Genomic DNA, 49,144 nt, shown 5'->3' on the forward strand with positions numbered 1-49,144 from the left:
GAGCGAGAAGCGGGAGTCGCCGCCTGAGCAAGAAGCGTGATCCGATCGCAGATCCGTAGATCTGCAGAGGGTCGCGCGACGCAGCGCAGGCGGATGCATCGCGCTTCGCAGCCGCAGCCTCCCTGTGCAGAGGTTCCCTAGATCGCGGGCGGCTGGCTCGCGAAGAGCAGCCTGATGGAAGCGAGAGTCTGCAGGACCATTCCGGCGATCGCGATGAGCGCCGGGGCGCGCCCACCTTCACTCCAGTATTTGCGTACGTAGATGCTGGCGATCACGAAATTGAGGTACGGGATCAAGATGGCCGAGCACAGGGCGATCCCCCAGGCTGTGGAACGTCGTAGGCCGAGTGCCGTAATCCAGAGACCCGCGACCACCAGCGCCCCCAGGCTGCCGCCGAGCAGCAGCAAATCGACTCGCCCCGCGCCTGTGTCCGCAAAGAACTGAATGCCTGCGACTGTCGCCGCGCCGAATGCGACCACCAGCACGGCGTGCAGCCAGTCGGGGAGGCGGGCATGGTCGAGGGGTAGGTTCTGTGTCATTGAGCTGATCTCCAGCTCTTTTCGGCTAGAACCAGGGAGAATCTTACTGCGAGGTCGATTTCGGCGCCGGGCGAAGTGACGGATCGAGACTGGCACCGACCCGGAACAGGTCCAGGGGCGCAGACCGGTCGAGAACTTCGTGCGGCGCGCGATTGCGGGCTGTCGAGAGAGCCCGCAAGCCGGATTCAATACCGCCAACCGCCTTCTTGAGCGCGCCGGGAATCGAATCGGGATCAGATAGCGGCAAGTCATCGGCAACTGCGAGTGAGTTGGCCACGGCCAGGATGTAGCCGAGAACATCGACCGCTCGTGATTCGGGAAGCCGGGAGAGCGCCTCTGCGATCAGGGTTCCGTCGAGTTGTCGCGGCATATCGAAACTCTGTGCCAGTGCATCGTCGCTGTCGGGCACCGCCCACTCTTCGACGTGTTCAACCGTCAGCGGACGGTAGGCGCGCATTGCTTGTTCGCGATCCGGGAAGCCGAGATCCTGGAGCCGGTTCGTACGCCAGCGCAGGGAGTCCTCTTCACAACCGGAGATCGTCTCGAACAGGCAGCCGTAGACCAATCGCCAGTACTGAGGCTGATTGTGCTGCCAGGCCGCTTGCGTCAGCTCGTGCATGCGATGCATGGGCGCACCCTCGGGTGCGCTGAAATAGACGACGCCATCCGGAGTGAAATAGCCCGTTGGAGGCTCGTCTTCCTTGCCCACGACAACAATTTCGCACTCGTCGTGCACCATCAGGATCCAGGTGGCCAGATCGAATTCCTCGAGTGCGCGGGCCAGCGTCGCGCGGCCCGCTTCGATGAGTGCATCGACCCACTCGCGAAACTTGCCGAGATCCAGGTCGTAACGGTCCCAGCAATCGAGGTCGATACACGCAACCCGTTGCTCGGGCCGGGCGATCTCGAGCAGCCACGCGCTTTCGTTGAGACCACCCGCCAGTACCGTGTGTGCAAACTCGGCTTCGGGCAGGTGCGGGACGACCTTCTCCGGATTGTCGACCAGCATCAGGAAATCGCCGCGCATAGCCGGACGAAGCTCGATGCAAGCCACCGCCTGAACCTCGGGAGACAACTCCCGGAGCTTTCGCTTGGCGGCCGCGCGGTCGGAACGCGACAGCCGCAGCAACTCCACACCCGATACCCCGGGCGCGGGAACGATCGGCGGGTTTTCAGCCAACTTGGGGAATGGCCTCTTTGATCGCGTCGATCGAATGATCCACGAAAGAGAACGTTATGGCTTCGCGGACCTCGGCCGGAACTTCTTCGAGATCCATCTTGTTCCGGCGGGGCATGATCACGTGTTTGATACCCGCGCGATGCGCTGCAAGCACCTTGCCCTTGATCCCGCCGACGGGCAGAACCTGGCCGCGCAGTGTGATCTCGCCGGTCATTGCGACGTCACCGCGAACGGGACGACCGGTGAGCAGGCTGGTCAGGGAAATCAGCATCGGAATCCCCGCAGAAGGACCGTCCTTGCTGATACCGCCCGCAGGAACGTGGATGTGGATCTGATTCTTCTCGAATACAGTGGGATCGATCTTGAGTTGCTCGGCGTTACTGCGCAGATAGGAGAGGGCCGTCTCAGCGGATTCGCGCATCACGTCGCCGAGCTGACCTGTGAGGTTGAGGCCGGGTTTCCCCTGCATCCGGGCCGACTCTGTGAAGACGATGTCACCGCCGATCGGCGTCCAGACCATGCCCGTGGCAATTCCGGCGCGATCGAAGCGCTCCGCCATCTCGCGTTCAAACGGGGGCGGTCCCAGGAGCTTGGCGAGATCATCCGGGGTGATCTCGGGGGCAGCTTGGTTTTCGGCGATCTTGAGGGCCGACTTCCGCACGAGCGCGGCGATATTGCGTTCCAGATTGCGAACACCGGCTTCCCGTGTGTAGCCATCTATGATCGCGGCGATCACCTCATCCGAAAGCGTCACGTCCGACGAATCCAGCCCATGGCCTTCGAGCTGACGCTGCACGAGGAAGTCTCGCGCGATGCGCTGCTTCTCGCGCGCGGTGTAACCGGGTAACTCGATCAGCTCCATGCGGTCCAGCAGGGGCGGTGGAATCGTGTCGGTGCGGTTCGCGGTCGCAATGAACAGGACCTTGGAAAGATCGAATGGCAGATCCAGGTAGTGGTCCGAGAACGTGCCGTTCTGTTCGGGGTCGAGTACTTCGAGCAACGCAGAGGACGGATCCCCTCGGTAGTCGGTCCCAACCTTGTCGATCTCATCGAGCATGAATACGGGATTGCGGGTCCCCGCCGTCTTCAGGCTCTGAATCACGCGGCCGGGAAGCGCACCTACGTACGTGCGGCGATGCCCGCGAATCTCGGCCTCGTCGCGCACGCCACCCAGCGATGCCCGGACGAATTTGCGACCCATCGCTCGCGCGACGGACTTGCCCAGAGAGGTCTTGCCCACCCCCGGTGGTCCAACGAAGCACAGGATAGGGCCCTTGGGATCGTCGACGAGGTGGCGCACCGCCAGATACTCCAGGACGCGTTCCTTGACGTTTTCCAACCCGTAGTGATCTTCATCGAGAATCCGACGTGCGTGCGGCAGATCGAGGTTGTCTTCGGTCTCGGCTGCCCATGGCAGATCGAGAATCCACTCCACATAGGAGCGCGAGACGGAACGCTCAGGCGAGTGCGAAGGCATGCCCGACATGCGATTGACTTCGCGCTCCGCGACGTCGTACACATCCTCGGGTAGTTCGGCGTCTTCCAGACGCGTGCGCAATTCGTCGCCTTCTGCCACCTGCTCGTCGGCCTCGCCGAGTTCTTCCCGGATCTTCCGCAGTTGTTCCCGGAGCAGTTTCTTGCGCTGGCCGTGGTCGATCTCACCGGCCGCACGTTCCGCAAAGCTCTTGCTGACCTGCGCGATGCGGATCTCGCGCACCAGATAGCTCATGAGCACTCGCAGACGGGCGAGCACGTCGGGTTGCGCGAGCAGTTCGACCTTCTCGTCGAGCGGCAGGTTGCTATTGAACGCGATCAGATCGGCGAGTCGCGCGGAGTCATCGATCCGGTCGAGAACCTCGATCGCTTCGTTGGGCAGATCGTCCCGCAATTCGACCAGTTCGCGCGCAAGTCGTTGCACGGTGCGGCGGGCGGCTTCGGCCTCCGGCGTCTGATCGAACATATCTTCGGGAAGGTCGACATTCACCGCCCGGTAGCCTTCGGCCTCGATCAATTCCTCGACGCGGATGCGCGCAAGGCCGAGGACGACCACCGAAAGGCCGTTACCGGTGTCGGCGACGTGAATGATCTTGGTCACCGTGCCGTACTCGAACAGCTCCGCCTGATCGGGCTCTTCGGTATCGGCTGCGCGTTGCGGTAGAACGGCGAGTAGACCGCCCGAACGCGACGCCGCCTGAACCGCCGCCAGAGAGCGAGAGCGGCCGACATTCAAGGGCAGCGTGACGCCGGGGAACACGACGGTATTCCGAACCGGCAGCAGAGGTAGTTCCCTGGGGACGGAGACGGTCTCGCCCCCGATCTCGATGCTGAAGTCGCCGTTTTCACTCACGATACTGGCCAAGGCTAGGACCGGAAGGGCCGCGGTCAAGGGCCCCTGGTGATGTGTTCAGCCCCCAGAGGCACGAAACCGCCGCTCCGGAAGCCCGGAGCGGCGGTTCCTCGAGAATTTCTGCTAGACGCGAATGCTCAGTACTTGAGCTTCTTGTAATCCAGCGACTGGACCCCGCGAATATTGCGGATCTCAGAGATCAGGGAACCCGCTTGCGAGTAGTCCTTGAGCTTGCCTTTGACCATCACGTTCTTTTCCGTGACGGTGAACTCGAGCTTGCGGCGGGCCCGCATCAGCTCTTCGTCGTCTTCGATGGCCTTTTCGATCTTGGCCAGGATCTCGTCATCGGTCGGATTGGCTTCCTCCGGCGGACGAACGATGATGCGATTGCGGACTTCCTTGATGCCCTTCTGGCCGGAGGCGAGTTCTTCCGCCTTCGCCTTCAATTCCTCGCTCGCGACACTACCGGTCATCATGAGTGTGCCGCGCATTGCCATGAGCTTGACTTCCATCATGCCGGGCTCGATGTAGAACTTCTTCCCAACTTTGAGCGTGCGCTTGGCGTCAGCAGCGCTCTGTGCCGCGGCGTCGAAAGCAAAGCTGAGCGCGAAAACCGCCAGGCCAAAAATCATGATCGTGCGAACGGTGCGAGTCATTTTTTCTCCTCCCCAATACTGTCCGAAATCCACCCGGGCGATCGCCGGGGGCTAGTTCCTGCAACGGAATGCCGGCCGGCAACGCCCAGTTTGAGCAGTGCTGCGCCAGCGGGTCAGTCGGTGTGTAGCCTATCCGAGTCTCCGGTGTCGGGTCAACCGACACAAACGGCGCAATTACGCGTTGTTACAAGAGAAATTCCTCGGAGATCTCCGGCCTCCTGCAATTCAGACGGATCAGTACCGGGCGTATTCGACCAGCAGTTCAATCCGCCGCTTCCAGGAACCCTCCCAGCGATCCAGGAGATTCCTGCCAGGGCTGGTTCCACGGTCCAGAATCGCGTAGATGGGTTCCAGAAACAGGCTCTCGTCCTCTCCGGAGCGACTCTTTGCGCCCAGTCGCTTCAGACCGGCAGCCGAGATATCGACGAGTTCGCGCGCTACAGCTGCGACCAAACCGTCGGGCGCCTGCGCCTTGAGTCCAACTCGCGCCACCTCCGCGTGCAGTGCGTCGACTTCTTCGAAAGTCCAGTTATCCAGTCGCTGGCGGGCGGCGGCCAGCGAGCCCGCGTCGTAGAACAGACCCTTCCAGAACGCCGGCAGTGCGCAAACCAGTCCGGGAGGTACGGCATCGGTACCGCGTGTTTCGATCACTCGCTTGAGTCGAACTTCGGGAAACAATGTGGTCAAGTGGACATTCCAGTCGGCGAGTATCGCCGAGTGACCTTCGAATCCCTCGGCCATGAAATGCCGAAACGTCAACCCGCGCGTCGGCAGGTGCGTGCCCTCGCGCACGATGAAATACATCGGAACATCGAGTGCCCACTCGGTGTAACGCGAATACACCGTGCCTTCGCCCCATCCCTTTTCGAAGGCGAACGGCAGAAATCCGCAGCGATCGGGATCCGTCTTGCGCCACACCCATGCACGCTGCGATTCATAGCCGTTTGGCTCGCCTTCACTGATGCTCGAATTCGCCCACAATGCTGTCGAGATCGGGGACGCGGCAAGGCCGACGCGCAGCTTGTCGGCGGCGTCGGCTTCGGACTCGAAATCGAAGTTCGCCTGCACGCCTGCGGTGGCATGCATCATGTGTAGGCCGAGCTCGTCTCGCTTCCCGAGATACTCGCGCATGATCGCATAGCGACCTCTCGGCATTTTCGGAGTGCGCTCGATCGGCGCGATCGGCCGCACTCCGAGACCGAGCCAAACGATCCGAAAAGGTTCTGATACGTGCTTCAGCAGGGCAATGTGGTCATTGAACTCCTTGCACGTCTCGTGCAGGGTCGACAGCGGCGCACCCGATAGTTCGAGCTGGCCACCCGGTTCCAGCGTAATACTGGTTCCGTCTCGCTCCAAACCTAACAACTTTCCTTCGTCGAGTAGCGGCGAGAATCCGTGGTCACGACGCAGCACTTCGAAAAGAGCGCCGATACCCCGTTCTCCCTCGTAGGGAACCGGCTCCAGGGTGTCGGAATAGAGTCCGAGCTTCTCGTGCTCGGTTCCGAGCTTCCAACGGGCCGGTGGCTTCTCTCCATGGCGGAAGAACTCGAGCAGTTGATCCGGATTCTCCAGCGGCTGAGCCAGAGTCGGGTCTTCGCGGGTCATGGTCATGGCGATACCTCGGGATAGAGGTCTGGGTGCAAGAAGCGCAGCGCAGCACAGGTCACTGCCTGCGCTCCGTATTCCGCTCGGGTCAGATGGCCTCCGGTCAGACGGCCGATATTGCCCGCTCCCGTGCCCGGATCATCGAACCCGGCGGGTGGGGAATAGCTCGCATCGAACACGCCCCCGATCGGTTTGCGAGGCGAACGAGTCGCCGGACCGACGCAATCGGGCGGGTACTCGAAGCCGGCTGTGAAGCCGACCCCTTCGCGTTTCCCGTCAAATAGCACACAGCAACCGATGTTGATGAACCCCGTCGGAACCTCCGAAAGGGGTACGAGTCCGTCTTCGATGCCGGCGGCGAGTTCGCAGTTTCCCCGGGCGTAGCTAAGGCGAGCTCGATTCCGGGCTCCCTCGACAATCTCCGAGAAACCGATGGGTTGCTCGTCCACACCGCTTTCCGCATCGCCGGATTCGATCTCCAGGCGCGGATAGAAAGCCGCCAAGCCGAGCCGAACTGCCGAGAGCTTGGCGGGGTTCCGACTGCCGACGCGCACGCGAAGAGCGTCGCTCAAGCGGCCGTAGCCTCTCGGATCAGGGCGACGATTCGCTCCTCGAGCGCATTTTCGACCTCGCTGCCGCGCAGCGGAAGATCCGCACACGGGCCTTCGGGCTTGCCCTTCTTGAACGGTCCGACCAGCCGAACCTTGCCCTTTTCCGCCGCAATCCCCACACATTGAACGGCGAGCCGGCCGCGCTGCACGCGGAACGAGACGCAGTCGACGTGCTTTTCGTCGGGGATTACTGGCGAGACTTCCAGATGCGTCAGGTGATGCGCGCCTAACTCCTGGGCACGTCGACGGAATGCGTCAACCGCGCTCACGGAGATCTCGCGCAGATGTTCTGTCGCCTGGCGAGTGTCCCGCAGTCGGGCAGGCAGATCGCCGTCTCGCTCCGCGAGTTCCCGAGCCAGCTGTTCGAAAATTTCTGTGTGCATTGTCCGCTAGTGTAAACGATCTGGCTGCTATACTTCCGCACCGTTGAGCACAACCACTTTGCGCCTTTCGATCGCGGCCGGCTTGGCACTCACTGCCGTGCTGATTTTCCTGGGCGAGCTGAACTCCGCCTACCTCGCCTTCACCGCGACCTTCGCGATCTTCTGCCTTTCGGCCCGGATCTCGTTGAACTGGCAGATCGCAATCGGTACAGGCCTCGGTGTGGCGCTGGGCTTGATCGTCTTCAATCGCGAACTGCTCGAAGTAGGCACCGTCATGAAGCCGGTGGGGCGAGTGTTCATCTTCATGCTGAAGATGCTGATCGCACCGATGATACTGCTTTCGATTTCGCACGGCATCGCGAGCATGGGCAGTGCTCGGGAACTGGGTCGGATCGGTGCCCGCACGCTGGGGCTCTATCTGTTGACGATGGCCCTGGCCGTCATCACGGGCCTGGTCCTGGTGAACCTGGTACAGCCGGGTGCGGATTCCGGTCTACTCGAGAGCGAGTTCTTCCGCGGTAGCGTGTTGGAGCGCGCGGAACAGTCCGCGGCCGGGCCCGACCTCGGAGAGTTCCTGCTCACCACGGTGTACCAGGTGCTGACGAATCCGTTCGATTCGCTCGCAAATGGTCGCATCCTGCCGATCGTTTTCGTCGCGATCCTGCTCGGCATCGCACTCGCACAGATGGGCGAACGCGGGCGGGCGGCGGTCGACACCATCGACGGTTTCTATGGCGCGGTCATGCACATCATCGGCTGGTTCATACGCCTGGCGCCGGTAGGTGTCTTTGCCCTGGTCGGGCATCTGATCAGCACAGTACCGCTCGCCCAGATCGTCGAACATCTTGCCGCGTTCTCGTTGGTCGTGTTCGGCGGCACGCTCTTTCACGCGGCGGTGACGCTGCCGCTCGTCGCCTGGTGGTTTACGGGCGTGAGCCCTCTGGAGTTGCTGCGCGCGATCCGCGAGGCTCTGGCAGTCGCTTTCACCACGAGTTCGAGCGCCGCCACCCTGCCTGTAACCACTCGTTGCGTGGAAGAGAACCTTGGCGTACCCCGACGCGTGTCGAGTTTCGTCTTGCCGCTGGGCGCCACGGTAAACATGGACGGCACCGCACTCTACGAGGCAATCGCAGCTGTTTTCGTCGCGACGATCTACGGCATCGAGCTTTCCATCGGAGCCCAGTTGGTGGTCTTCCTGGTCGCAATGGCGACGGCCATCGGTGCGCCGGGCATCCCGTCGGCGGGTATGGTCACGGTGATCGTGGTGTTGGAGTCCGTCGGTCTACCCGGCGAAGCCGTGGGTTTCCTATTGACGATCGACCGCTTCCTCGACACGGTTCGCACCATGGCAAACGTGGAGGGTGACGCGATCGTGGCGTTGTGCGTAGCGCGGGACGAACCCGCGGCGGCTACATAGCCGCTTCGAGTACCAGCGGCGGCTGTGCATCGCGTAGCTCAGCGAGTCGCGACTGCTTTGTTTCCTCGAAACGCTCTCGTGCCTTCACGGAGATAGGCTCGCCCATCGGGAACTTGACCTTGCTCGGGTCTTGGAAACGCCCCGCGTACTTCAAGCGGTAGTCGAGATGCGGACCCGTCGCCAGACCGGTCTTTCCGACATAGCCGATCACACGCTTCTGCTCCACACGCATTCCACGCTTGAGATCCTTGGCGTAACGCGACAAGTGGCCGTAGTACGAGGTGTACCCGTTGTTGTGACGGATCTTCACCAGGCGGCCGAAGCCCCCACTCCAGCCTACGAAACTGACCTCGCCACCGGCTACGGCCCAAACCGGCGTTCCGGTTGGTGCGGCGTAGTCGATGCCTTCGTGGGGTCGACGGATCTTCAGGATCGGGTGCAGTCGGGATTTCGAGTATCGAGAACTGATTCGTGTGTAGTGGACGGGAGCGCGCAGGAAAGGTCGCCGAACGGAGTTCCCATCCGGGGTGTAGTAGTTCCCCTCACCTTCATCGTCTTCGAAGTACACGGCCACGAAAGTTCGCTGGGCAGCGCGGTACTCGGCGGCCAGGATCTTCCCGTAGCGCACGAAGCCATCGCGATCGTAGAACTTTTCGAATACCAGTCGGAATTCGTCGCCAGGTCGTGATTGCGTAGAGAAGTCCACGTCCCAGACGAAGATGTCGGCAAAGCTCTGAACCAGATTCCAGTGCTCACCCAGGCCGAGGACTGCCTTCGATAGTGAGTTATCGATGACGCCACCGAGCTGCACCACGCGTCGTTCGAGAGGGACCTTGGCTTCACTCGCCGCAAGCATGCCTTCGGAATTGGCTTCGACCCGGTAAATCTTGCGCCGGCCACGTTGAAACTCGAATGAAATGATCTCGCCGCGGTCATCGCGAATCAGTGCGAAGAAGTCACCCGCATGCGCTCCGCGGAAATCGAATACGGGTCTCATCGCCTCGGCGATCGTGTGCACGGTTCCCGCGGGAACTCCCATGGAGGCCAGCGAGCTGGCGATCGAACCGCCGGCGGTTACGCGACCCGTCACGACGTCCAGCTCCGAAGAACGCACGGGTACTTCGGGGGGTTTCGAATTCTCGGACGGAAAGGCGATCTGTTCGACCAACGGATTCTCGGACCGGAAGGGCTCACCTGCGGCGGCTGCAGCGGGATCGGCGGCCCGATCCTCACCGTCGAGCACGAGGTAGGAAAACAGGGCACAGAACGCAAAGACACCCAAAGCCACCGCCAGGAAAACGGGGCGATGCCCGAGCAACGGAATCCACGCCAGTGGGCCACCCACCATGCGAGAATTTTCTCTCGTGTTTCTACGAACGATCAAAGCACCCTCTGTTTCCACCTGGCCAGGTCTACCCAGACCAGACACCACCATCGCCGCAGTGGAATGCGGTAATGCGTCTTCTCGCGACCAGAATTGACCAGGTCAGACAGAATGGATGGCCTATAGTGCCCTGCCAGGCAAGAGAAATGTACCCTGTTATTCTTACGCGAGAGCGACGCAACTTGACCACTTTCCGTTTCTGAGTCGGTAGTTTGCTGGCCGGAGTTGCACGCAAAGAAATCACACCTTCGATCGGTGTGGAGCTGATGGGCTATGGAGCGCGGGTGGGGGCGGCCCGAAACGTCGCTCAGCCGCTCTTCACCCGAGCCCTCTTCCTTTCCCCGGAAGACCCGCAACATACCGGAATCATTATTGTTTCTGCCGATCTCTGCCTCATGGGACCCGGCCAGGCGGAGCTTCTCCGCAGGCAGATCGAGCAGTCGACCCGTGTTCCCGTACACAGAGTGCTGGTCGCCTGCACCCATACTCACTCGGGTCCCGAGACAGGACTGGCTGACTTCAACTCCGGGCGCGAACTGCCCGAGCACGTGGCTCCGATGATGGACGGAATCGTCGAAGCCGCGCGACTGGCCTGGCAGAAACGGCGCCCGGCCCGCTTCGGTTGGTCGACCGGCCGGGCCCCGATCGGCCGCAACCGGCGCGTTGCCGATGATCCCGTCGACTCCCAGGTTGGGGTTCTCAGGGTTGTCGATGCGCGCGGAGCGCCGATGGCGGTCCTGTTCCAACACGCTTGTCACGGAACGGTTCTCGGGCACGACAATCTCGACCTCTCCCCGGATTGGGCTGGACTTGCGGCGGCGCGCATCGAATCGGAGACCGGCGCGATCGCGCCCTTCCTGCTCGGTGCACACGCCGATATCGATCCCCGCACGCGGGGGTTGATGGACATCGCGATTTCCGGCCAGAGCATCGGGGTCGGTCACGATGGCGTCCGCGTCTTGGGAGCTGAAGTCGCAGACAGCGTGCTGGCCGCGCTCGACGATGCCGTTCCAGTCGATGCACCCGTAGACGCGGCCACCGCTGAAGTGCCGCTCATGCTTCATCTCGGCGATCTTTCACCCGACGAAGAACGCGCGCAATTCACTGAACGCAAGAAAGAGATCGCGGCGCTGCTCGGCGTGGACGTCGACGAAGTACCGCGTCTGGCATCGCTGTGGAACGCGGCAGATCACCTGGTCGCGACTCTTCCGGTCAGGGAAGCGCGCGAACGGATCGCTCGAGTCCGGGAGTACGTGAGAGACAAATCTGCACCCTTTTTCGTCGGCGGCAAGCGGCGGCTTGATGTCGAGATCCAGGTGCTGCGGGTTGGCGAAGCTGCCCTACTCGCGCTTCCGGTCGAACCGACGACCCGGGTCGGACTCGACTGGAAGGCGCGCAGTCTTCCGTCGACGATCGGAAGCGTCGTGGGCATCGGCAACGGATGGTTGCGTTATCTGCCACATGCCGACGACCTGTCGCATCCATGCGCGCACCAGCACTACGAGGTGCTATCGAGTCTTTTCGCGCCGGATAGTTGTGAGCGTCTGCTCGAGGCTGGCGATCGGCTGCGGACGCGTCTGTTCTGAGAGAAACACGCTTTGCTGAAAGCGCGCGTTTTCTACTGCAACTCCTGAATGCCCTGATGCAGAAGATCGAAGAGCGGTTCGATCTCGGACTTCTCCAGACACGAAAACGCTACGCGAATATCGCTGGCGCCGATTGCGATCAAACCCACGCCATACTTTTCCAGCAAGTGGAGGCGCAGCTTCTCGGCGTCGACACCCTTCACGTCGACACACATGAAGTAGCCGGCGTTGAACGGGTAGATGTCCCAGCTATCGCGGTAAGCCTCGCGAAGCGAGACCTCCCGTACCTCGAGCGCACGCGCCTTCAGGATCTCGAATTTCTCGCGGCGCTCAGCATCAATCGTCGGTGATCGCAATGCGGCCAGCACGACGCTCTGCGAAGAATGTGTGCAGTTGCTGATCCCACCGCGAATCGCTCCCATGACCTTCTTCTCGAGTGCGGCGAGTGCGGCTTCGGGATCACCCGTCACCGGCGGTGCGAACGTGATGAAACCGCATCGCAGGCCCCAGACGAACAACTCCTTGGTCGCACCATCGAGCTTCACGGTCAGCACGTTCTCGTGGATGTTCGAAAGCAATCCGAACGGCGACTCCTGAATCGCAGCGTCATCGAAAACCAGACCGAAATAGGCATCGTCACAAACCACGAGCAGCTTCTGTCCAGCAGTTGCGGCCTCGATGACCGCATCTCGGATGCCCTCGACCTCGGCTCGCGTCGGCATGTAGCCGGTCGGATTGTTCGGGAAGTTGAGCAACACAATGCTCTTGCCCGAACCGGCCAGGAGTGTTTCGCGCAATCCGGCCACGTTGAAGCCACTGCCATCGTAGGTGGGAAAGGTCTCCACCTTTGCGCCGAGTCGCACCTCGTAGGTGAGGCGGTAGTTTCCCCAGAGTTTGTCGGGCAGGACGATGCGGTCACCGGGATCCACGAACAGGTCGCCGACGAGCGAGAGCCCGTGGGTGATCGCATGGGTTACGACCGGCGTGCCAAAAGTAACCCCTGACAGACTGGGATTCTCGCGCAGCAGCTTCTCGCGCCAAGCCTTGCGCAACTCCGGCTTTCCAGCCGCCGGGGCATAACGCACGGCTTCGGCCGGGCTGATGCCCGAGTAGTGTTCGAGCACCGCAGCGAGCGCCATCGGACCGTGGTCTTCAGTGGCTTCGCCGATCGTCGCGTTGAAGCGATGAGCCTTTTCGCGAGCCTCCGCCGATTGCGAGAGGATGCCCTTGGGGAAATAGAGCGCGCGTCCGCGCTCCGAGAGCAGCGAAAACATGGTTGGACACGCGGACTGGATCTGTTCGTTGAGTTGTGTAGCTAGGGGGTTCATGGCGCGCAGCAGATTAGCAGCCCGCCGGAAGGCCCGCCCCCACTGGCCCACCTTCTCCAGCCGTTCCGACCCGCACCAGCAGGTGCCGGGACTCGCAAACGCGTCACGAAGCGTCTCTCAGGTGCTGGGCAACTCGAGCACACGCGAGCGCTCCACGAAACGATGCCGTTCCCAGAACCGCTGACCCTCGAGATTCGCGCTCTCGACCCTGACCGCAATTCCCGCTGTGTCGAAGTCCTTCAGGGAGTCCCGAGCGTATTCCACGAGTGCGCTGCCCAGACCCAGCCGACGCTGCTCCTCGCGCACGAAGAGTTCGTGAATCCAGGAAACCGCCGACGAGCGCAGGGCGGCGTTGCCCGGGATCTCGGATTCGGCGAAGAGAAAACCGTCAATCCGTCGCTCACACTCGACCACCAGGATGAAACATGCGGGATTCTGAATGCCGCGCTGAATCTCCGACTTCAACGTCCGTAACAATTCAGAGGCGGGCGGATGATCGGAACCGAGCGCGCGGTGGTACTCGATCAACTGCAACCAGAGCCGCAACACTTCAGTGCGGTCTGCGAGAGAAGCCCTGCGTATCTGGTGGTGCTCGCCCATGGGAGCTACTTGACGACCCGGCGCTCCTTGGACCGAATCAGGCGTAGGCTGCCCTGCTTCGTGTCCTCGGAATAGCGACCGATCAGATCTCCTTCAGGGGTCTTCTCGGTGATCTCGTAGATGATCGCCTCCTCCATCTCACCTAGCATTTCGCTCCCGCCCGAGAGCGAGTCCGTCACCAGGATGCGCACTTTCTCCGGCAAAAAGGCGATCTTCCAGATCTGGGTGAAACTCATCGTCATGGCCCCACCCGAACCCATCGGTGGAGGCGATGCAAAGCCCTTCTCGTGATTCCCTTTGAGCCTCTTGGATTTCATGGCGCGAGAAGCCACATCCAGATTCGTGCGCAACGCATCCAGGACTCCGCCCTCCGGTTGCCAGACTTGATGGGAGCGCATCGCGAAACGCCGAAGCTCCTCGGACCCCTTGTCGAATACGACGTAGGGATAGCTCTGGATGGTCAGCTTGTTCTCACCGGCCTCGATCGACCAGGCGAAATCCTTGAACTTGGTGATCGACTTGTCCTCGGACCGACTGTCCTTGTAGTGCACCAGCACGTACCAGTCGCCGGTGAGGTCGAGTTTGGACAGATCCTCGGCCCTGGCGAGGCCGGGGCCTGCGACCAGCAGGAGAGCGAGAGTCCAGCTCAGAAGTCCGATGGGGCTGAATTCGATTTTCGTCATTGAGACTCCAGTATAGCCGGCCCCTTCGAGGCCTGACCGCGAGGTCCGACTGCGAAGCTCAGACGCGCACTCCGGGCGGCAGATTCGCGGAATTGAGGCACCGTCCACAGGAACTGTGGTGTAAACTCGTCGCCAGGTACGGTAACGAACCCCCTTTTCTCCTCCTGGGCACTGCCGCGGGCCTTTTCGCGACCGCCGGCAGATTTCGAGCTTTTCCGGGGGGTCGTGGCAACCGGTCGCGGATGGTTTGCGTGCGGCACGGATGTTGCGCGGTCTGAGACCGGAAAACTGCGACTTGCGCTGGAGAATGGTCTGTAATGTCGACGATCTGGATCGTTTCGGAGGATCGAGCTTGGCTGGACAGCCTCGCCTACCACCTCCGCGCGCTCGGCGAGGTCTGGACTGGACCGCCCGAACGCGGGCATTGGCGGGGTGCGGAGACGCCGGACCTGATTGCGCTTCTCGGAGTCGACGCGGCCAGCGGTGATCTGTCGGGGCTCGAGCGTCTGCTGGACTTCATTCGCGGCGTGCCACACCTCGGCCGGTCGCCCCAACCACTGATCTACGCTGAACCGCCTGGAAGCCACCCGTCGGGGGAGACCGCGCGGCGCCTGATCGACGATCGCAAGATCGCGCTCGCGAGCTGGCCTCTGGAACCGGACGACCTGGTCGACCTCGGCGCACGTTTGCTGCAGACGAACGAGTTGCCCATCTCGCTGCGCGAGCGGGAACGACGCGACTGGGTCGGGGAACGCGTCGAAATTCTGTACGCGGATCTCGATCTTCCGGCTCTGCGTCAAGCCGTCAATCCGCGCAACGCAGCGCGCCCGGTCTTGCTGCTGGGCGAACCGGGGACCCGACGCGGCCTGCTGGCGCGTTACGTCCACAATCTGGCAGAGCCTGCGCGTGACCGCTTGATCGTGTTACCGGCAGCGGATCTCTCTGCCCACGAACTCGAACGCCGAGTCCTCGGCGAGAGCGTTGGAGAGCGCGTCACGTTGTTTCTTTCCGGCCTCGAACGCGCGGATCACGCGCGTCAGGAAGAGATCGCCGAGTTCCTGGGCGCCAGCGGCGCTCTGGGCATCGAACAGATCCGCTGGCTGGCATCGGCGGCGCGGACGGCCGGGTTGGCGCCCGGGTTGCGCGGGCTGCCGTGGATTCGCGTTGAGCTGCCGTCACTCCGCAACCGCGCGGACCGGGAACCGCTCATCCGCTCCCTGGCCCGGGCCTGGTCGAAGCGAAGCGGTCGCGAGGTCGAGTTCGACGCAGAGGCTCTCACGGTTTTGACGCGTTACGCGTGGCCCGGCAATCTGCGGGAACTCGAGTCCGTGATCGACGCGAGTTGCTCCGCGGCAAGCGGCTCGAACGTGCGCGCGGAAGATGTCCAGCTCGGACCTCGAGGTGTCGCTCCGGTTGCCCGCGTCACGCCCGAAGAAGACTCGCCAGAAGCCGATTTTGCAACCGGGAGCCTGGATGAACTCACCGAGAGCACGTTCTCGGACCTGGACGAGGCCGAATTCGGCCCTCTGGCCAATGAAATCGAACTGGAACCCGGGGACGAAGATCTCGAACTCGACGTGGTCGAACCCCTGCGGGCCGTGCACCTGGAAGCGGTCGAGGAGGAACCCGAAGCCGCGACTGATCCGGCGTCGGACCCAGGACCCGGCACTTCGGAGCTTCCTCGACTGACCGAGGTCATGCCCGCACTCGCCCAGGAGATCCGCCTGCCGCTGCGTGCGATCCGCACCTGCGCCAATCTGGTCGATCAACAACCAGACGACGCGAGTCGCCGGCAAGAGCTGGCAACCCTGTTCGAAAACGATCTCGGGCGACTCGAAGAAATCCTGACGCGACTCGAAACGTATTCAAAGTTCGGCCGCGCGGAGGAGCAGAGCTTTGATCTGGCCGCGAGCGTCGCTTCTGAACTCGACGCCCATCACGAAACCGTGCGCTCCAAAGCCCTGGTCGTGCTTCGAGAACTCGATCATGACGCACCCCAGACGCGCGGCGACGAGACTCAAGTCCGCTTTGCAATCGGCAGTTTGCTGAGCCGTGCATTGCGTATGGTTCCAGCGCGCGGCGATCTCTACGTGGGCAGCAAGTTCCTGCCCGCTGCGAACGACAGGGCCGGACGGCACCGGCTGCTGATTCGATTCCACAGCCCGGAAGAAGTTCTGGTCGGACCAGATGACGGGCCAGAACCCCGGATCCCGATCGAGGTCATGCTGGCGCGGGAGTTGATCGAACGCAGCGGCGGACGCTTCGCCGTAGATGCGTCAGGTGCTCAAGACAACCTGATCCTCGTCGAACTCGGCGGCTAACTGCGCTAGCGTGCGCTCTCTTGGGAGCCGCTGCAAAGAAGCTCGCTGCAACTGTGATCGGCGTCGATGTCGACGGCGATGCCGTGGTTGTCCGCTATGCGCCCAGGCGCGGATCTCCCAACGAAATCGAAGACCGAATCGTCCTGGCCCCGAAGGGTGAAATGATCGCGGTCAACGGCGTTGGGCGACTCCTGCGGATTCTGAAGGCCGCTCGCGTCAGAGCGCCGCGGGATCCCTACAACGAATGCGCCGACCCGAACCGAGCGGCGACGCTACTCCACAAGTGCCGTGGCGTCATAGTGGATCTGCACGTGGCGCGCCGTTTCAACCGAGGCCTCAAGATCTGGACCGAAGAGGGTGTCGAGCGCATCAGCGGAGTGATCGATTACACCGAAACACCAGATGCACTCGAGATTCGTCGACGTGGAGGTCGGTCCGTCTTGAACATCCCAAAACTGAACATCATCCGCTTTGAACTCTCCTCTGAGGAGTACTACGTCGTGACTTCAATCGAGGCTTCATCACGATTTCCCTTGCGGTAACGTCGCATTACTGACTAGTCTTCGTACCCAGGTACGGGTAGTTGCCGCCAGGTACTGCAGAACTTTCTGCTGGGGGGTAGGAGAGTTCGAGGTACAGGGCGGCACCCCGTACCGGTTGCGTTTGACGGAACGCGCTACCTTCTAACCCTCGTCGAGTTCCTCTCGCCGAGTTCAGACGGAGGCGGAAACAGAACGTGTTCGGCATCGGAATGCCTGAGCTCCTGATGATTCTGGTGGTGGCACTTCTAGTGCTCGGACCGAAGCGTCTACCCGAGATCGCTCGCTCCCTCGGGCGGGGCATGTCGGAGTTCCGCCGTGCCTCCAACGAGCTGCGTTCGACTCTCAGCGAACCTCTCGAGAAACCGGCCGACTCGCGCCCCGAACCTGCACCTGCACCTGCACCTGCAGGAGCGCCGGAGAGCGAAAAGCCATCGGAAACCAAATCGGCTGATGACTGACGATCCGCGGCCCGTCCTGGAGCATCTCGACGAGTTGCGGAAGCGCCTGTTCTGGGTGCTCGGCACATGGACGGTGTTCGCGCTGACCGCGGGCTATTTTGCGCGCGATGTCTTCGAGATCCTCATGAGTCCCGCGGTATCCACTGTGCGCGAGGCGGGACACAAACTGATCGCCATCGCTCCTCCCGAACTCTTCCTCACATATGTAAAGACTGCGATCCTCGCGGGCTTCCTCGTGTCCATGCCCATGACCTTGTATCAGGCCTGGAGTTTCATTGCGCCCGGTTTGTACGAGAACGAAAAGCGCTTTGCATTGCCTTTCGTCGTCGCGACTTCGCTCCTGTTCGCGACTGGATGTTCGTTCGGGTACTTCGTCGCATTCCCACAAGTGTTCGAGTGGTTTCTTTCCCTGGAAGCCGACTACGTTACGACCAGCTGGACCACGCAGACGGTATTCGGATTCATGGCACGCCTGTATCTCGCCTTTGGCCTGGCCTTCGAACTACCCATCGTGCTCGTGTTCCTGTCACTCGCGCGCATCGTCAGCCCCCAGCAGCTGGCTGCGTGGCGGAAGTACGCTTTCCTGATCATGTTCGTGGTCGCTGCTGTGCTGACTCCGCAAGACGTCGCCAGTCAGATCATGCTCGCGATTCCGCTCATCATGCTGTACGAGATCAGCATCTGGGTTTCCTACGCCCTGGTCGGCCGGAAGAGCGCGAAGACCGAAGACTGAACGCATGAGCAGCACCCATCGCATCGAAGTCGTCCTGTTGGATATGGGCGGGGTACTGATCCCTGAAGCACCCGGCTATGAAGGCGCCGCACGCGACCCCGAGTTGATTGCCAGGGTCGAGGCCTTCGGCATTGAGGATCCCTCTCGCTTCACACGAGAGCGGGCCCGGAGTGTGAGGCAGGCGTATCGCGACTTGAAGGGCAGCTACACCCAACCCGATGTCAGCCGGGTATTTGCAGATCAGCCGCCTGAACTCGCAAAGCTATTGCTTCGCGCATTCCGCCTTCAAGCCACACGCCCCCCATACGGCCACTCGCGCTCAGTCGTAGCGGAACTCGCGCGAACTCATCGTCTGGGACTCGTCTCCAACACAGTCATTCCGGGAGATCATCACGCGCGCGCGCTCAGGCGGGTTGGCTTGCTACAGCACTTCGAATGCGCAGTGTGGTCTGCGAATTTCGGGCGGCGAAAACCCGACCCGACGATGATCCACCACGTGCTCGAACAACTGGGTGTGCCTGCTCGGCGCGCACTCATGGTCGGTGACAAGCTGCACACGGATGTGTTGGCAGCCCAGCGTGCTGGCGTGCGTTCGGTCTACCTGCGCAAGCGCGGCGCACCCCACCAGGGTCCTGCACAACCCGACTTCACAATCCAGCACCTGGGTGCGCTGCCCAAACTGGTGCGCGATCTCAGCTAGGGAACCTCTGCACAGGGAGGCTGCGGCTGCGAAGCGCGATGCATCCGCCTGCGCTGCGTCGCCCGACCCTCTGCAGATCTACGGATCTGCGATCGGATCACGCTTCTTGCTCAGGCGGCGACTCCCGCTTCTCGCTCGAATCCTCCCTGTGCAGAGATTCCCTAGCAGGTCGCACGGTGGTCAGCCCTCGTCGTCCGGCGGGTCAACGACCGCCAGCAGTGAACCGGTCTCGACCAACCCGCCCTCTTCCACGTCGATCTGCTTGACCTCACCGTCGACCGGAGACTTGATCTCGTTCTCCATTTTCATGGCTTCGATCACGACCAGCCCCTGACCCTCTTCCACCTGTTGCCCGACTTCGACCAGGATCTTGATGATCTTTCCGGGCATCTGGGCGCGCAGTTCCTGTTTGCCGGTGACGTTGGCAGCGGATCCACCCAGCAACATCTTGCGACGCTCATCGACCACCTGGAAGTCGAAGGCCGAGGTACCGACGTGAACATCGAGACTTCCGTCTTCGCGTTCGTGAACACTACCCTCGTACTGGCGATCCTCGACCAGCACTGAATATGTGGTGTTGGCGGTCTTGTAGGCATCGAGGCGGACCGGCTCGGAATCGTCGACGGAGACCTCGAACAAGCTCCCGCCGATATCTTTGACTTCGACTTTGAAGACTTCTTTGCCGTGGGTGACTTCGTACTTCACGACTAGCTTCCCCGCATCTGACGAGCTCGGCCGAGCATCCGCCAGTTCGACCCGGACTGCTTGGCACCACCGGGCTGCTGTATTCGCGAGGCACTGTCTTGATCGCGACGACATGCGGCGATCGCAGCCAGCATGATGGCCAGTTGGAGTTCTTCTTCATCTGACGGAAGCTCCGAGCTGGCCGAGTCGAGAATTTCCGTTTCGATGAAACTCGTGTCGTAGTGGCCTTCCAGGAACTTGGGATTGTCCATGACCACGCGATGGAATGGAATCGAAGTCTTGATGCCCTTCACCACGAACTCGCGCAGAGCGCGCTTCATGCGAGAGATCGCCTCATCGCGATTTCTCCCCCAGCAGATCAGCTTGGCGACCATCGGGTCGTAGTGGACGGTCACTTCCGCACCGGGATAGACACCTGGGTCGTTGCGCACACCGGGTCCCCCGGGCGGACGGTACGCCAGCACCTCACCCGGAGACGGACGGAAATTCTGCTCCGGATCTTCGGCGTAGATGCGACATTCAATCGCCCAACCGTTGATGCCGACTTCCTCCTGACGGATGCCGATTTCCTGGCCTGCAGCAATCCGTATGCCCGTCTTCACGATGTCGATGTTCGTGATCATCTCGGTAACGGGATGTTCAACCTGCACGCGCGTGTTCATTTCGAGGAAATAGAAGTTGAACTTTGCATCTACCAGGAACTCGCATGTGCCGGCGCCCTCGTAGTTGACCGCCTTGGCCGCAGCGACCGCGGCCTGACCCATCTCCTCGCGTAGCGCCGGTGGCATGCGATTGGCCGGCGCTTCTTCGATCACCTTCTGGTGGCGACGCTGGATCGAGCACTCGCGTTCGAACAGATGCAGGGCGTTCCCGTGGCTGTCGCCCAGGATCTGGATCTCGATATGGCGTGGCTCTTCGACGAACTTCTCCACGTAGATCGAATCATCGCCGAACGACGCCCGCGCTTCGGAACGCGCGCGTTTGATCGAAGAAGCGAGTTCCGACTCCTCGCGTACCAGGCGCATGCCCTTTCCGCCGCCGCCCGCAGTCGCCTTGACCATGACGGGTAGCCCGATCTCACCGGCATAGGCGATGGCCTGCTCGTCGGAAAGCTTTTCGGTGGTGCCCGGAACGATCGGCACGCCGGCCGCCGCCATCTTCTGGCGCGAGATCACTTTGTCGCCCATCGACTCGATCGTTTCAGGACGCGGGCCGATGAAGATGATCCCCTCTTCCTTGCAACGGCGTGCGAAGGCGGCGTTTTCGGACATGAAGCCATAACCGGGATGGATCGCCTCGGCACCCGACTTCTTGGCGATCTCCATGACCTTGTCCATGTCGAGATAGCTCTGCGCTGCCGGAGCCGGTCCACATGGGTGGGCTTCGTCGGCAAAGCGCACGTGCAGAGCGTTGCGATCGGCATCGGAATACAGGGCGACGGAACGGATGCCCAGTTCGCGGCACGCGCGGATCACGCGGACCGCGATCTCACCGCGGTTCGCGATCAACACCTTCTTGAACGGGGGTGCGTCGCTCACAGGGGGATGTTCCCGTGCTTCTTCGGCGGGTTCGTATCCTGTTTGTCCTCTAGCATCGAAAGCGCGTCGATCACGCGCCAGCGAGTATCCTCTGGCTTGATCACCGCATCGATATAGCCCAGCGACGCCGCCTTGTAGGGATTCGAAAACTTCTCGATGTATCCCGCCTCGAGTTCCTTGCGTCTGGCTTCGGAATCGCTTGCATCGGCGATCTCGCGCTTGTGAATGACCGCCACGGCTCCGTCGGCACCCATCACGGCGAACTCGGAATGCGGATACGCGTAGTTGATATCACCCCGCAGATGCTTGGAACTCATCACGTCGTAGGCGCCACCGATCGCTTTGCGCGTGACCACGGTGACCTTCGGGACTGTCGCCTCGGCGAACGCGTACAAGAGCTTGGCACCGTGGCGGATGATGCCGCCCCATTCCTGGTTGGTTCCCGGCAGGAAGCCGGTCACGTCCACGAAAGTTACGATCGGGATGTTGAAGCAGTCGCAGAAACGCACGAAACGCGCAGCCTTTACGGATGCATCGATGTCGAGGCAGCCCGCCAGGAAGGCCGGCTGGTTCGCGACGACACCGACGGATCGACCACCGAAACGCGCAAATCCGGTCAGGATGTTTTTTGCGTAATGCGGTTGGATTTCCAGGAAAATCCCATCGTCGACCACCATCCCTATCAGCTCCGACATATCGTAAGGCTGATTTCCGACCACGGGCACTATGTTGTTCAGACGGGGATCCGAACGACGGGGATCGTCGTCGGTCGCCAGAAACGGTGGGTCCGATTGGTTGTTCTGCGGAATGAACGAGAGCAGTGCGCGGAGCATGCGAATGCACTCCTGCTCGTTCTCGACCGCCAGATGAGCCACACCGCTCTTACTGTTGTGGGTCATGGCACCGCCGAGCTCTTCGAGCGTCATCTCTTCACCGGTCACCTGCTTGATGACGTCGGGACCTGTGATGCCCATGCTACTGGTGCTTTTGACCATGACGATGAAGTCGGTGATCGCGGGCGAGTAGACCGCGCCACCCGCGCACGGTCCCATGATTGCCGAAAGCTGAGGAACGACGCCCGACGCGAGGACATTGCGCAGAAAGATGTCGCCGTAGCCGCCGAGCGATACGACTCCTTCCTGGATACGCGCGCCGCCCGAATCGTTGAGTCCGATGACCGGTGCCCCCACCTTCATGGCGTGGTCCATGATCTTGCAGACCTTCTCGGCAAACGGACCCGAAAGCGATCCTCCAAAGACCGTGAAGTCCTGCGAGAACACGAAGACGAGCCGGCCGTCGATACGGCCCGAGCCGGTCACGACTCCATCGCCCAGGATCTGACCGTCACCCAGTTCGAATTCCTTGGGTTCGTTGGTCACAAAGCGATCAAACTCCGTGAACGTGCCGGGATCGAGCAATAGGTCGACGCGCTCGCGGGCCGTCATCTTGCCCGAAGCGTGCTGGCGCTCGATGCGATCCTGGCCTCCGCCAAGTTCCGCCTGCGAGTTCAGCTCTTCGAGCTGCTTGAGCTTCTCCTCGATAGACAGGACTAGTACTCCTTCTGGGCCTGCAGGACGGTGATCGCCGTAAGATTTACGATGTCTTCGACGGTGGCACTCGGCTGCAGGGAATTCACTGGACTGCGCGTACCCATCAGGATCGGACCCACGACGCTCGCACCACCGACCGCGTCCATCAGACGTACTGCAATATGCGCTGAGTCGAGGTTCGGAAAGACGAGCACATTGGCCGCTTCCTGGATTTCGGAGAACGGAAAGCGCTTCGCGCGCTTTTCGGGATCCAATGCGATGTCTGCTTGCATCTCCCCGTCGATCTTCAGATCTGGCCAGCGTCCGCGCGCGATTTTCACCGCTTCTGCGAGCCGCTCGGTTCCGGCACCGCGCACGCTTCCATAGTTGGAAAACGACACGAGCGCCACGACCGGGTCGAAACCAAACCACTTCGCGGTCGAAGCGCCCAGTTCCGCGATCCCTGCGAGTTCCTCGGCATTCGGTTCAACATTCACCGAGGAGTCGGCGAAGAAAAGCGTGCGGTCCTTCTGGATCACCAGGTACACGCCCGCGGCGACCGGATGGCCTTCGGCCAGTCCGATGATCTCGAGTGCGGGGCGAACAGACTCCGGATACGACTTGGTCAGGCCCGCAACTAGGCCTTGAGCATCGCCCATGCGCACCATCATCACGCCGAAGTAACTACGACGCGCGAGTAAGCGCTCGGCATCGCGTTCGGTCACGCCCTTGCGGCGGCGCAGGTTTCCCAACTCGCGCTGGTAGTAGACCGAACGATCCGAAGTCCTGGGGTCGATGACGGAAACTCCGTCCAGATTGACGCCCAGTTGTGCTGCGCATCCCCGGACCTCGCGCTCGTTTCCCAGTAGGATCGGTTCGCAGAGTTCCTCCTGGCGCAAGATCTGGACGGCCCGCAGAACGCGCTCCTCATTCCCCTCCGGGAAGACGATCCGCTTGGGTCCGGCTTTGGCCTTGCGGATCACGCCGCGCATGACCATCCGAGTGCTGCCCAGGTACTTCTGCAGACTCTCCCGATACTCGTCCAGATCGATCTGGATGCGCGCAACGCCGGAATCCATCGCGGCCTTGGCCACGGCAGTCGACTCCCAGATCAGGACGCGCGAATCAAAGGGTTTGGGAATGATGTACTGCGGACCAAACTCGAAACGCTCGCCGGGATACGCGTGACGCACCTCGTCGGGGAGTCCGTGCTCGCCCTCTTTCGCGAGCGCCGCGAGTGCCTCCACCGCCGCCATCTTCATGTCCATGTTGATCGTTCGCGCGCGCACGTCGAGCGCACCGCGGAAGAGGAATGGAAAGCCCAGAACGTTGTTCACCTGGTTTGCATAGTCCGAGCGGCCGGTCGCCATGATCGCATCGTCGCGAACCTCGGCAACATCGTCCGGTGAAATCTCTGGATCGGGATTGGCCATGGCGAAGATGATCGGCTGATCTGCCATATCGCGGACCATGTCTTTGGTCACGAGACCGGCTGCGCTGACACCGACGAAAGCGTCGGCGCCCTTCATGCAATCCGCGAGCGTGCGACAGTCGGTCTCGACTGCAAAACGCTGTTTGTACTTGTTCATGCCTTCTTCGCGGCCCTTGTAGATGACTCCGCGACTATCGGTCATGAAGATGTTCTCGAGCTTCACGCCCAGGTGCACGTAAAGGGCGGCGCAGGCGATGCCCGCAGCACCGGCCCCTGCGAACACGACGATGGTGTCTTCGATCTTGCGATTCGTCAGCTCGAGTGCGTTCAGGAAGGCCGCTGCAGAGATGATCGCGGTGCCGTGCTGATCGTCGTGAAAGACCGGAATGTCCATCTCTTCGATCAGGCGTTCTTCGATCTCGAAACAATCGGGCGCCCGGATGTCTTCCAGGTTGATGCCTCCAAAAGTCGGCTCGAGGAGCTTGCACGTCTTGATGATCTCTTCGGGATCTTCGGTATCGAGTTCTATGTCGAAAACATCCACGCCCGCGAAGCGCTTGAACAGGACGCCCTTGCCCTCCATGACCGGCTTGCCCGCGAGTGCACCGATGTTACCGAGACCCAGAACCGCCGTACCATTACTGACGACGGCAACCAGATTTGCCTTGGACGTGTACAGGAAAGCATCGTCGGGTCGCTTGGCGATTTCGCGACACGGCTCGGCGACACCTGGGGAATACGCCAGTGAGAGATCCCGAGCCGTCAGGACGCTCTTGGTCGCAACGACTTCGATCTTTCCCGGGCGCCCCTCCTTGTGGTACTCGAGCGCCTGCTCCTTGGTAAAAACGGCCACTGGATCTCCTAGCTCGAACGCGAAGCGGCTCTTCCGGACAGACCGCCGTCCGGGGAAGAAGCCATTTGCGGCGGGGCGAGAGTATCAGAGCGCAGCACCGGAAGTCCCACGACCTCCACTGCACTCCAAAGAGGGTGTGCGTGCGTTGTCTAGCCGCGCTCCTTGACCTTTTCCCAGTCCGCGAGGAAGCGCTCGATACCGGAATCGGTGAGCTGGTGCTTCGTCAGGCCCTGGAGCACATCGAAGGGTATGGTGGCGATGTCGGCTCCGATCCGCGCCGAGTCGATCACGTGGCTGGGGTTGCGCACACTCGCCACGATGACCTCGGTGGAGATCTCGTAATTCGAGAACACCTGGACAATCTGCTCGATGAGATCCATGCCCACGCCGGGATGAACGTCGTCGAGTCGGCCGACGAAGGGAGAAACCATGCTGGCGCCGGCCTTTGCGGCCATCAGCGCCTGAATAGGCGTGAAAACCAGGGTGCAATTGGTGGGGATGTTCTGATCCGCAAGCAAGCGGATGGCCTTGAGGCCCTCTGTGGTCATGGGAATCTTGACCACGATATTGGATGCCACCTTGACCCACTCGAGGCCCTCTCGCACCATGCCCTCGGCTTCCAGGCTGATGACTTCGGCACTGATCGGGCCATCGCAGATCTTGGTGATCTCGCGAATGACTTCGCGCGGATCCCCCTCTTCCTTTGCGAGGAGGCTCGGGTTGGTTGTGACGCCATCGCAGAGGCCCTGGGCAGTCGCCTCGCGGATGTGCGGGATATGAGCCGTATCAAGGAAAAACTTCATCGCTGCCAGACCTCCGGATGCTCCGGTATGGGGTTTCCCGTATCCGGGGAGGCTTCCTCCGGTCGGGGTGCGGACAGTCTCTCAACCTGAAGGCTGTCGTCAAGCTCCCGGAGCAGCTGGAGGACGGTTTTGCGAGTCCCGGGGTCCTCTAGAGCGGGCGCTAGCTCGGATAGTGGCCTCAAAACGAATCCGCGCTGGCGAAATCGGGGGTGCGGAAGCTCCAGATCCGGCGTTTCAAAGACCCTGTCACCGAACAGAATGAGGTCGAGGTCGAGCACGCGGGGTCCCCAGCGGGGCTTTCGTGGACGATCGACCCGATCCGCGGGACGGCCTGCCTTTCGCTCGATCTCCTGGAGCCCGACCAGCAGGGAAACCGGCTCGAGCTCGGTCCGGAGTTCGGCGACGGCGTTCACGTACCAGGGCTGGTCCGCCGGACCCAGTGGTTCGGTTCGGTACAACGAAGAAGCCCGAACCCGGCCGAAAGTTCCAAGAGCGGCCAGCGCCCTGCGAACCTGCGCCTCCGGGTCGGCGAGATTCGAACCCACGCCGATGTAGGCGAGTTCGCTCAGCTGTCCGTCTCGCGTGATACCCCTTCTTCGGTTTCCTGGGTCAGGACGTCGAGCAGCAACAAGCCTACGCCGATCACTACGGCGCTATCGGCGACATTGAAGTCGGGGAAAATGAATATTCCAAAATCGAACTGCAGGAAGTCGATCACTTCCTGGCGAAAGATCCGATCGGTCAGATTGCCGAGCGCACCGGCGACGATCAGTCCCAGGGACAGAGCGGAGAGGCGATCGTCAGGGGCGACCTGGCGAAAAAACGACGCGATCAGCAGCAATGCGACGATCGTCAGCACGATGAACACACCGACGTGGACATCTTGAGCCAGCCCCAGTGCAGCGCCGGGATTGCGGGAATGCGTGATGCGGAAGAAACCCGTAATAACCGGGATCGGCTCCCAGGGCTGAACATTGGTGGAGACCAGGTATTTGGTCAGCTGATCGAGCGGCCAGACGGTCACCACCAGCAGAAGCAGGGTTTTCAGCTTCGGCGTCACCTGTGGGTTCCTATCACATGGTGGAGACCGCCACCAGATCTTGGACTGGCACCGGGTGGATCCAAGCGATCCGCGCGATGTCTCAGATCTTCCGCCTCCTCGATATTCCCGTTGGCTTCGGCGATGTCGGCCTTCACGCGCATCAGCCGAGCCCGCCAGGGCCGACCGTCCAGGCCTTCCAGCTCAAACAGGTGTTCGGCCTGTTCCAGGTCGCGCTGGGCTGCGCCGTACGCGCGCTCGGCCACGGAGATGCGCGCCATCAGGTAGTAGGCATAGGGATTGGATTGATCGACGCGCAGGGCGCGCGCCGCCGCTGCGCGGGCGCGCTGGATTTCTCCACCCCGCAACGCCGACTGGGCCTGGCGCACGAGATGAATCGAAGCGCGCCTCGGACCCTCGGCTTCAGCGATCTCTGCCTCTCCCAGGGAGTTCGGGCCGCGGGAAGCCTGAGGCACCGCGCACGACGCGAAGAACAAACAGGCGAGCAGGCAGAGGCGAACTCCAGCGGGTTTCACAGACGCTTCCTGAGCCACTCGAAGACGCGGTCGACCGGATTCGGGCCGCCGCCGCAGTAGTCGTCGGGAGCACTTCCAGCCAGAAATAGCTCCGCTTCGCCGGGGCAATTCAATCCAGCGCGCAGGCCGGTCTCGCGATTGATCTCGATCCGCTCGATACCGGGAGGTTCGAGAAACTCCGCACTTCCCTCTTTTCCGCGCGCCGCTTCCAGGACCCGCGCGAAGATGGGCAGAGCAGCCACGGATCCCGGCACGCCCAGGCTTTTCCCGTCGTCAAAACCGACCCATACGGCGATCACCAGGTCTGGCGTGAAGCCGATGAACCAGGCATCCCGGAAATCGCTGGAAGTGCCCGTCTTTCCGGCCAGGGGGCCCTTGAAGCCGAGTTGGCGCAGGCGGCGTCCGGTACCGCGTTCGACCGCGCCGTTGAGAGCGGATGTAACCAGATAGACCTCGGCCGGTTCAAACGCCTGTACGAAGTTCCGGTCCTGTCGTTCGAGTACCCGACCGTCGACGTGCACGATCTCCGTGTAACTGCGCAGTTCGGGAACCACACCGCCCGAGGCAAGTACGGAGTAGGCGCGTGCAGCTTCGAGTACCGTGATTTCGAACGCTCCCAGCGCGATGCTAGGCAAGGGGTCGAGCGGACTCTCGATACCCATGCGCCGGGCGGTCTCGATGACACGCTCGGGACCCACGGCGATACCCATTCGGGCGACCGGCACGTTCAGGGATTCCTCGATTGCGCGGCGCAGGCTCACGGGGCCGCGATACTCTCCGTCGTAGTTCTCGGGCGCCCACTCCCCGTTGGGCAGTTCGAGTACCAGGGGTTCGTCCTCGAGCGTCGATGCGAGTGTGAAGTGCGGAGGGCCTCCGTTGGCTGCCAGGCCCGCGAGCGCGACAATCGGTTTGAACACGCTTCCCGGCTGGCGATGCGCTTGCGTGGCGCGGTTGAATTGCGTGCTGGCGTAGTCGCGACCGCCGACCATCGCCAGGATGTCCCCGGTGCGCGGCGCAATCGCCACGACGGCCGCCTGCAGAGGAGAGTCCGGCCGTTCGAGTTCGGGAAACCCGGTTTCCAGAGAGCGCAGCCCATCTCTCACCGCGCGGTTCGCAGCGCGCTGCAGGCGCGCGTCCAGCGTCGTGTAGATCGACATGCCCTCACTGCGCAAGATCGCGTCTCCGTACACCCGAGCCAGGTCCTGGCGCAGGAATTCCACGAAGTAGGGGGAAGGGTTCGGAGACGAGGGAAAGTCATGCACACCCAGATCGAGCGCGATCGCGCTCTCATAGGTTTCCCGGGGAATCCTCTGGTTTTCGAACAACACACGCAGCACCAGGTTGCGACGCTTCAACGCCCGCTCGGGGTGCCTTTGAGGGGAGTAGCGATTGGGTCCCTTGATGATGCTCGCCAGCAGAGCGGCATCGGCCAAAGAGAGATCCCGCACGTTCTTCGCGAGGTAGTAGTGCGCGGCTTCCGCCATTCCGTGAACGGCAATCGAACCGCGTTGGCCCATGTAGATCTCGTTCAGGTAGGCCTCGAGGATTTCGCTCTTGTCGTGATTGCGCTCCAGCAGTAAAGCCATGGCCGCTTCGGTGAACTTGCGCGACAGGGTCTGTTCGCGTGTGAGATAGAAATTTTTCACCAGCTGCTGGGTAAGCGTGCTGCCGCCCTGCACGACGTGTCCCGCGCGCAGGTTCGCGAAAAGGGCTCCTGCGATGCGCCACAGGTGAAGTCCGTTGTGCTCGTAGAAGGCCGAGTCTTCGACTTCGATGATCGCTTCGATCAGGAGTGGTGAGATCTCGTCGAGTGCAACCACGCGCCGGTCCTCGCGCGCCTCGCCGCGCAACTGGGCGATCAGCTCGGGCTCGATCTCGACGGTCGCGTGCTCGCGGCCTTCGGAATCGAACATTGCCAGCACTCTCGCGCGATCGTCGAGTTGCAACAGGATGCGCCCCCCGGGGTCGGAGCGATGCGGGTATTCGAACGGCCGGCGATTGACCTCGATGCTCTCGGGGCCCACCACGTACTCACCCACGGAAGGCTGCGCGGATCCGGCAACGTGGTAGTTCATGCGCTCCAGGCGCTCGAGCAGGCCCACCCGTCCGACATCGACTTCGGGGTAGAGCAGGAGCGGGCCCGAGTAGATCTTGGACGGCAGCGCGAAGAGACGGCCCTGGAAGCGCGCTTCGACTCGTTCCTCGAGTTCCGCGGCCCAGTTTCGCAGCCAGAACGAGCCGGCGAGAACGGCGATCAGGGCGACGGCTCCCGCGATGGACAAGCGTTTCAACACGAGCAGAATCTAGCCCGCATTTCCCACCACGGTGCCAATACGGGCCAGCGCCCATTGCCCTCCCCAGACAGGCTCCCTTGCGACGGCGTTCCGGGGTGGGCATTCTCGGTGGAAGTGTCGGATTCCACTTCGAAACCAGCCTCCAAAACCTGGGGCGGCCGCTTCCAGAAAGCGAGCGATCCGCTCATGGAGCGGTTCTCGGCATCCGTGCATTTCGACGCCGAATTGTGGCGCCAGGACATCCGCGGCAGCGTCGCGCAGGCGGGCATGCTGGGTCGGCAGGGCATCATCTCGCGGGAAGAAGCCGAAACCCTGATCAAGGGACTGGAACAGATCCGCCTGGAACTCGAGGAGGGACGGCTCGAACTCGATCCCGCGCTGGAAGACATCCACACGAATCTGGAGCGACGCCTGACCGAGATCGTCGGCCCAGTCGCGGGCAAGCTGCACTCCGGTCGCAGCCGCAATGACCAGGTCGCCACCGATTTTGCACTCTGGATGCGGGAAAACGTGCTCGAGCTGCGCGGGGTTCTGGCCGATCTGCGCTCCGTACTCGTCGAACGCGCTAGCAACGAAATCGACATCGTCTTGCCGGGTTACACACATCTCCAGCGAGCACAGCCGGTGCGGCTCGCGCATCACTGGCTGGCGCACTTTGAAGCCCTGACCCGGGATGACGGTAGGCTGCGCGATGCCCGTGCGCGGATGAACCGATCTCCTCTGGGTTCGGGTGCGCTGGCCGGTAGCACCCTGCCCCTGGATCGCGAGGGAACCGCGGCGGAACTCGGCTTCGACGGTCCGGGACGCAACAGCCTCGACTCGATCGCGGCGCGAGACACCGCACTCGAACTGCTTTCCACGCTCGCCATCCTGATGATCCATCTCTCTCGCATCTGTGAAGAACTAGTGCTCTGGAACTCCTCGGAGTTCGGCTTCGTAGAAATGGACGATGCCTTTTCCACGGGTTCCAGCTTGATGCCGCAGAAGAAGAATCCCGATGCCGCCGAACTGGTGCGGGGGAAATCAGGCCGGGTGGTCGGCGATCTGGTGAGCTTGCTGGTCACCATGAAGGGACTGCCCATGTCCTACAACCGCGATCAGCAAGAAGACAAAGAACCGGTCTTCGACGCGGTTACGACAGCGCGTGATTGTCTGAAGATTCTGGCGGCGACGATGGAATCGATGCGCGTGAACCGCGAAACCATGGAACGGGCCGCCGCCGATCCGATGCTCCTGGCGACGGACCTGGCGGATTATCTGGTGGAAAAAGGCGTTCCCTTCCGCGAAGCCCATCATATCGTCGGCCAGATCGTGGTTCGCTCCACGGAAACCGGCACCCCTCTTTCCGAGTTGCGATCCGAAGCGTTGCAAGAGTTTCATCCTGCGCTCGACATGGATCCCGAGAATTTCTTCTCGGTCGGGCGTTCCCTCGACGCTCGCTCCGCCTTTGGCGGTCCCGCTCGGGAGCGAGTAGAGGCTGCAGTCGACGCGGCGCGAACCGAGATCGAGTTCGTGCGCTCTGAACTACGAGAGACGCGAAGTTGAGCGCGCGGGTCCGGTCCGGCTTTGCGGTCCTGCTGTTGCTGGCGCTTTCCGCCACTGGCTGCGGCCACTACGGTCCTCCGGTTCGAGCAGAAGGACATTCGGTCTCGACCCCCGCGGTCGAGCCTGCGGCAGAGACACTGGACCCGGATTGCAAAGACGAGGACAAGCCGTGAGTTCGGAACGGAAGATCCCGTTCGCGAAGATGCACGGCGCGGGCAATGACTTCGTCGTGATCAATTGTCTGGCCGGAGATCCGGTCGATGACTGGGAGACTTTTGCCCAACGCGTACTCGATCGACGCTTCGGTGTGGGCGGAGACCAGCTTCTGCTCGTACAGCCCTCTGACCGGGCCGATGCGTTCATGGGAATCCGCAACGCCGACGGAAGTGTGGCCGAAATGTGCGCCAACGGAATTCGCGCGTTCTTCAAGTACCTGCGCGACCGGAAGCTGATCGAGACCGATCGAGCGACGGTCGAAACCCTGGCGGGTGTGGTCACGCCGCGTTGGCTCGGCAATGACCTGATCGAGGTAGAGATGACCCCGCCGATCCTCGACCCGGCGCGGATTCCCACGACACTCGGGGGAGGAAATCCACTGGTCGACGTGCCGCTCGAGGTCGACGGTCAGACCCTGCGCGTTACTCCGGTTTCCATGGGCAATCCGCATTGCGTGGTGTTCGTCGACGATCCTGAGAAGGCTGCGGTCGAGTCCTTGGGACCCAAACTGGAAAATCACTCGGCATTTCCACAGCGCACGAACGTGGAGTTCGTGGCGGTGCGCTCCCGCGACGAACTCGAACAACGCACCTGGGAGCGCGGCGCGGGTGAAACTCTCGCCTGTGGCAGCGGCGCGTGCGCGACCTGCGTGGCTGGCGTACTTTCCGGACGTACGGCACGCGATGTGAAGATTCGACTGCGTGGCGGAGAGCTTCGCCTGCACTGGCCCGAAAACGATGGTCCCGTCTGGCTTACCGGCCCAGCGGCCCATGTTTTCGACGGGGAGTGGACACTCTGATGCGACTCGAAGGCACTTTCACGGCACTGATCACGCCCTTCCGCGGCGACGGTAGCATCGACCTCGACGAGCTGAGCACCCTGGTCGAATGGCAGATCGAATCCGGCATCGACGGTCTCGTGCCCTGCGGGAGTACCGGCGAATCCGCGACGCTTACTCCGGCCGAGCACGTCCAGGTAGTTCGGCACGTCATCCAGGTGGCAAACGGACGCGTGCCTGTGATTGCGGGAACCGGTTCGAACAACACCCGCGAAGCAGTGGAGTTCACGGCGGAAGCCAAAGCGGCCGGTGCCAATGCAGCACTTCTGATCTCGCCGTACTACAACAAACCGCCGCAGGACGGCATCTACCGGCACTATCGAACGATTGCAGAAGAAACCGGCATTCCGCTGATCGTCTACAACATTCCGGGCCGCACGAGTTCGCGCATTTCTCCAGAGACGCTCGGTCGTCTGTCGCGAGTAGACGGGATCATCGGCCTGAAGGAATCTGGGGGCGATCTGGTACTGGCCGCGGAAGCCGTTGCGCGAGCAGATGCGGATTTCTCGATCGTCTCGGGAGACGACGCGCTGACGCTTCCGCTGCTCTCCATCGGCGGCAAAGGGGTCATCAGCGTGGCGAGCAATATCGCACCGATAGAGATGGCGCAGATTACAACAGCGTTTCTCGCCAACGATCCGGTCGCCGCGCGCGATGCACACTACCGTCTACTTCCGGTCATCCAAGCGTTGTTCATCGAGTCGAACCCGATTCCCGTCAAAGCCGCTCTGCAGATTCTCGGTCGGATCGCGCATGCAACCGTGCGTCTACCGCTGACCGAGATGCAGAAAGAGCATCGCGATCAGCTCGAGGCTGTGCTCGACGGGATTCCGCGGGCATGACCCGCGTACTGGTTATCGGTGCAGGCGGACATATGGGTCGCCACGTATTGCGGGCCGTGGAGTCGACTAGCGGATTGAGCGTAGCCAGCGCGCTAGATACTGCGTCGCACCCGGACATCGGGACCGAAGTTTCGCCCGGCATCAAGCTGAGCGGCGACTTGAACGAATCACTGCAGTCCGCCCAGGTCGCGATCGACTTCTCGACACCCGAGGGAACGATGGCCTTGCTCGAGGCGGCGGTACCGCGCGTCATGCCCCTGGTAATCGCAACCACCGGATTTGGCGAAACCGACCTGGCGCGAATCGAAGCTGCGGCTCGAGAGACCGCCGTCGTCCACGCGGCCAACTACTCCGTCGGTATCACGATGCTGCTCGATCTGGTGGCCGAAGCGGCGCGCAAACTCGATTCATACGAAATCGACGTGCTCGAAATGCACCACGACCGCAAGGTAGATGCGCCCAGCGGAACCGCGCTCGCCCTGGCGAACACCGCTGCGAAAGCGCGCGGGCAGGACCTGGTCGCGGTCTACCACAGGGAAGGCATTACGGGCCCGCGCGAGCCCGGTGTGATCGGCATGCAGACTCTCCGGCTCGGCGACAGCGTCGGTGAACACACCGTATACCTGGCCGGTCCGGGCGAACGCCTGGAGCTCACGCATCGCGCTCTCTCACGCGAGAACTTCGCGAGCGGGGCTGCGCGCGCGGCGCACTGGGTTTCAACCCAGCCGCCGGGCCTGTACACGATGAAGGACGTCCTCGGAGACAGCTCCTAGGGAATCTCTGCACAGGGAGGATTCGAGCGAGAGGCGGGAGTCGCCGCCTGAGCAAGAAGCGTGATCCGATCGCAGATCCGTAGATCTGCAGAGGGTCGCGCGACGCAGCGCAGGCGGATGCATCGCGCTGCGCAGCCGCAGCCTCCCTGTGCAGAGGTTCCCTAACCCTGATCCGTGCTGCGGGAGCGAACGGCCTGGAGGGTCCAATATCGGAAAGGTCTAGACAGTTTAGGCCTTTCCGGCATAGGACACTCCGAGTGAAGAATATCTGTGTATTTGCGTTCCAGCTGTAATTCGAGGCGCCGATACCCTACACATCGCAACTTCTGGGTTTTCCGGCCACATGGCCAGAGTGCTCCTGTATGGCATTGCGAACGAAGGGACTGAAATTGCTCCGCTCCAGCACTCACCGCACTACAACACTACGCATGAAGCTCATTGTGACGCTGCTCCTTTTCAGCCTACTTCCGGCCAGCTCGATCGTCGTGATGATGTTTGCGCTCGACAACACGACCGAACAGATAGGGAGCCTGATCCGCAACTCCACAGCAGACATGGTGGACAAGATCGAGCGCAATCTGTTCGAGCGCTACGGAGACGTTCAAGCTTTTGCCCTCAACAAGGTGGTCCATGACCGCGCTAGCTGGTACGAGACCGCCGAGCAGAAGAACCCGATTACAGATGCAATGAACGCATATGTGAAGGGATACGATATCTACCTGTTGATGCTCCTCACCGATCTAGATGGTCGTGTCATCGCGGTGAACTCACGCGACGCGAGCGGTGCACCAGTCGACACACGGTGGCTCTACAAAAAGAACTACGCTGGCGAGGGCTGGTTCAAGGATTCTCTAGCCGGTCGTTTTACAGAGGGCGAAGGCGTCACGGGTACGGTCGTCCGCGATGTCGAGCGAAACAGCGATGTAGCCAGGGCTTACCAAGACGACACCTTGCTGGCCGTCAGCTACTCCGCCCCTGTTCGAGATGAGTCCGGCAAGGTCATAGCCATCTGGCACAACTTGGCAGACTTCAGACTCGTCGAGCAGATCATAGCCTCGAGCTACGACAGCTTCGCTGGCTCACTCAATATCCCGAACATCGAGATCACCTTACTCGATCGAAGCGGCACATTCCTTGTCGACTACGACCCCTACAGGACTGGCGAGAAGGAGATCGTTCACGACTTCGACGTTCTCTTGAGAAAGAATCTCGCCGAGTTGGATGTCGAGATTGCAAAGTCTGCTGTCGAAGGAGGGTCCGGGTACTTGATCAGCACGCACGCACGCAAGCAAATCGAACAACTCGGTGGGTTCGTCCATTCTTCGGGAGCACTGGGTTATCCAGGCCTCGGATGGTCTGCCCTTGTTCGCGTCGCGACAAGCGATCTGGCTTCGGGAGTCAAGCTGGTACAAGGTCCAGCTCTGATGCTCCTCGCAGCTACGGCATTGGGGGGAATCATGTTCTCCATTCTATTCGCTCGCAGCCTCACACGGCCCGTAAACGAGATGCTCTCTTCCATCAAGAGTGCCGCCCATGGCGATTTGACGCGCACTCCCGCGGTAACTTCGGGTGACGAGATTGGCCAAATGGCGAGGGAATTCGGCGTGCTGCTCGATTCATTGAGGGAGAGCATCGGCTCCATCAAGGCGCGGGGTGAGGAACTGAGCAGCTCAGCTTCTTCACTCACGATGGTTGCTGGCTCGCTGGCGAGCAGTAGCGGACAGATGAACGAGCAGGCCGGTAGTGTGTCGGAGACGACCGGAGAACTCTCCCAGAACCTTGCGACTGTGGCCAGCGCTGTTGAAGAGTCTTCGAGCAACATCCGAAACGTCGCTGTAGTGGTCGAGGAAATATCGACGAACATGGGGCAGGTGTCGGCAAGTTCGCAGTCCATGGCGCGCGACGTGCAGTCGGTGTCCAAGTCGGTCGAGGAAATGGCGACATCTCTGGGAAAGGTCTCGGAAGATTCCGAGCAAGCCGCGGTAATCACATCGCAGGCATCCGGTTCAGCAAGTGAGGCGAGCCGCTCGATGAAGTCTCTGACGGAGGCTGCAAACGACATCGGGAAGGTCGTGGGCGCAATCAACGACATCGCAGAACAGACGAACCTGCTGGCACTCAACGCAACCATCGAAGCAGCATCGGCAGGCGATGCCGGGCGAGGCTTCGCCGTCGTCGCGAGTGAGGTCAAGGAACTTGCACGGCAGACATCCGTCGCAACTGGCGAGATCCGAGGGAAGATTGAAGCCATCCAGGAGAGCACCCGCGAAGCGGAGACGAAGATCACCGGTATTGTGGAAGTCTCCAACGAGGTCAACCTGATTTCTCAACGAATCGCGCAATCGATCGAGCAGCAACGCGAGATGGCTGGAGAAATCTCGGAGTCTGTGGCCTCGGCAGCGCAGAGTGCACAACTCGTTGACGGATCGGTCGCAGAGACTCTGGCTGGTGTAACCGCGGCGTCCAAGAATGCTGACGAACTCGCGATTGGCTCAAACGAAATCGCACGAACGACTGCAGAAGCTTCGAACGGGGTGGCTGACGTTTCCGGGAGCATCGCGGACGTGGCCTCCGCGATACGTAACGTCACGGGCGGGGCCGAGTCGGTCGATACGTCTGCGAGCGAGCTAGCTAGCGTGGCGCAGCAACTCGACGACCTGGTGTCTCGCTATTCCGTCTAGCCGCAAGAGACACTCTGTGCCAGAAATGGATGCCCAGCTGCACCCAAGAGCATTCTGCAGTCGAGGCAGACAAGGTCACAGGGTGCCGAGGCCGTATCGCCGCAAGCAGCGATAGACGGTGCTTGCGGCCATGAGAGCGAGATCCCGGCCTGGCGGCAGGCCTCCGAGACGTTGCCGAGTTCCTCGACCTGCGCGAAGGGGCGAAGCCGAAAAGCCTGTACCTTGTCGTCGAGGGTCATCGCGCATACGCCCAAATTGTTGTGTCGTAACTACAACTTGGAACGGATGGGCGCCTGGCCCTCACTCGTTTCAGATCAAAGGTGTCTTAGCAGGCTCAGACTAGATGTCGTAGTAGAGTTCGAACTCGTGCGGATGGGGTCGCAGCGCGACCTGCTGGCACTCGTTCTCGCGCTTGTAACCGATCCAGGTCTGGATGGCGTCCTCGGTGAAGACGTCTCCCTTCAACAGGAAGTCGTGATCGTCTTCCATGCAGTCGAGGGCTTCTTCGAGGCTGCCGGGCATCACGGGGATGTTCTCCAGCTCTTCGGAACTCAGCGAGTAGATGTCCTTGTCCATCGGCTCGCCCGGATCGATCTTGTTCTCGATACCGTCGAGCCCCGCCATGAGCATGGCCGAGAATGCCAGGTAGGGATTGCAGGTCGGATCCGGGAAGCGGGCCTCGAGGCGCTTTGCCTTCGGGCTGGCCGAGTACATGGGAATGCGGATCGAAGCGGAGCGGTTGCGACTGGAATAGGCCAGGTTCACCGGAGCCTCGAAACCCGGAACCAGCCGCTTGTACGAATTCGTCGTCGGGTTCGTCAACGCGGCCAGCGAACGGGCGTGCTTCAGGATCCCGCCGATGTAGTACAGGCAGGACTGCGATACGCCGGCGTACTCATTCCCGGCAAACAACGGCTTGCCGTCCTTCCAGAGCGACTGGTGAGTGTGCATGCCCGAGCCGTTGTCGTTGAAGACCGGCTTCGGCATGAACGTAACTGTGTGGCCGGCGTTCTTGGCCACGTTCTTCACGCAGTATTTGTAGAGCATCAGCATATCGCCCATCTCGACGAGCGGGCTGTAACGCATATCGATCTCTGCCTGACCGGCGGTGGCGACTTCGTGGTGCTGACACTCGATATGCAGTCCGAGGTCCTCCATCTGAAGAACCATCTCACTGCGCAGGTTCTGGAACGAATCGGCGGGTGAGACCGGGAAGTAGCCTTCCTTGTAGCGCGGCTTGTGGCCGAGATTCGGACCCTCATCGCGACCGCTATTCCAGCGACCCTCGATGGAATCGATGATGTAGTAACTCTCTCTCTCGTTCGTGGCGTAGCGCACGTCGTCGAGGATGAAGAACTCGGCCTCGGGACCGATGTACGCGGTGTCCGCGATGCCCGTCAGCTTGAGATAGTTGACCGCCTTCTGGGCGATGTGACGCGGATCGCGCGAGTACGACTCACGGGTGATCGGATCGACGATGTCGCAGATCATCGAGAGCGTCGTGTGGTCGCAGAACGGATCGATGAAGGCGGTGGTCGGGTCCGGAATGATCAACATGTCGCTGCTGTCGATGCTCTTCCAGCCGCGAATACTCGACCCATCGAAACCAAACCCGTCTTCGAAAGAGGACTCGTCGAGTTCGTGCATTGGGAATGTGACGTGCTGCCACTGTCCCGGCCAGTCGATGAATTTCAGGTCGAGCAGCTTGGCGCCTTCAGCGGCAGCATAATCGAGCACGTCCTTGGGGGTTCGGTCGTTGTGCATGGTCCCTCCGAGGGGGTTGGAGGCGCTGCTTGGCGCCCGGAAGACAGGAACTAGATAGCGTCTTCGCCGCGATCGCCGGTGCGGATTCGTACAGCTTCGAGGACGGGCAGCACGAAGATCTTGCCGTCACCGATGCGACCCGTATTCGAGGCGCTCTGAATGGCTTCGACGACCTTTGGACTGAGATCGTCGGGAACGACGATCTCTATTTTGATCTTGGGTAGGAAATCCACGACGTACTCGGCGCCGCGGTAGAGCTCGGTATGGCCTTTCTGACGGCCGAAACCTTTGACCTCTGAGACCGTGATGCCCTGGATCCCGATCGAATTGAGGGCGTCTTTGACCTCGTCCAGCTTGAACGGTTTGATGATCGCCTCGACTTTTTGCATGGGGCGGACCTCTCTCCCGGGTTTCCGATAGGCAAGTGCCAAGCCTTATACCACAAACTACAGGGGCTTCTCAGTAGCGAATACTGCCCCGCCCCACGAGGTATCGGGCGCAAAGTGAGAGGGGCCTTCGCCGTACCGTGGCGAAGGCCCCTCGGGAGACAGGTGGGCTCCGGGCACCCCCGTTTTCGCTGCTTTCGACTAGTCGAAGCTGTACGAGACCTCCAGATAACCCGTGACGGCATCCTCCTCGTTGTCGGACACCGAAGGGGTGGTCGTACCAGACGGGAAGATCTTGTCGGTTCCCGTGGACCAGTCCGCTCGATCGAAGCGGACTTCGGCGCGGGTGGTCAGATTGGGCGTCATCGCGTAACTCAGAGTTCCAGTCAGGCTGTAGAAGACCGCGTCCTCGGTAGCCGGGAACTTCTCCGTCTGCTTCAGGGTCCGCGTGCCCTTTTCGTCGAAGAAGTACTCGCCGCGCAGGGCGAGACTCAGTTTGTCGTTCAACTGAATCTGGGTCCCGACCTCGGCGCCATACCAGATGCGATCGTCGTAGTCGGTCGCTACGAATCCGGCCACGTCTTCCTGCTCTCCCCAATCGGCCTGGAGCCAGAAATTCAGGGAGTCAGAGGCTTTGTAGGTAGCGACCAGATCGACGATCAGGGCATCGTCGGTCTGACGTTCGCTGGTCGTATTGACCGTACTCGCCGGACCGAAGCTCGGAGGCTGCCTTGCCATGTCCGCACCGTAGTAGGTCTGTAGCGAGGCGCTCAACGGTCCTCCGCCGTAGCGGAGCTGAGCCAGGATTCCCTTGTTCTCGTTCAGGTCCAGTGCGTTGTTGAAGCCGTTGGTCACACCAGCGGCCCAGCCCAGGTTCTCATTGAACTGGCCCGAAGCCAGCACTCCGGTGTGGAGCAGCGGAATCGCCCAGGTGTAGAGCAGGCCGTGGCTGATGTTCGGGTTCTCGACTGAGTCGAGCACTTCATAACCCAGCAGTGTTTCGAACTTTCCAAAGAGAAAGTCCACGCCGTTGTGGTTGTACATCAAGTACGCCTCTTGAATGAAGAGGTCCGTATCGGATCCACCCGGAGAAGTGGTGTAACCCGAAAGGCTTGCTGTACCGGTGTCGAGGATCGCGGCGTTCTGCCCGAATAACAGATCCAACTGGAAGCCAGCTGTACCGGAACCGTTAGTCGGTTTGCCAATCTCGAGTTTTACGGCGTCGAGACTGAATGTGTTGTGATTGCAGTTGAACTGGCACATCGGTTGCGTGGTGGTCGGAGCCGGGCTGCCAGTGCCCTTCGTGCCTTTGCTCGGATTCTCGCCCGCCCAGACATAGGAGGCCGCAATATGCCCCCCTACTTCCAGGCCGCTGAAGAATCCGTCGAGCCCACTGCCCTGACTGACGTCCGGTGCAGATTCCACGTGCCGATCCAGCAAATCTCTGTTGACCGCGATCGCCTCTTGCCGCTCGTCGATCCTGTCTTCGAGCGCCAGCAATCGCTCCTGGAGCGCCTGGAGACGCGCTGTTGCGGCTTCATCAGCCTGCGCGACGGGCGGTCCCAGTACGACTGCAGCAAGTGCGGCGGTCAGTACGAGTACTTTGAATCTCATATGCTTCCTCCTGTAGCTCGCACTGATCAATCGAAGCTGTAAGAGACTTCGAAGTAGCCGGTCACACCGTCTTCTTCCATGTTCGGAGACGCCCCCAAGGTGTTGCCCGTGGGAAAGACCTCATCGATCGAACCGCTCGCGTCGAGACGATCGTATCGGACTTCCATGCGAGCCGAGAGGTTGGAAGTGAGCGCATAACCCAATGTCCCGGTGAGGCTGTAGGCATTCATATCCGTCTTGGCACCCGTTGTCGGGCCGAAGCCGAGGCGGTATCCGTTTTCGTCCACGAAGTACTCACCGCGGAGGGCGAGACTGAGCTTGTCGCTCAGGTCGATCGCACTGCCGACCGCAACACCCCACCACTGAGCGGTTTCAAAGCCGCCTCCGATTTCGGACAGATCCTCCTGCTCGCCCCAGTCGATATTGAGCCAGAAGTTGAGATCGTCGGACGCCGTGTACGTAGAGACGAGGTCGATGATCAGGGCGTCATCCTTACTTCCGTGCCGAGTCGTGCCATTGACGACCGCTCCGGTGGAGACCGAAGCGTTGTCGGCGCCGTAATAGGCCTGCACGGACGTGGCCAATGGACCTGCGCCGTAGCGGATCTGGGCGAGCAGGCCCTTGTTGTCATTGAGATCGATCGCGTTGTCGAAACCGTTGGTTACGCCCGCGGCCCAACCGAGGTTCTCGTTGATTTCACCGGATGCCAGGAGACCCGTGTGAAATAGCGGGATGGCCTTGGTGAAGAGGATCCCGTGACTGATATTCGGATTCGCGGGAGAATCGAGAACTTCGAAACCGAGAAGCGTTTCGAACTTACCGAAGGTGAGCTCGGTCCCATTCAGGTCGTAGGCCACGTAGGCCTCCTGGATGAAGAAGTCCGTGTCGGACCCGCCTCGGGCAGTCGTGTAGCCGGAAAGGCCCGCGGTGTAGGCGTCGAGGATGGCGGCGTTCTGCCCGAACAGGAAGTCCAACTGGAAACCGGCGGTACCGGGTCCGTCGAGCGACTTACCGATCTCGAGCTTCACCGCATCGAGCGTGAACGTATTGTGATTGCAATTGAACATGCACAGCGGCTGGGATCCGACCGGCGCCGGGCTGCCGGTGCCCTTCGTGTTCTGGCGCGGATTCTCTCCCGCGTACACGTACGAAGCCGTCAGATGGCCGCCCACTTCGAGCTTGCTGAAGAAGGCGTCGAGTCCGCTGCCCTGAGAAACGGCAGGCATTGCCGAGTTCCTGAGCAGATCGCGCTGTGCCCGGATCGTCGCCTCGCTGTCCTGAAGTTTGTCTTCCGCTGCGAGGAGCCTTTGCTCCAGTGCCCGGATCAGCGCGACGTCGTCGTCAGCCGCGAGCGCGGATGGCGCAAAAGCCACCGTGCATAGCGCGGTTGCGAGCGCCAACGGGAAATACTTGATCTTCATAGCCCCTCCTTCAATTGGATCGCGGAAGCGACCCTTCAGGCCTGGTCGTATTGTTCTTCATCTTGAGAACACACGACTGTAGAACGTGCTGTTGCAGTTTTGATGCCGTTGGCGTGTCGTTGTCCGCGCACAAAGCGTAGGGGAAACACATCGAGGCAAAACTAGCCTTCGGGGTGTTTCGTACGGCCGGCGGATTTTCCGCCCGGCGCATGACAAGCATCACGTTTCGAATCTCCTAGGGGGGAGAACCGCGAACGCACTAGACCGTGGGGATTCGAATCGGATCCACCACGAGAGCCGCTAAACATACGCAGAATGTCACAGTGTACAAGGGGCATACACCAAGGACTCTCTCGCCGTTCTTAAAACGAGTTAGGGACGGGTCTGTCGACTCCCGACCATCGGGTTCGCCGTCAGCCACGCTCGCGTGCGCGGTGATCCGTCCACGCGCGCTGTCCGTTCCAGTCTTCGGACGTCTTCAATCGTATCCACGTCGTGATGCGCGGGCAGAAGTTCGCTGTTCAGGCCGAGCGATCGCGCGCATTCGAGTGTGCGCACCAGCACGTCTGCCGTACTCATTTCGATCTCGAGCAGCGCGTCGCATACTCGGCGCACCGATCAGGTTGTACACACCGTCCAGATCCGGACACAGAACCAGATCGGAGTGTTCCAGCGCTTGAAATGCTCGGCCCACATACTCCGCTGGAAGCGTGCGGCTGTCGGTACCCGGTAGCACAATCCGATCGTAGCCCTCTTCCGCATGTACCCGAAAAAGTGCCGCCATACGTGCGGCCAGATTGTCTCCGTTCTGCACGAGAAGGCGCGCGCCAAAGGCCGCACGAGATTCAAACCACGCGCGGGACGAGGCGGGCCAGTACCAAAGGATCCGATCTTCGGTACGGTTCCGGTATTGCTCGAGGATATCGAGCCGCATGGCCTCGTAGAAATCTCCGGCCTGCTTAGGCGAGAATGAGGGAACAAGTCGAGTCTTGACGGTTCCAGGGATTGGCTGCTTGGCGAGAAAGGCGAGAATGCGGCGACTCACGGAGGGACTATATTCCATCCCAGTGAAGCAACACACGAGATGCGCCCGTGCAAGAACCCTCTGGCTGTGGCTGGGACTTTTCGCGTGCTCTGGCTTGCCGCTCGGGTGCTCGAGCGAGGAGGTCGCACCTTCGCGACACGTCCCGCTCGAAGAAACCGTGCGGCACATCGTGCGATCGGTCGAAGAACGCGCGGTTGGACCGGTGATCGATCACATCTCCCACGAATTCGAGTCTGAAGACGGGCTGCTATTCGTGGATGTCCAGGCCGTGATTGAAACGTTCTTGCTACGCGGTGAAAAGATCGGCGTCCGACTCGAGAATCTCTCGATCGAACCGGCCGACGGGGAACGCAAACGCGTACAGGCGTGGCTTTCGTTCGTCCGAAAAACAGCCATCGAACCCGACCGCTCCCTGCCTCCGGGCGCGGTCATCTACGCGTTCGACCTGATTTTCGAACACCGGGAAGGACGCTGGCAGGCGCTCTCGGGAAGCTACGAGCGGCAATAGCGCTTCATTCAGGCGGTCCGAGCACCTGCGCGGATTGACCTGCGATCTCCAGCGGCGAGCCGGGTGCCGCACTGGCCGTTTTTACATAGCCCAGCGCGAGATGGCCGCTCAGAGGAGAGAAAGTCGAACTGGTGACCTCACCGACCCCATGCCCCTTTGCGAGGATCTCGTCCCCCGCCACAGTCGGTCCTGAGGCCGCGATCTTCACGAGCAAGCGATTGACCGCACCCCGCGAGGCAATGCGCGCGACGATCTCCTGGCCGACGTAGCAGCCCTTGGTAAACGAAATGCGGGCTTCCAGCCTCGCTTCCTGAGGAAAATTGCGCCCGCTCACGTCGATTCCAAAGGCGGGAACAAAGGCTTCGATCCGCAGCACCTCGGATTGGGCAGCGTCCAGGAGCGGCAGTTCGAGGGCCTCGCGCAGCCCATCGAGTTGCTCTGATGAACCCAGGAGACGCACACCCTGTTGGGTGAAGGAACCCCCGCCATAGGCGAGTAGAAGCGCGTCGCGCCAGTCGACAAGCACGCAAGCGCCGAATTCGGGTGCGGATACACCGACGGCCTGAAGCCTTTCTCGGGCGCCAGAGCCTTCGAGTGAAAGGCGATCGAATCCGGAAGACAGAGTCTCGAGCCTCACGTCGTCGGCGATGATGTGCTTTTCGAGCATCTCCAGGAGCGCGTTGTCGGCGCCCGCTGCCACATCGAGCCAGATCTCGTTTTCGAATGCCAACGCGCTCAGGTCGGCGATCGGGTGGCCCTTGCGGTCCAGTTGCAGCGCCTCACACGCCTGCCCGGCCGAAAGCCCCGCCACATCATTGCTCAACATTCCATTGAGAAAGCGCACGCGGTCACCGCCCGTCACGCGAACCGTCCCACGTCCGGCGGGAGTAAACCACGCGGCCGTCGAGCCGGCGAGGGTGCCCAGCAGGTCTGCTTCAGAAACTTCGAATCGGGGGGTCGCCACACGCGAAAGATAGCGCGGTGTGGCGCGTGCTTCAGGCGGCTCGCACCAGCTTGGCTTGATACGCTTTCCAGCGGCCCATCATCTTCTCTGCAACCTCGAGGTCGGCATCATTGTCGATGTCGAGCGCAGCGCCACCCAGGCCCGTGGTGATCGCTTTGAAGTCGGTTCGCAGCATGGCTCCGATACCGCGTTCGACCGTTTCGAGCTTCACCCACGAGCGCACCCGATCGGCGAGTTTGCGGTAGCCACGGCGATCCAGGAGCAGCCCCAGGTGCATCAACGAGTAGAAGAACAGCACCCAAAGATTCCGCCACTCGCGGCGCAGGATGCGCCATCCGAGTCCCAGCAGGGAGCCGACTTCTTTCTGATAGCGGTTCTCGTACACATCCTGGATGTAGTGTCGATTTCCCATCTTCAGCGGACGCACATAGTGCAGGTTGTTCTGGCGGTACAGACCTTCTGCCAGATGGAAGCAGGCCATCTCTATACCGGGTTGATCTTCACTGGGTAGATAGGGCGCGAGGGCGACCTCGGGTGTGAGCCCCAGTGCATAGTCGACTTTGGCAGCTTCCGAGTCCTGGATGAAGCGCGAGATCTCCTCGGGAACCACCAGGGGAATATCGGTCGGCACCACGAGGATAGAATGTTCTGGATCGGGATCCGGAGAGGGCAGGGTGCGCAGGAATGCGTGCCAGACGTTCTCGTACAAGGAGTCGCGTTGTGGCATGACGTGGATCGGACGGCCGAGCGACGCCGCGAGCGTCAGGCAACCGTGTTCGTGAATCGCACGCTCGATCCGCGGGGCATTGCCGACCACGAAGACTTCGTCGACTTCGGGCGTGTGCAACAAACTCTCGAGCACGTGCACGAGCATCGGCTTGCCGCAGATATCCAGAAAGCCCTTGCTGCGGCCGCGCACGGAGCGACTGGCTCCGCGGTCGCCCGCCAATAGAACCGCCTGAACGCCCATGGTTTCCTCCTGATACTCTCAGCATACCGCCGCGCGGGAGTCGCCGGCAATCCCGCAGCGATCCCCCCCCTATTGGTGGGCGGGCAGACCTGCGGGTGGCGCTCGGAGCGGTTCAGCAGAAGGCAAGGCGGGTGCAGGGCCTGGGTAGCTCTTTGCCAAGCGCGGTGGATTTCGTGCAGACTTCGGTCCGCACGCTTTCGTGCGGACCGAAGGAGATCCCATGCCCAGCGTTGTTGCGACGATCAAGGTAAAGGCTGACAAGATCGAGGAGGCCACGGCCTTTTTTCAGGAGCTTTCCAGCGACTGCTTGAAGAACGAAGCCGGCACCACCGCCTATACCGTTCACCAGCGAGTCGACGATCCCACGGTCTTCATCTTCTACGAAAAGTACGTGGATGAAGAAGCCTTCGCGATCCACGGCAAGAATCTCCGCGCCCACGGAGCGAAGTTCGTCGGCGTGCTCGACGGAGCGCCCGAAATCGTGATGTTGCAGGAAGTCTGAACGGCCCCTCCTTCTTTGGTATCGCGCCCGTGATCAAGAATCTGGGAACGCTGTTCGTTTCGATCCTGGTCGCACTTGCGCTGTGCGAGGGAATGCTGCGCCTGGCCGGGAATGATCTCCTGCCGGAGCCCGATCTTTACCGGCTGGATCCAGACGTCGGTAAACGCATGCGTCCGAACTGGGAAGGCCGTGAATTCGGCATCGACGTGCGCACGAATTCCAGGGGGCTTCGCAATCCCGAAATCGGCTACGAGCGCACACCGGAAAAGACGCGCGTGCTGGTCCTGGGTGACTCGTTGACGTTCGGCTACCGCCTGCAGGAAGAGCAGAGCTATCCACGCCTGCTCGAGGGAATCCTGAACAGCGCGCGACCGGACGATCCTGTCGAGGTCATCAACACGGGCGTGGTCGGGTACTCGACGCGTCAGGAAGCCGCATTTTTGCGCGTGGAGGGCGTGCGATATCAACCCGATGTGGTCCTGCTCGCGTTCTACCCGGTCAACGATACGCACGCAAAGCTGCGCAAGTACGAGCGCTACAATCGCCTGCGCGAGATCCATCCGTGGTTGCTCGAGATCTACACATTTCCCCGGAAACTGGTCCTGCGGGAGTTCATTCGCGGCACCCGCCTGATGCTCAAACACAAGACCGCGAGCCTGCGCGTTTCCCTGTCAAAACAGCTGGGGTACGTGGATCAGGGCGCAGAAGACATTCTGGAAGACGACTGGACCGTCGGCTACCGGAGCGGGGCACGGGGCTGGCAGACAGCCGCGGCAGCAATTCAGGAAATCGGCGACCTCACGCGTAGGATCGGAGCCCGCGGGATGGTCGTGCTCTTGCCGGATGTGCAGGACCTGGCTCGCTATCGCGACGAGTTCCACGGGCGGGTAGCCCCGCTGGTGGAGGCGGAAGCCGAGCGGGCGGGGCTCGCATTCTACGATCTCGAGCCAGTCTTCCGGCCTTACCGCGGTGATGAAGATCGCATCCGCTTCCCCGGTGAGCGCCATCCCAACGCCGAGGGCTATCGGCTGATTGCAGCGGCAATTGCCAAACCGCTCCGGAAGCTGATCGAAAACGCAGGGAAACCGGGCACTTAGAGAATTTGGTGGAGATGAGCGGGATCGAACCGCCGACCTCTGCGTTGCGAACGCAGCGCTCTCCCAGCTGAGCTACATCCCCGGAAGATCCCGTACGGTATAGCCCCACCGGTCCCTGAACAAGTGCGAGCGCCGTTCGCGCCCAGATTACGGCAAGTCCACCGTCTGACTGCCGATATGTAGAGCGTGAGCCGGAATGTCATCGGAATCGATCTGGGCACCCTCAACAGTTGTGTCGCTGCTGTCCGCGAAGGGCGTGCGGAAGTCCTGCGTGGGGACAATCGCGGCATCGTTCCGTCGTGTGTGGGCTTCAAGGACGGCAAAGTCCTGGTGGGCGCCCCGGCCAAGCGACACGCGGTCTCGGATCCGCAGTCCACGCTGATCGCAATCAAGCGACTGATCGGCCACGCCTTCGATTCCAGGGAAGTGCGGGAGGCCGCAGAGCAGCTTCCGTACAAGATCAAGAAGAGCCGGCTCGGAAGCGTCGTTCTCCAGATCGGCGATGAAGAACTCTCACCCGTTCAAGTCTCCACGCTGATCCTGGCCAAGGTCAAGGAGATCGCAGAAACCGCCCTCGGCAGTCCTGTCGGCGAAGCGGTCATCTCGGTACCCGCGCACTTCAACGACGTACAGCGCAAGGCGACAATGCTGGCCGCTGAAGACGCCGGTCTCAAAGTCCTGCGTTTGGTGAACGAGCCGACGGCCGCGGCCTTCGCATACGGGTACAAAAAGGCCAAAGACTTCACACTCGCAGTGTACGACCTGGGCGGTGGCACCTTCGACGTAACGGTACTGCGCGCCCGAGGAAACACCTTCTCGGTAGTGGCAACCGACGGCGACTCGTACCTCGGGGGCGAGGACTTCGACCTCAAGATTGCCGAGTGGCTCGAAGCCGAATTCACCAGCGAGTTCGGCCAGGGGTTCGGCGAAGACCGCGCCGCGCGCCAACGCGTGAGGGAAGCGGCAGAAAAGGCAAAGGTCGAACTCACCGAGGTCGAGACTTCACAGATCGAACTCCCGTTTCTGACCAAGCTCGACGACGGCACACGGCCGGGCTTCTCCCGTACGATCACACGCGCCAAGGTGGCCGAGCTGGTTTCACCGTTGATCGCGCGAACGCGCGAGCTATGCGAGCGCTGTCTTCAGACAGCCAGCATCTCGGTCAACGAAATCAGCGAAGTTCTGCTGGTCGGCGGTCAGAGTCGCATGCCGGCAGTCCGCGAGGTGGTGCGTGATCTGTTTGCCAAAGAGCCGCGCCGAGACATCAATCCAGACGAAGTCGTGGCGATGGGCGCCGCTCTGTACGCCTACTCGCTGGTCTCCGACGATCTCGCCCAGGAAGCTGAAGACGAAGCGAAGGAATCGTTCGCAGTCGCAGTCAAGGAGACCTCGGTCGCCCGCAAGCTGGTCAACGAGATCGCAGATCTGGGCACAGCTGAGATCGACAACAAGGCACTGGCCGATCGACTCGAAGCCCTTCTCGCAGCGGCCGAAGCGGGCGGTGCTGCAAAGGTTTCAGAGCCCCAGGTAGACGACGATCCAACCCAGCCATCGATGTACACACTCGATCCGCACAGCTTGCCACCGGTAGCTTCAGATCCGCCCCCTCAGCCGAAAAACGGCAGCACGAGCCAGCCTATCGGCCGCGTCCATACGCAGCGCAGGATCGCCGCACCGGAACCTCCAGCACCCAAGTTCGACGAACCCGTCGACCAGGTCGAGCCGTCGATCGCGGAACACGATCCGCTCGATGACTCTCTCAGCGCAGCCCAGACCGACACGGCCAGCGCGGATGAACCGGCACTGCCCGAACTCGACGAGTCTCCGGCGCTCGAACTCGACGAACCCGTCGATGACTTCCCCGCGCCCAAGTTCGATGAGCCCGTCGACGACTTCCCCGTGCCCAAGTTCGATGAGCCCGTCGACGACTTCCCCGTGCCCAAGTTCGATGAGCCCGTCGACCAGGTCGAGCCGCCGATCGCGGAACACGATCCACTCGATGACTTTCTCAACGCAGCCCAGACCGACACGGCCAGCGCGGATGAACCGGCACTGCCCGAACTCGACGAACCCGTCGATGACTTCCCCGTGCCCAAGTTCGATGAGCCCGTCGACCAGGTCGAGCCGCCGATCGCGGAACACGATCCACTCGATGACTTTCTCAACGCAGCCCAGA

Annotated in this window: 44 protein-coding genes and 1 tRNA gene; 17 read left to right on the forward strand and 28 right to left on the reverse strand. The window is 61.5% G+C overall.

The window, feature by feature from the left end; translation table 11 throughout:
* Positions 1–137: 137 nt before the first annotated feature.
* The 7 genes from GY725_02205 to GY725_02235 all read right to left on the reverse strand — a co-directional run bounded on the left by GY725_02205 (position 138) and on the right by GY725_02235 (position 7,321).
* Positions 138–539 carry a hypothetical protein gene (locus tag GY725_02205; protein MCP4002987.1) on the reverse strand — a complete coding sequence of 134 codons (402 nt, stop codon included), beginning with the start codon at positions 537–539 and terminating at the stop codon, positions 138–140.
* Positions 540–582: 43 nt separating this feature from the next.
* A complete protein-coding gene (locus tag GY725_02210; GenBank protein MCP4002988.1) occupies positions 583–1,719 on the reverse strand; it encodes a hypothetical protein in 1,137 nt (378 codons plus the stop codon).
* Positions 1,712–4,042, reverse strand: coding sequence for an endopeptidase La (gene lon / locus GY725_02215; protein MCP4002989.1), 2,331 nt, complete (start codon positions 4,040–4,042; stop codon positions 1,712–1,714). Before lon ends, GY725_02210 begins: the two co-directional genes overlap by 8 nt.
* A 161-nt stretch (positions 4,043–4,203) precedes the next feature.
* Positions 4,204–4,722 (reverse strand): BON domain-containing protein, encoded by a 519-nt coding sequence (locus tag GY725_02220; GenBank protein MCP4002990.1) that lies wholly within the window; start codon positions 4,720–4,722, stop codon positions 4,204–4,206.
* 234 nt (positions 4,723–4,956) lie between these two features.
* Positions 4,957–6,333, reverse strand: coding sequence for a glutamate--cysteine ligase (locus GY725_02225; GenBank protein MCP4002991.1), 1,377 nt, complete (start codon positions 6,331–6,333; stop codon positions 4,957–4,959).
* A complete protein-coding gene (locus GY725_02230) occupies positions 6,330–6,899 on the reverse strand; it encodes a DUF84 family protein (GenBank protein MCP4002992.1) in 570 nt (189 codons plus the stop codon). Before GY725_02230 ends, GY725_02225 begins: the two co-directional genes overlap by 4 nt.
* Complete coding sequence (locus GY725_02235; protein ID MCP4002993.1) at positions 6,896–7,321, reverse strand: hypothetical protein; 426 nt, start codon at positions 7,319–7,321, stop codon at positions 6,896–6,898. Before GY725_02235 ends, GY725_02230 begins: the two co-directional genes overlap by 4 nt.
* A gap of 43 nt (positions 7,322–7,364) precedes the next feature.
* On the opposite strand from GY725_02235, the gene GY725_02240 reads away from it, so the two are divergent.
* Positions 7,365–8,738 carry a dicarboxylate/amino acid:cation symporter gene (locus tag GY725_02240; protein MCP4002994.1) on the forward strand — a complete coding sequence of 458 codons (1,374 nt, stop codon included), beginning with the start codon at positions 7,365–7,367 and terminating at the stop codon, positions 8,736–8,738.
* Here GY725_02240 and GY725_02245 read toward each other — a convergent pair.
* Entirely contained in the window at positions 8,731–10,086 is a 1,356-nt protein-coding gene (locus GY725_02245) for a M23 family metallopeptidase (GenBank protein ID MCP4002995.1), read from the reverse strand. The two genes, GY725_02240 and GY725_02245, sit on opposite strands and share 8 nt — an antisense overlap.
* A gap of 248 nt (positions 10,087–10,334) precedes the next feature.
* Between GY725_02245 and GY725_02250 the strand changes: the two genes are divergently transcribed.
* On the forward strand, positions 10,335–11,708 hold the full coding sequence (locus GY725_02250; GenBank protein ID MCP4002996.1) for a hypothetical protein: 1,374 nt from the start codon (positions 10,335–10,337) through the stop codon (positions 11,706–11,708).
* A gap of 32 nt (positions 11,709–11,740) precedes the next feature.
* Here the strand turns inward: GY725_02250 and GY725_02255 are convergent, their stop codons facing one another.
* The 3 genes from GY725_02255 to GY725_02265 form a co-directional block, all read right to left on the reverse strand.
* Complete coding sequence (locus GY725_02255; GenBank protein ID MCP4002997.1) at positions 11,741–13,036, reverse strand: aminotransferase class I/II-fold pyridoxal phosphate-dependent enzyme; 1,296 nt, start codon at positions 13,034–13,036, stop codon at positions 11,741–11,743.
* A 117-nt stretch (positions 13,037–13,153) separates the two neighbouring features.
* Positions 13,154–13,636: a GNAT family N-acetyltransferase gene (locus GY725_02260; GenBank protein ID MCP4002998.1), complete on the reverse strand. Its 483-nt coding sequence runs from the start codon at positions 13,634–13,636 to the stop codon at positions 13,154–13,156.
* A gap of 5 nt (positions 13,637–13,641) precedes the next feature.
* A complete protein-coding gene (locus GY725_02265) occupies positions 13,642–14,319 on the reverse strand; it encodes a hypothetical protein (GenBank protein MCP4002999.1) in 678 nt (225 codons plus the stop codon).
* 317 nt (positions 14,320–14,636) lie between these two features.
* Between GY725_02265 and GY725_02270 the strand changes: the two genes are divergently transcribed.
* The 5 genes from GY725_02270 to GY725_02290 all read left to right on the forward strand — a co-directional run bounded on the left by GY725_02270 (position 14,637) and on the right by GY725_02290 (position 19,073).
* Entirely contained in the window at positions 14,637–16,640 is a 2,004-nt protein-coding gene (locus GY725_02270; protein MCP4003000.1) for a hypothetical protein, read from the forward strand.
* A 20-nt stretch (positions 16,641–16,660) separates the two neighbouring features.
* Positions 16,661–17,182 (forward strand): hypothetical protein, encoded by a 522-nt coding sequence (locus GY725_02275; GenBank protein MCP4003001.1) that lies wholly within the window; start codon positions 16,661–16,663, stop codon positions 17,180–17,182.
* Between the two features lie 194 nt (positions 17,183–17,376).
* Positions 17,377–17,640 carry a twin-arginine translocase TatA/TatE family subunit gene (gene tatA / locus GY725_02280; protein MCP4003002.1) on the forward strand — a complete coding sequence of 88 codons (264 nt, stop codon included), beginning with the start codon at positions 17,377–17,379 and terminating at the stop codon, positions 17,638–17,640.
* Positions 17,633–18,373 (forward strand): twin-arginine translocase subunit TatC, encoded by a 741-nt coding sequence (gene tatC, locus GY725_02285; GenBank protein ID MCP4003003.1) that lies wholly within the window; start codon positions 17,633–17,635, stop codon positions 18,371–18,373. The genes tatA and tatC overlap by 8 nt, the downstream gene beginning before the upstream one ends.
* Before the next feature lie 4 nt (positions 18,374–18,377).
* Positions 18,378–19,073: an HAD family hydrolase gene (locus GY725_02290; protein ID MCP4003004.1), complete on the forward strand. Its 696-nt coding sequence runs from the start codon at positions 18,378–18,380 to the stop codon at positions 19,071–19,073.
* 180 nt (positions 19,074–19,253) lie between these two features.
* Here the strand turns inward: GY725_02290 and GY725_02295 are convergent, their stop codons facing one another.
* From GY725_02295 to GY725_02335, 9 genes are all read right to left on the reverse strand, one after another.
* Entirely contained in the window at positions 19,254–19,778 is a 525-nt protein-coding gene (locus GY725_02295) for a biotin/lipoyl-binding protein (protein ID MCP4003005.1), read from the reverse strand.
* A 2-nt stretch (positions 19,779–19,780) separates the two neighbouring features.
* Positions 19,781–21,316 (reverse strand): acetyl-CoA carboxylase biotin carboxylase subunit, encoded by a 1,536-nt coding sequence (gene accC, locus GY725_02300; protein ID MCP4003006.1) that lies wholly within the window; start codon positions 21,314–21,316, stop codon positions 19,781–19,783.
* The gene (locus GY725_02305; GenBank protein ID MCP4003007.1) at positions 21,313–22,857 is read right to left on the reverse strand and encodes an acyl-CoA carboxylase subunit beta; all 1,545 of its coding nucleotides are present in this window, start codon (positions 22,855–22,857) and stop codon (positions 21,313–21,315) included. The genes accC and GY725_02305 overlap by 4 nt, the downstream gene beginning before the upstream one ends.
* A gap of 8 nt (positions 22,858–22,865) precedes the next feature.
* The gene (locus GY725_02310) at positions 22,866–25,130 is read right to left on the reverse strand and encodes an NADP-dependent malic enzyme (GenBank protein ID MCP4003008.1); all 2,265 of its coding nucleotides are present in this window, start codon (positions 25,128–25,130) and stop codon (positions 22,866–22,868) included.
* 149 nt (positions 25,131–25,279) lie between these two features.
* Complete coding sequence (fsa, locus tag GY725_02315; GenBank protein MCP4003009.1) at positions 25,280–25,933, reverse strand: fructose-6-phosphate aldolase; 654 nt, start codon at positions 25,931–25,933, stop codon at positions 25,280–25,282.
* Positions 25,930–26,502 carry a 2-amino-4-hydroxy-6-hydroxymethyldihydropteridine diphosphokinase gene (gene folK, locus GY725_02320; protein ID MCP4003010.1) on the reverse strand — a complete coding sequence of 191 codons (573 nt, stop codon included), beginning with the start codon at positions 26,500–26,502 and terminating at the stop codon, positions 25,930–25,932. The genes fsa and folK overlap by 4 nt, the downstream gene beginning before the upstream one ends.
* On the reverse strand, positions 26,499–26,993 hold the full coding sequence (lspA, locus tag GY725_02325; GenBank protein MCP4003011.1) for a signal peptidase II: 495 nt from the start codon (positions 26,991–26,993) through the stop codon (positions 26,499–26,501). The genes folK and lspA overlap by 4 nt, the downstream gene beginning before the upstream one ends.
* Positions 26,990–27,508 (reverse strand): hypothetical protein, encoded by a 519-nt coding sequence (locus GY725_02330; GenBank protein MCP4003012.1) that lies wholly within the window; start codon positions 27,506–27,508, stop codon positions 26,990–26,992. The genes lspA and GY725_02330 overlap by 4 nt, the downstream gene beginning before the upstream one ends.
* Entirely contained in the window at positions 27,505–29,802 is a 2,298-nt protein-coding gene (locus tag GY725_02335; protein MCP4003013.1) for a PBP1A family penicillin-binding protein, read from the reverse strand. Before GY725_02335 ends, GY725_02330 begins: the two co-directional genes overlap by 4 nt.
* A gap of 186 nt (positions 29,803–29,988) precedes the next feature.
* Between GY725_02335 and argH the strand changes: the two genes are divergently transcribed.
* From argH to GY725_02365, 6 genes are all read left to right on the forward strand, one after another.
* Complete coding sequence (argH, locus tag GY725_02340) at positions 29,989–31,347, forward strand: argininosuccinate lyase (protein MCP4003014.1); 1,359 nt, start codon at positions 29,989–29,991, stop codon at positions 31,345–31,347.
* A complete protein-coding gene (locus GY725_02345) occupies positions 31,344–31,520 on the forward strand; it encodes a hypothetical protein (GenBank protein ID MCP4003015.1) in 177 nt (58 codons plus the stop codon). Before argH ends, GY725_02345 begins: the two co-directional genes overlap by 4 nt.
* Positions 31,521–31,534: 14 nt before the next feature.
* Positions 31,535–32,362 (forward strand): diaminopimelate epimerase, encoded by an 828-nt coding sequence (locus GY725_02350; protein MCP4003016.1) that lies wholly within the window; start codon positions 31,535–31,537, stop codon positions 32,360–32,362.
* A complete protein-coding gene (locus tag GY725_02355; GenBank protein ID MCP4003017.1) occupies positions 32,362–33,243 on the forward strand; it encodes a 4-hydroxy-tetrahydrodipicolinate synthase in 882 nt (293 codons plus the stop codon). The genes GY725_02350 and GY725_02355 overlap by 1 nt, the downstream gene beginning before the upstream one ends.
* A complete protein-coding gene (locus GY725_02360; GenBank protein MCP4003018.1) occupies positions 33,240–34,016 on the forward strand; it encodes a 4-hydroxy-tetrahydrodipicolinate reductase in 777 nt (258 codons plus the stop codon). Before GY725_02355 ends, GY725_02360 begins: the two co-directional genes overlap by 4 nt.
* Before the next feature lie 428 nt (positions 34,017–34,444).
* Complete coding sequence (locus GY725_02365; protein MCP4003019.1) at positions 34,445–36,697, forward strand: methyl-accepting chemotaxis protein; 2,253 nt, start codon at positions 34,445–34,447, stop codon at positions 36,695–36,697.
* 339 nt (positions 36,698–37,036) lie between these two features.
* On the opposite strand, the gene glnA is transcribed toward GY725_02365, so the two are convergent.
* The 5 genes from glnA to GY725_02390 form a co-directional block, all read right to left on the reverse strand.
* Entirely contained in the window at positions 37,037–38,461 is a 1,425-nt protein-coding gene (glnA, locus tag GY725_02370) for a type I glutamate--ammonia ligase (GenBank protein ID MCP4003020.1), read from the reverse strand.
* 50 nt (positions 38,462–38,511) lie between these two features.
* On the reverse strand, positions 38,512–38,850 hold the full coding sequence (locus tag GY725_02375) for a P-II family nitrogen regulator (GenBank protein MCP4003021.1): 339 nt from the start codon (positions 38,848–38,850) through the stop codon (positions 38,512–38,514).
* A gap of 198 nt (positions 38,851–39,048) precedes the next feature.
* Complete coding sequence (locus GY725_02380; GenBank protein MCP4003022.1) at positions 39,049–40,461, reverse strand: porin; 1,413 nt, start codon at positions 40,459–40,461, stop codon at positions 39,049–39,051.
* Positions 40,462–40,487: 26 nt separating this feature from the next.
* The gene (locus tag GY725_02385; GenBank protein ID MCP4003023.1) at positions 40,488–41,882 is read right to left on the reverse strand and encodes a carbohydrate porin; all 1,395 of its coding nucleotides are present in this window, start codon (positions 41,880–41,882) and stop codon (positions 40,488–40,490) included.
* Between the two features lie 478 nt (positions 41,883–42,360).
* Positions 42,361–42,927, reverse strand: a complete 567-nt coding sequence (locus GY725_02390) for a DUF2064 domain-containing protein (GenBank protein MCP4003024.1) — start codon at positions 42,925–42,927, stop codon at positions 42,361–42,363.
* Between the two features lie 157 nt (positions 42,928–43,084).
* Here GY725_02390 and GY725_02395 point away from each other — a divergent pair, with 157 nt between their 5' ends.
* Positions 43,085–43,435: a hypothetical protein gene (locus GY725_02395; GenBank protein MCP4003025.1), complete on the forward strand. Its 351-nt coding sequence runs from the start codon at positions 43,085–43,087 to the stop codon at positions 43,433–43,435.
* A 4-nt stretch (positions 43,436–43,439) separates the two neighbouring features.
* Here the strand turns inward: GY725_02395 and GY725_02400 are convergent, their stop codons facing one another.
* Complete coding sequence (locus tag GY725_02400) at positions 43,440–44,399, reverse strand: folate-binding protein YgfZ (protein MCP4003026.1); 960 nt, start codon at positions 44,397–44,399, stop codon at positions 43,440–43,442.
* Positions 44,400–44,430: 31 nt separating this feature from the next.
* Complete coding sequence (locus GY725_02405) at positions 44,431–45,369, reverse strand: NTP transferase domain-containing protein (GenBank protein MCP4003027.1); 939 nt, start codon at positions 45,367–45,369, stop codon at positions 44,431–44,433.
* A gap of 220 nt (positions 45,370–45,589) precedes the next feature.
* Here GY725_02405 and GY725_02410 point away from each other — a divergent pair, with 220 nt between their 5' ends.
* Positions 45,590–45,871 carry a hypothetical protein gene (locus GY725_02410; protein ID MCP4003028.1) on the forward strand — a complete coding sequence of 94 codons (282 nt, stop codon included), beginning with the start codon at positions 45,590–45,592 and terminating at the stop codon, positions 45,869–45,871.
* Positions 45,872–45,900: 29 nt separating this feature from the next.
* Positions 45,901–46,968 carry a hypothetical protein gene (locus tag GY725_02415; protein MCP4003029.1) on the forward strand — a complete coding sequence of 356 codons (1,068 nt, stop codon included), beginning with the start codon at positions 45,901–45,903 and terminating at the stop codon, positions 46,966–46,968.
* A 6-nt stretch (positions 46,969–46,974) separates the two neighbouring features.
* Here the strand turns inward: GY725_02415 and GY725_02420 are convergent.
* A tRNA-Ala gene (locus GY725_02420) sits at positions 46,975–47,050 on the reverse strand.
* 104 nt (positions 47,051–47,154) lie between these two features.
* On the opposite strand from GY725_02420, the gene GY725_02425 reads away from it, so the two are divergent.
* Positions 47,155–49,144: Hsp70 family protein (locus GY725_02425; GenBank protein ID MCP4003030.1), on the forward strand; the 1,990-nt coding region annotated here is incomplete at its 3' end.

It is taken from the genome of bacterium (assembly GCA_024226335.1).
Taxonomy (GTDB): Bacteria; Myxococcota_A; UBA9160; order SZUA-336; family SZUA-336; genus JAAELY01.

Coding starts and splice junctions, on each gene's coding strand:
- GY725_02355 (MCP4003017.1), top strand. CDS start 32,362: ATGCGACTCGAAGGCACTTTCACGGCACTGATCACGCCCTTCCGCGGC.
- glnA (MCP4003020.1), bottom strand. CDS start 38,461: ATGCACAACGACCGAACCCCCAAGGACGTGCTCGATTATGCTGCCGCT.
- fsa (MCP4003009.1), bottom strand. CDS start 25,933: ATGAAGTTTTTCCTTGATACGGCTCATATCCCGCACATCCGCGAGGCG.
- GY725_02380 (MCP4003022.1), bottom strand. CDS start 40,461: ATGAGATTCAAAGTACTCGTACTGACCGCCGCACTTGCTGCAGTCGTA.
- GY725_02365 (MCP4003019.1), top strand. CDS start 34,445: ATGAAGCTCATTGTGACGCTGCTCCTTTTCAGCCTACTTCCGGCCAGC.
- GY725_02255 (MCP4002997.1), bottom strand. CDS start 13,036: ATGAACCCCCTAGCTACACAACTCAACGAACAGATCCAGTCCGCGTGT.
- argH (MCP4003014.1), top strand. CDS start 29,989: ATGGAGCGGTTCTCGGCATCCGTGCATTTCGACGCCGAATTGTGGCGC.
- GY725_02245 (MCP4002995.1), bottom strand. CDS start 10,086: ATGGTGGGTGGCCCACTGGCGTGGATTCCGTTGCTCGGGCATCGCCCC.
- GY725_02270 (MCP4003000.1), top strand. CDS start 14,637: ATGTCGACGATCTGGATCGTTTCGGAGGATCGAGCTTGGCTGGACAGC.
- GY725_02220 (MCP4002990.1), bottom strand. CDS start 4,722: ATGACTCGCACCGTTCGCACGATCATGATTTTTGGCCTGGCGGTTTTC.
- GY725_02360 (MCP4003018.1), top strand. CDS start 33,240: ATGACCCGCGTACTGGTTATCGGTGCAGGCGGACATATGGGTCGCCAC.
- GY725_02260 (MCP4002998.1), bottom strand. CDS start 13,636: ATGGGCGAGCACCACCAGATACGCAGGGCTTCTCTCGCAGACCGCACT.
- GY725_02375 (MCP4003021.1), bottom strand. CDS start 38,850: ATGCAAAAAGTCGAGGCGATCATCAAACCGTTCAAGCTGGACGAGGTC.
- GY725_02235 (MCP4002993.1), bottom strand. CDS start 7,321: ATGCACACAGAAATTTTCGAACAGCTGGCTCGGGAACTCGCGGAGCGA.
- GY725_02205 (MCP4002987.1), bottom strand. CDS start 539: ATGACACAGAACCTACCCCTCGACCATGCCCGCCTCCCCGACTGGCTG.
- tatC (MCP4003003.1), top strand. CDS start 17,633: ATGACTGACGATCCGCGGCCCGTCCTGGAGCATCTCGACGAGTTGCGG.
- GY725_02410 (MCP4003028.1), top strand. CDS start 45,590: ATGCCCAGCGTTGTTGCGACGATCAAGGTAAAGGCTGACAAGATCGAG.
- GY725_02290 (MCP4003004.1), top strand. CDS start 18,378: ATGAGCAGCACCCATCGCATCGAAGTCGTCCTGTTGGATATGGGCGGG.
- GY725_02385 (MCP4003023.1), bottom strand. CDS start 41,882: ATGAAGATCAAGTATTTCCCGTTGGCGCTCGCAACCGCGCTATGCACG.
- GY725_02225 (MCP4002991.1), bottom strand. CDS start 6,333: ATGACCATGACCCGCGAAGACCCGACTCTGGCTCAGCCGCTGGAGAAT.
- GY725_02405 (MCP4003027.1), bottom strand. CDS start 45,369: ATGGGCGTTCAGGCGGTTCTATTGGCGGGCGACCGCGGAGCCAGTCGC.
- GY725_02265 (MCP4002999.1), bottom strand. CDS start 14,319: ATGACGAAAATCGAATTCAGCCCCATCGGACTTCTGAGCTGGACTCTC.